Origin of the sequence: Maribellus sp. YY47, from assembly GCF_023111095.1 — a bacterium.
In the GTDB taxonomy this organism is placed as follows: Bacteria; Bacteroidota; Bacteroidia; order Bacteroidales; family Prolixibacteraceae; genus Draconibacterium.
This window is the reverse complement of the sequence record NZ_JALGYW010000027.1, coordinates 1-57671: the sequence shown is the minus strand read 5'-3', so window position 1 is coordinate 57671 and position 57671 is coordinate 1. Positions and strand designations below refer to the sequence as shown.

The 57671-nt window shown below is 43.0% G+C and carries 45 protein-coding genes and 1 pseudogene; 22 read left to right on the top strand and 24 right to left on the bottom strand.

Annotated features, from left to right (window positions below; all coding sequences use genetic code 11):
* Positions 1-58: 58 nt before the first annotated feature.
* From MR764_RS18035 to MR764_RS18025, 3 genes are read left to right on the top strand one after another with little or no spacing between them, the layout of a single operon-like run.
* Positions 59-1144 carry a histidine kinase gene (locus MR764_RS18035; protein ID WP_247980851.1) on the top strand — a complete coding sequence of 362 codons (1086 nt, stop codon included), beginning with the start codon at positions 59-61 and terminating at the stop codon, positions 1142-1144.
* A gap of 1 nt (position 1145) precedes the next feature.
* The gene (locus MR764_RS18030; RefSeq protein ID WP_247980850.1) at positions 1146-1856 is read left to right on the top strand and encodes a LytTR family DNA-binding domain-containing protein; all 711 of its coding nucleotides are present in this window, start codon (positions 1146-1148) and stop codon (positions 1854-1856) included.
* 32 nt (positions 1857-1888) lie between these two features.
* The gene (locus MR764_RS18025) at positions 1889-2761 is read left to right on the top strand and encodes a cation diffusion facilitator family transporter (protein WP_247980849.1); all 873 of its coding nucleotides are present in this window, start codon (positions 1889-1891) and stop codon (positions 2759-2761) included.
* Position 2762: 1 nt separating this feature from the next.
* On the opposite strand, the gene MR764_RS18020 is transcribed toward MR764_RS18025, so the two are convergent.
* Both MR764_RS18020 and MR764_RS18015 read right to left on the bottom strand, forming a co-directional pair.
* On the bottom strand, positions 2763-3464 hold the full coding sequence (locus MR764_RS18020) for a DUF1080 domain-containing protein (protein WP_247980848.1): 702 nt from the start codon (positions 3462-3464) through the stop codon (positions 2763-2765).
* 25 nt (positions 3465-3489) lie between these two features.
* The gene (locus MR764_RS18015; protein ID WP_247980847.1) at positions 3490-4830 is read right to left on the bottom strand and encodes a Gfo/Idh/MocA family oxidoreductase; all 1341 of its coding nucleotides are present in this window, start codon (positions 4828-4830) and stop codon (positions 3490-3492) included.
* A gap of 162 nt (positions 4831-4992) precedes the next feature.
* Here MR764_RS18015 and MR764_RS18010 point away from each other — a divergent pair, with 162 nt between their 5' ends.
* Positions 4993-6504 (top strand): beta-N-acetylhexosaminidase, encoded by a 1512-nt coding sequence (locus tag MR764_RS18010; RefSeq protein ID WP_247980846.1) that lies wholly within the window; start codon positions 4993-4995, stop codon positions 6502-6504.
* Between the two features lie 41 nt (positions 6505-6545).
* Here the strand turns inward: MR764_RS18010 and MR764_RS18005 are convergent, their stop codons facing one another.
* Together MR764_RS18005 and MR764_RS18000 are read right to left on the bottom strand one after the other, a co-directional pair.
* Positions 6546-7475 (bottom strand): RluA family pseudouridine synthase, encoded by a 930-nt coding sequence (locus MR764_RS18005; RefSeq protein ID WP_247980845.1) that lies wholly within the window; start codon positions 7473-7475, stop codon positions 6546-6548.
* A 214-nt stretch (positions 7476-7689) separates the two neighbouring features.
* Positions 7690-8691, bottom strand: coding sequence for a Gfo/Idh/MocA family oxidoreductase (locus MR764_RS18000; RefSeq protein WP_247980844.1), 1002 nt, complete (start codon positions 8689-8691; stop codon positions 7690-7692).
* A 229-nt stretch (positions 8692-8920) separates the two neighbouring features.
* Between MR764_RS18000 and MR764_RS17995 the strand changes: the two genes are divergently transcribed.
* Both MR764_RS17995 and MR764_RS17990 read left to right on the top strand, forming a co-directional pair.
* A complete protein-coding gene (locus MR764_RS17995) occupies positions 8921-9772 on the top strand; it encodes a Nif3-like dinuclear metal center hexameric protein (protein ID WP_247980843.1) in 852 nt (283 codons plus the stop codon).
* Between the two features lie 10 nt (positions 9773-9782).
* Entirely contained in the window at positions 9783-11129 is a 1347-nt protein-coding gene (locus MR764_RS17990) for a GntP family permease (RefSeq protein ID WP_247980842.1), read from the top strand.
* A gap of 36 nt (positions 11130-11165) precedes the next feature.
* Here MR764_RS17990 and MR764_RS17985 read toward each other — a convergent pair whose 3' ends face one another.
* The 3 genes from MR764_RS17985 to MR764_RS17975 form a co-directional block, all read right to left on the bottom strand.
* Complete coding sequence (locus tag MR764_RS17985; RefSeq protein ID WP_247980841.1) at positions 11166-11906, bottom strand: hypothetical protein; 741 nt, start codon at positions 11904-11906, stop codon at positions 11166-11168.
* 13 nt (positions 11907-11919) lie between these two features.
* Complete coding sequence (locus MR764_RS17980; RefSeq protein WP_247980840.1) at positions 11920-12834, bottom strand: nucleoside hydrolase; 915 nt, start codon at positions 12832-12834, stop codon at positions 11920-11922.
* A gap of 527 nt (positions 12835-13361) precedes the next feature.
* Positions 13362-15023: a DUF4038 domain-containing protein gene (locus MR764_RS17975; RefSeq protein ID WP_247980839.1), complete on the bottom strand. Its 1662-nt coding sequence runs from the start codon at positions 15021-15023 to the stop codon at positions 13362-13364.
* A gap of 200 nt (positions 15024-15223) precedes the next feature.
* Between MR764_RS17975 and MR764_RS17970 the strand changes: the two genes are divergently transcribed.
* Positions 15224-15664, top strand: coding sequence for a hypothetical protein (locus MR764_RS17970; protein WP_247980838.1), 441 nt, complete (start codon positions 15224-15226; stop codon positions 15662-15664).
* 112 nt (positions 15665-15776) lie between these two features.
* On the opposite strand, the gene MR764_RS17965 is transcribed toward MR764_RS17970, so the two are convergent.
* From MR764_RS17965 to alaS, 3 genes are all read right to left on the bottom strand, one after another.
* Positions 15777-17558 carry a long-chain fatty acid--CoA ligase gene (locus MR764_RS17965; RefSeq protein ID WP_247980837.1) on the bottom strand — a complete coding sequence of 594 codons (1782 nt, stop codon included), beginning with the start codon at positions 17556-17558 and terminating at the stop codon, positions 15777-15779.
* Between the two features lie 247 nt (positions 17559-17805).
* Complete coding sequence (gene ccsA / locus MR764_RS17960) at positions 17806-20886, bottom strand: cytochrome c biogenesis protein CcsA (RefSeq protein ID WP_247980836.1); 3081 nt, start codon at positions 20884-20886, stop codon at positions 17806-17808.
* Between the two features lie 282 nt (positions 20887-21168).
* Positions 21169-23790 carry an alanine--tRNA ligase gene (alaS, locus tag MR764_RS17955; RefSeq protein ID WP_247980835.1) on the bottom strand — a complete coding sequence of 874 codons (2622 nt, stop codon included), beginning with the start codon at positions 23788-23790 and terminating at the stop codon, positions 21169-21171.
* Positions 23791-23967: 177 nt separating this feature from the next.
* Here alaS and MR764_RS17950 point away from each other — a divergent pair, with 177 nt between their 5' ends.
* The 4 genes from MR764_RS17950 (at position 23968) to MR764_RS17935 (ending at position 27432) form a co-directional block, all read left to right on the top strand.
* Complete coding sequence (locus MR764_RS17950) at positions 23968-24948, top strand: M23 family metallopeptidase (protein WP_247980834.1); 981 nt, start codon at positions 23968-23970, stop codon at positions 24946-24948.
* Between the two features lie 140 nt (positions 24949-25088).
* Entirely contained in the window at positions 25089-25442 is a 354-nt protein-coding gene (locus MR764_RS17945) for a MerR family transcriptional regulator (RefSeq protein WP_247980833.1), read from the top strand.
* Entirely contained in the window at positions 25429-26526 is a 1098-nt protein-coding gene (locus MR764_RS17940; protein WP_247980832.1) for a Nif3-like dinuclear metal center hexameric protein, read from the top strand. The genes MR764_RS17945 and MR764_RS17940 overlap by 14 nt, the downstream gene beginning before the upstream one ends.
* Before the next feature lie 129 nt (positions 26527-26655).
* The gene (locus MR764_RS17935) at positions 26656-27432 is read left to right on the top strand and encodes a C4-type zinc ribbon domain-containing protein (protein WP_247980831.1); all 777 of its coding nucleotides are present in this window, start codon (positions 26656-26658) and stop codon (positions 27430-27432) included.
* 168 nt (positions 27433-27600) lie between these two features.
* Here MR764_RS17935 and MR764_RS17930 read toward each other — a convergent pair whose 3' ends face one another.
* From MR764_RS17930 to MR764_RS17920, 3 genes are all read right to left on the bottom strand, one after another.
* Positions 27601-28386, bottom strand: coding sequence for a TPM domain-containing protein (locus MR764_RS17930; RefSeq protein WP_247980830.1), 786 nt, complete (start codon positions 28384-28386; stop codon positions 27601-27603).
* Positions 28387-28479: 93 nt separating this feature from the next.
* Positions 28480-28917, bottom strand: a complete 438-nt coding sequence (locus MR764_RS17925; protein WP_247980829.1) for a TPM domain-containing protein — start codon at positions 28915-28917, stop codon at positions 28480-28482.
* A gap of 115 nt (positions 28918-29032) precedes the next feature.
* On the bottom strand, positions 29033-29611 hold the full coding sequence (locus MR764_RS17920) for a LemA family protein (RefSeq protein ID WP_247980828.1): 579 nt from the start codon (positions 29609-29611) through the stop codon (positions 29033-29035).
* A 124-nt stretch (positions 29612-29735) separates the two neighbouring features.
* Between MR764_RS17920 and MR764_RS17915 the strand changes: the two genes are divergently transcribed.
* From MR764_RS17915 to MR764_RS17900, 4 genes and pseudogenes are all read left to right on the top strand, one after another.
* Entirely contained in the window at positions 29736-31736 is a 2001-nt protein-coding gene (locus MR764_RS17915; protein ID WP_247980827.1) for a urocanate hydratase, read from the top strand.
* A 156-nt stretch (positions 31737-31892) separates the two neighbouring features.
* Positions 31893-32192 (top strand): annotated as a pseudogene (locus tag MR764_RS17910) (DUF4269 domain-containing protein).
* Between the two features lie 76 nt (positions 32193-32268).
* On the top strand, positions 32269-32757 hold the full coding sequence (locus MR764_RS17905; RefSeq protein ID WP_247980825.1) for a leucine-rich repeat domain-containing protein: 489 nt from the start codon (positions 32269-32271) through the stop codon (positions 32755-32757).
* On the top strand, positions 32754-33812 hold the full coding sequence (locus tag MR764_RS17900; RefSeq protein ID WP_247980824.1) for a serine hydrolase domain-containing protein: 1059 nt from the start codon (positions 32754-32756) through the stop codon (positions 33810-33812). Before MR764_RS17905 ends, MR764_RS17900 begins: the two co-directional genes overlap by 4 nt.
* A 17-nt stretch (positions 33813-33829) precedes the next feature.
* Here the strand turns inward: MR764_RS17900 and MR764_RS17895 are convergent, their stop codons facing one another.
* The 5 genes from MR764_RS17895 to porU form a co-directional block, all read right to left on the bottom strand.
* On the bottom strand, positions 33830-34159 hold the full coding sequence (locus MR764_RS17895) for a thioredoxin family protein (protein ID WP_247980823.1): 330 nt from the start codon (positions 34157-34159) through the stop codon (positions 33830-33832).
* A gap of 2 nt (positions 34160-34161) precedes the next feature.
* The gene (locus tag MR764_RS17890) at positions 34162-34527 is read right to left on the bottom strand and encodes a CoA-binding protein (protein ID WP_247980822.1); all 366 of its coding nucleotides are present in this window, start codon (positions 34525-34527) and stop codon (positions 34162-34164) included.
* Positions 34524-35003, bottom strand: a complete 480-nt coding sequence (ispF, locus tag MR764_RS17885; RefSeq protein WP_247980821.1) for a 2-C-methyl-D-erythritol 2,4-cyclodiphosphate synthase — start codon at positions 35001-35003, stop codon at positions 34524-34526. The genes MR764_RS17890 and ispF overlap by 4 nt, the downstream gene beginning before the upstream one ends.
* Complete coding sequence (gene porV, locus MR764_RS17880; RefSeq protein WP_247980820.1) at positions 35003-36163, bottom strand: type IX secretion system outer membrane channel protein PorV; 1161 nt, start codon at positions 36161-36163, stop codon at positions 35003-35005. The genes ispF and porV overlap by 1 nt, the downstream gene beginning before the upstream one ends.
* Before the next feature lie 107 nt (positions 36164-36270).
* Positions 36271-40008, bottom strand: a complete 3738-nt coding sequence (gene porU / locus MR764_RS17875) for a type IX secretion system sortase PorU (protein WP_247980819.1) — start codon at positions 40006-40008, stop codon at positions 36271-36273.
* Positions 40009-40226: 218 nt separating this feature from the next.
* On the opposite strand from porU, the gene MR764_RS17870 reads away from it, so the two are divergent.
* Together MR764_RS17870 and murF are read left to right on the top strand one after the other, a co-directional pair.
* Entirely contained in the window at positions 40227-41672 is a 1446-nt protein-coding gene (locus tag MR764_RS17870) for an SUMF1/EgtB/PvdO family nonheme iron enzyme (RefSeq protein ID WP_247980818.1), read from the top strand.
* Between the two features lie 81 nt (positions 41673-41753).
* The gene (murF, locus tag MR764_RS17865; protein ID WP_247980817.1) at positions 41754-43052 is read left to right on the top strand and encodes a UDP-N-acetylmuramoyl-tripeptide--D-alanyl-D-alanine ligase; all 1299 of its coding nucleotides are present in this window, start codon (positions 41754-41756) and stop codon (positions 43050-43052) included.
* Here murF and trxA read toward each other — a convergent pair.
* Positions 43045-43416, bottom strand: a complete 372-nt coding sequence (gene trxA, locus MR764_RS17860; protein WP_247980816.1) for a thioredoxin — start codon at positions 43414-43416, stop codon at positions 43045-43047. The two genes, murF and trxA, sit on opposite strands and share 8 nt — an antisense overlap.
* 266 nt (positions 43417-43682) lie before the next feature.
* On the opposite strand from trxA, the gene MR764_RS17855 reads away from it, so the two are divergent.
* Positions 43683-45089: an HD domain-containing protein gene (locus MR764_RS17855; RefSeq protein WP_247980815.1), complete on the top strand. Its 1407-nt coding sequence runs from the start codon at positions 43683-43685 to the stop codon at positions 45087-45089.
* Here MR764_RS17855 and MR764_RS17850 read toward each other — a convergent pair.
* The 3 genes from MR764_RS17850 to MR764_RS17840 all read right to left on the bottom strand — a co-directional run bounded on the left by MR764_RS17850 (position 45086) and on the right by MR764_RS17840 (position 49052).
* A complete protein-coding gene (locus MR764_RS17850; protein ID WP_247980814.1) occupies positions 45086-46105 on the bottom strand; it encodes an endonuclease/exonuclease/phosphatase family protein in 1020 nt (339 codons plus the stop codon). The two genes, MR764_RS17855 and MR764_RS17850, sit on opposite strands and share 4 nt — an antisense overlap.
* The gene (locus tag MR764_RS17845) at positions 46095-47546 is read right to left on the bottom strand and encodes a hypothetical protein (protein WP_247980813.1); all 1452 of its coding nucleotides are present in this window, start codon (positions 47544-47546) and stop codon (positions 46095-46097) included. Before MR764_RS17845 ends, MR764_RS17850 begins: the two co-directional genes overlap by 11 nt.
* A 336-nt stretch (positions 47547-47882) precedes the next feature.
* Positions 47883-49052: a DUF1343 domain-containing protein gene (locus tag MR764_RS17840; RefSeq protein WP_247980812.1), complete on the bottom strand. Its 1170-nt coding sequence runs from the start codon at positions 49050-49052 to the stop codon at positions 47883-47885.
* Positions 49053-49212: 160 nt separating this feature from the next.
* Here MR764_RS17840 and MR764_RS17835 point away from each other — a divergent pair, with 160 nt between their 5' ends.
* The 4 genes from MR764_RS17835 (at position 49213) to MR764_RS17820 (ending at position 54831) form a co-directional block, all read left to right on the top strand.
* The gene (locus MR764_RS17835; RefSeq protein WP_247980811.1) at positions 49213-52155 is read left to right on the top strand and encodes a glycoside hydrolase family 3 N-terminal domain-containing protein; all 2943 of its coding nucleotides are present in this window, start codon (positions 49213-49215) and stop codon (positions 52153-52155) included.
* Between the two features lie 258 nt (positions 52156-52413).
* Positions 52414-52668, top strand: coding sequence for a DNA-binding protein (locus tag MR764_RS17830; RefSeq protein WP_247980810.1), 255 nt, complete (start codon positions 52414-52416; stop codon positions 52666-52668).
* Between the two features lie 90 nt (positions 52669-52758).
* Positions 52759-53553, top strand: coding sequence for a DUF1080 domain-containing protein (locus MR764_RS17825; RefSeq protein ID WP_247980809.1), 795 nt, complete (start codon positions 52759-52761; stop codon positions 53551-53553).
* Positions 53554-53625: 72 nt separating this feature from the next.
* Positions 53626-54831 carry a uracil-xanthine permease family protein gene (locus tag MR764_RS17820; RefSeq protein WP_247980808.1) on the top strand — a complete coding sequence of 402 codons (1206 nt, stop codon included), beginning with the start codon at positions 53626-53628 and terminating at the stop codon, positions 54829-54831.
* 61 nt (positions 54832-54892) lie between these two features.
* On the opposite strand, the gene MR764_RS17815 is transcribed toward MR764_RS17820, so the two are convergent.
* Complete coding sequence (locus tag MR764_RS17815; protein ID WP_247980807.1) at positions 54893-55753, bottom strand: hypothetical protein; 861 nt, start codon at positions 55751-55753, stop codon at positions 54893-54895.
* The gene (locus MR764_RS17810; RefSeq protein ID WP_247980806.1) at positions 55743-57443 is read right to left on the bottom strand and encodes a P-loop NTPase fold protein; all 1701 of its coding nucleotides are present in this window, start codon (positions 57441-57443) and stop codon (positions 55743-55745) included. Before MR764_RS17810 ends, MR764_RS17815 begins: the two co-directional genes overlap by 11 nt.
* Positions 57444-57671 lie beyond the last annotated feature (228 nt).

Sequence of the window (57671 nt, the reverse complement as noted above, 5' to 3'; positions counted from 1 at the left end):
GTCGATCCAATTTTGCGTTCCGCCATCTATGAAATAAATTGCTACTTTTAATTGGATTATGACAGATCGGATTCAACACATCGTTCAACTAGCCCGGCAGTCGAAAACTTTCCGCAGCGCTTACCATTTGCTGTTCTGGATAATTGTAGCCTTCTTTTATTTTGCCTTATTTAGCTGGAACAGTGAGTTTCGGGAAGCTACCATTATCTTCTCGGCAGGACTGCTCCCGGTTGCCATTTCGGAAACCTACTTTTTTAATCATTTTCTGTTTCCACGCTTTCTGTGGAAAAAACGTTACGCCCGTTTCTTCCTTTACAGTTTTTACACCTTACTTGTCGGAGTATGGTTGTCGTTTCTGATCGTTTTTTATGCACTTATTTTTATACTAACCAACAAAGCTGCCATATCTCCTACGCTGCTACACCCCGAGCTGCAAATCGTATCACTCCATTTTATCATTTTCCTGGGGATTGCAATCAAACAGGTAAAGCGGGCATTTTTCATGCAACAGGAAAAGAGCGAGCTCGAAAAGGCACAACTAACCACAGAACTTAAACTAAAAGAAGCCGAGTTAAAACTTCTGAAAGCACAGGTTCATCCTCATTTTCTGTTCAATACCCTGAATAATTTGTACGGACTTACTCTCGAAAAATCGGATGAAGCCCCCGCATTGGTGCTTCAATTGTCCGACATTCTGGATTATATTTTATACCGTTGCGATGCGAAACTTGTCGATCTTTCAGAAGAACTCGCCAACCTGAAAAATTACATCGAAATTGAAAAAATCCGATACCCGAATAAACTAAAGCTCACCCTTGAATTTCCGGATGAAACGGAACACCTGAAAATCGCTCCCTTGATTCTGTTGCCTTTTGTGGAAAATGCGTTCAAACACGGCGTTAGTCACTTCCCCGGAATGGCTTTTATCAACATGAAAGCGAGCCTGAGCGATAAGAACCTAACGTTCTCTGTGGAAAATTCGCGTACCCCGTTAAAACCAAAAGAACAAAGCTACAGTAACGGCATTGGTTTGGTTAATGTTCGGAAAAGACTGGAACTTCTGTATCCGGGGAAGTACATACTGCGGGTTGACGAACTGTCAGAAACTTTTTCAGTAAATTTAATCCTTGAACTCGAATCTTAATATGTACCGCTGTTTAATCATAGACGATGAACCCATTGCAATACGGGTGATAAAAAAACACCTCGCAGCGTTTACCGATTTTACGGTTGTAGCTGAGTGCAGCAATGCACTGGAAGCCATGAGTATTCTTGCAAAAGAAAAGGTTGATCTCTTGTTTTGCGATATTCAAATGCCACAACTTACCGGTGTCGATTTTATTCGCTCGCTCTCGCATCCGCCAAAGGTTATTTTCACAACGGCTTACCGCGATTATGCCATTGAAGCCTTTGAACTTCAGGTGGTAGATTACCTCTTAAAACCGATTTCGTTCGGACGTTTTGCCCGCGCGATTCAGCATTTTCTTGATCAACAGTCACCCAAAGAAAAGGCAGAAGAAAATCCAACCGCCCCCAAAGAAGTGGATTTCATTTTTTTAAAAGCAGATAAAAAACATTACAAGGTAAATCTTGCCGACGTTTTGTATTTCGAAAGCCTCGGCGATTATGTAATTGCACACACTACCGCCCAGAAAATCGTCACCAAGGAACGCATCAGTCATCTGCAGGAAACTCTGCCTCCTCACCGGTTTATACAAATTCACCGAAGCTTTATCATTTCCATCTCAAAAATTGAAACCGTTGGACCGGGTTTCATCGAAGTTGCTAAAAAGAAGTTGCCCGTTGGACGAAAATACAAGGCAGAGCTTTCCGCTCTTCTGGAGAACAAGCAATAAGATTTTTGTTACATTTGAACTTTCTGCGGATTATGGATGAACGCAAAAAATACAATCTGCGGGCCGGATGGTTTTCTATTATAGGAAACGTGGCCCTGTCGGCATTAAAATACTGGGCCGGCATCTCAACCGGTTCTTTGGCCCTTGTTGCCGATGCCTGGCATTCCATTTCTGACGTTATCACTTCAGCCATTGTTTTAATTGGAGGTAAAATCTCGCGAAAACCCGCCGATAGTGATCATCCTTTTGGGCATGGCAGAGCCGAACACATTGCATCGATTATTATCGGAGTAGTACTGGCCCTCGTTGCATTCGATTTCATTATCAATGGTATTGAGAAATTTGGAACCCGCGAACAAACCTACTACAGCACATTTGCATGGATTGCCGTAATTATCTCGATCGTAGTGAATGAAATCATGACACAGTATGCATTCTGGGCCGGAAAAAAGATCAAATCGACCATGTTAATTGCCGATGGCTGGCATCACCGGACAGATGCACTGTCATCCATCATCGTTTTGATCGGTATTGTTTTAGGAAGTTCTTTCTGGTGGACCGATGCAGTTTTAAGTATAATTGTTGCCATTATGATCGGCTATGCCAGCTACGAGATTATGTCGAAAGAAATAACGTCGTTACTGGGTGAAAGTCCCAGTGAAGAATTACTGGTATCCATCAGCGAAACAGCACAAAAAAGCTCAAAAGTTCCCTTGTACATCCATCATATTAATTTGCACAACTACGGGCATCACACCGAAATGAGTTGCCATATCAAACTTCCGCCCGAAATGTCACTGGAAGAAGCACACGAAATATGTACCGGCATCGAAAAAGTGATCAAAGCGGAGTTTGGCTACATTACAACGGTTCATCCCGAACCCATTACATGGAAGAAAAAGTAAATTAAGGTAGTTCTACAATTTTCAAATTTCGAAAATGAATTTCAGCTCCTTCCGATTCCAGGCAGATGTATCCTTCTGTTTTAGATGATTTACTGATTCCGTTTACAAATTTCCCGTTTACCGAAAGTTTGATGGTTCCGTCCACACAAACCACATCGTACACGTTCCATTCGCCTTTGCCCTTGCAACGATTCTCGATGGATTTGCTTCGCTCACCACGAGGGTTATCCGGAATGGTTGTAACTCCGCCAACCCCGAAAAGTTCTCCGTGAACATAGGCGATGGGCGGCTCTTTTCCGTCTCTTTTATTGAGTTTCACCCAATCGAGTTCCAGCATTTGAACTTCAACACCATTGGGCAAGCGGTTCTTGTCGTCGGCATTGGCATCGCTCCACACAAAGGTCCCCGAATTTCCCCCGGCTTCCATGTGCTTCCATTCAATATGCATCATGAAATTGCGGTATTTTTTTGCCGACCGGATTACCCCAATCGGTTGCCCCATACAAATCAGTTCGTCTCCTTTCTTACTCCAGGTTTCGTTCAGCGTATTTACCTGGATCCATTCGATGGCCTCACCTTTAGCTTTCTGTCCATCTACAACTTTTCCCCAGGGAACAACCTCGCCAAAATCAAATAACTTTTCCTGTGCATTGACCGAACACACGGTCAGGACAACCAACCAAACAACGATTATATGTTTCATCTGATGTACTTTTTTTAATACGGAATTAACTCAATTTATTTGCTTCACCAGCCAAAGGAACCGGGTTATTGATCTCTTCCAACGGACCAAATGCATAAGTTTTCGGCCCCAGGTAAAGATCAGAATTCATCACTTCCTCCCAGGTTACCTCTTTCCCGGTGTAGGCCGCAATTCTACCCATAATTGAAGTTAATGTGGAATTAACCTGTGCTTCCGCGTCGTTAACAGGTTTTCCGGTACGTATGGCAGTTACCAGGTTGATATGTTCCTGTACAAACGGATTGGTCACTTTCCATTTCGGATCGGTTACACCTTCCTCCCACTTTGGATAGTTCCAAACCTCATTGCCTTGCGTATCGAGTATTTTGCCCGAAGCAATCGCGACACCCTTGGTCCCGACAATGCGTTCAACTTTCCCGTTGGCACATCCGTTTATTTGACGGGCCGCACAATGCGCACGCATACCGTTTTCGTATTCATATTCAATACTGAAAAAATCGTAAAGGTCTCCTGTCAGCCTACGTTGCCGGCCGCCGTAACCAATCGCTTTTTTAGGATTTTCGCCCAAAAACCAGCTCATCACATCCAGCTCATGAATAAACTGCTCGGTAATATGATCGCCCGAAAGCCAACAGTGATTCACCCAGTTCCGAAGCATGTATTCCATGTCGGTCCATTCCGGATTGCGTTTCCGATGCCACAAAGCGCCACCGTTGCGAATAATATTTGCCCCGACAATTTCGCCAATCTCACCGTTCTTCACTTTCAGAGCGGTTGTCATATAATCTTTCTGAACACGTCGGATGGTACCACTTACCATTGAGAGTCCCAGCGCTTCGGCCTTTTTCGAAGAAGCCAGCACCGAACGCGCTCCCACCGGATCGACCGCACAGGGTTTCTCCATAAAAACATTTTTGCGTGCATTAATCGCTGCCTCTACATGCACCGGGCGGAAGTGAGGAGGAGTGCACAGTAAAACCAGATCAACTCCTGCGTCGATTACTTTTTCGTAGGCGTCGAACCCGATGAAGCAATTTTCATCGGCAACTTCTACGCCGCGTTCTTTTTTCAGCTGCTCGCGGCAATTGTCAATTTTATCCTGAAAAACATCTCCCAAAGCAACAATCTGCAAATTTGGCCCGGCATCCAGAAAATTGAGCGCTGCTCCGGTACCACGACCACCGCAGCCCACCAGCCCGGCTTTTATCACCTTCCCGTCGGGAGCCTGATCCAAAAGTTCAGGTATAACATCTTCACTTATTTTTACTTTTTCAGAGGAACAGGCCGCAAGAACACTTGCAACCCCCAGGGTACCAACAGTGGCTTTTGTAATAAAACTCCGTCTGCCGAGATGCTTTTGAGTCATGATGAATATAGGTTTATGTTTAACACCACTAAATTAACAGAAATATCAGGTAAACCAAGTGCTGCGGGCAATACATTAATTAATGTTTTTCCATACCTTTACACAACATTTAAATTCTTTTAAAAACTGATTTCAATGAACATTAAAATTGTATGTCTATTTATGGCAAGTTTAGCGTTTCTGATCCAAAGCTGTTCAGAACCTGTAAAAACCGACCTGACCCAAACCGCATTTATTCCTAAGCCGGTTAGTGTAACCGCTACCGGAACTGCATTTGAGGTTAATAATTCAACCATCATTTATGTACAGAACGGCGCTGAAGAGTTGATGAAGACTGCTGAAATTCTCGCAGCTAAAATTGGGAAAGCCACTGAAAAAATCACCATTCAACCGGTACAGGAAGCCCCATCAAAAGGCATTTATATCGCAGTTGAAGCGAGTGATGAACTGGGAGCAGAAGGATATGAATTAACGATCGACAAAAAACTTATTACCATTAAAGGAACCGATCCGGCTGGTTGTTTTTATGGCGTTCAAACGTTTTTGCAAACACTTCCTGCCAACCTTGCATCAGGCGAAGCAATCTATGTTCCGACAGGTACTATTCGCGACTATCCCGTATACGCTTACCGTGGTATGATGCTTGACGTTTCGAGACATTTTTTCCCCAAAGAAGACGTAAAAAAAGTCATCGACATGCTGGCAGCCTATAAAATAAACATCTTCCACCTGCACTTGAGCGATGACCAGGGCTGGAGAATTGAGATTAAATCGTGGCCCAAACTTACTGAGATTGGCGGCAGCACACAAGTAGGCGGTGGCGAAGGAGGTTATTACACCCAGGAAGATTACAAAGAGATTGTTCAGTACGCCATGGATCGCAGCATCACCATCGTTCCTGAAATCGACATGCCCGGACATACCAATGCGGCACTGGCTTCGTATGCCGAGTTGAATTGCGACGGGAAAGCAAGAGACCATTACACCGGAACAGAAGTAGGCTTTAGCTCGTTGTGTACCGACAAGGAAATTACTTACGAATTTATTGACGATGTAGTTCGCGAGCTTGCAGAAATAACACCTGGCCCCTACTTTCATATTGGAGGAGACGAGTCGCTTTCAACCAAACACGACGACTATGTGTACTTTGTAAACCGCGTTCAGAAAATTGTTGAACAATACGGAAAGAAAGTGATTGGCTGGGACGAAATTGCCAATGCCGAGTTGATTGACAATGCCACCATACAATTTTGGGCCAATGAAAAAAACACAAAACTGGGTGTTGAAAAAGGTGCCCAGGTAATTATGTCGCCTGCCAGATACGCTTACCTCGATATGCAGTACGATTCTACTACTCACCTGGGCTTGCATTGGGCTGCTTACATTGAAGTGGACCGTGGCTACAACTGGGATCCTGCCAAATTGGTCGAGGGCATTACCCAGGAAAACATAAAAGGAATTGAAGCGCCGCTGTGGGCTGAAACCATTACCAACCTCGACGAAATTGAGTACATGGTGTTTCCGCGTATAAGCGGTTATGCTGAAATTGGCTGGACTCCGGCTGAGCAGCGCGACTGGGAAAGCTACAAACTCCGTTTGGCAAAACACGGAAAGCGCTTCGAAAAGATGGAAATTGATTATTACAAATCAAAACTGGTTCCGTGGGAAGAATAATCCGTTAACGAACCGTTTCAACAGGAAATAAGACTAAGGTCCTATTTGTATTTTCTTTTCAGCAGTGAATGAAATACAGATGGGACCTTTGTTTCAAAATGCAATTTCTCTCCGCTAACCGGATGGACAAATCGCAGCTGCTGCGCATGAAGCCCCAGTCTTCGGATCGGGCTCGATACTGCTCCGTATTTTTTATCCCCGACAATGCTGTGCCCAATCTCCTGCAAATGCACCCGTATCTGATTTTTACGACCTGTTTTAAGTTCGACCTGAAGCAATGAAAAATTGGCGTTTGATTCAAGCACCCGGTAATTGGTAATGGCTTTTAGCCCTTTATTCGGATTCTGACTCGAATGCACCCGGAAAACTTTGTCTTCGAACAAATAAGAAACAATAGTTCCTTCTTGCTTTTCCAGCTGCCCCTCAACCAAAGCCACATAGCACTTTTGTGTTTCCTCCGTATTCCAGTTTTCCTGAAGCAACTTTTTTACTTCTTCATTTTTTGCATAAACCATCAGCCCCGATGTTTCCCGGTCAAGGCGATGCACAATGAAAATTTTATTTTTAGGATCCTGTGTTTTTACATAGTCGCTCAGCATCCGGAAAGCATTATGTGTATTGTCGCTGCCTGTTGCGATCGAAAGCAAACCCGCTGATTTATCAATCACAATCAAAGAATCGTCTTCGAAAACAATCGTAAATTCTGCGAACTTCTTTTCTGCCCGACTTCGGCTTCCCGAAATTCTTACCATTTGCCCTGGCAATAGCTGATGATTGAATTGGGACACAATTTGATCACCCACCCATACCTGCTTGTTACGCAACAGCGATTTAATATTGTCGCGGCTTTTACTGGGCAATTGCGCGATCAGAAATTCCATTAATGAAACTTCTTCTGTTACTCTGAAAAGTACATCTTTCCGTTCTCCGGGAGAAGATTTTCTTGCCGGATGGGCTGATTTTTTATGCATTGACTTACCTGATTATTCTGCAGCGAAAGTACATCATTTATCCATGCTCTATACTAACTCCTGCAATTCTTCCGGCACAACTTCAAACAAATCCTATGCGTTCTTCAGAAATAGCATGAAAATCTAACATCCATCAGCAGAAACAAAATTCGGGTTCGCTCCTTCTCTTCATCATGCAAAACAGTTGGTAAGATTCTCTACATAAACGAGTTGGCTATTCCGCATGACGGTAACACAAACGTATGTTTTCCAATGCCGATTCAGGACTGTATTTCGATGGAAGTGAACCCTTTTGCAAAGCTGCGTAAAAGAACTGAATTTCATTAAAGTAACCGTCACCCAGATCGTTTGCCGGAATCGTGGCCTGTTCCGTGTTCCCGGAAATGTAAATATTCTCGCCGTCAGCGGATGAAAAGCTTACGCTTGCCTGCTCAAATACTGCAGTGTACTCTGCCCGAAACGGGAAGGTGGCATGAAACACATTGCCCCCCTCGACCCTTACCACCAGGCCGGGACCGGGATAACGCCAGGTTGCCGACACATAGTCATGACGGCTTAGTTTTCCCGGGAGTATTGTTTTATCGGATATTTCGGATGGAATTCCTACAGCAAAGGCAGCAAAATCGATGTCGTGAATGACCAGATCAAAAAGAGCCCCGCCGGAAACTCCAAAGTTCTTTTGCTTTTCGAGCCATTGTCCCCATTGCGGAACACCTGAAAAACGGGTAAGCGACAAAAATTTCAGCGCACCGTATTCCTGGGCCTCAATAAAATTTAACAGTTTCTGATACGGCGACATAAAACGAACAACATGGGCAACCATCAGAACACACTTTTTTTCGGCTGCGAGTGCAATCAATTCTTCTCCTTTTTCCACGTCCAGTACAAAAGGTTTTTCCACCAATACATGCAGGTTGTTGTTCAAGGCCTCTTTTACCAGTGGGTAATGCAGCTCGGTATGCACGCAAACATGTACCGCATCCAGCTGCTGTTCGTTTAAACAATCGGCTAACGAAGGGTAAACCGGAATTTTTAGCAGTGCGCCGTTATCTCCTTCTCCAAGCGATAGATTTCCCAACTGCTCATTCAGCTTGCGGGCTACTGAAGCGACATCTTTTTCAATGATAGCAACCAGTTCAACTCCGTCAATCGCCAGCAACTGGCGACTGTGCATGATCCCCATAAAGCCAAATCCAATAACTGCCACACGTTTCATTCTCATTATTTTTTAGGTTTTATTATCTTGGAAATACTAATTCTTTTCAAAAAACACCTTGAATTTATCTTCGATCTGTGCCCGGCGTACCTCCAACTTTTATATTCGGGCAGTTCCTAAAAATATAAATTCCTTTTTCGGAAACAAAATGCAAGTTTCGTACATTTTCGGTTGCTGCTCCATTCATAAACATTATTTTTAACTCCAATAACCAAAACCTGCAATACCGATGAAAACATCAATATTTCTCTTGCTATTGTTTCCTTTTTTTGTTGTAGCCCAAAGCATTCACCCCAAGACTCCTGACGATGTGGTTGAACAGATAAAACAGCATGTTACCTGCGACTGGATGAGTAACACGGTGGATGTGTACAAAGCCGGCGATCCGCAAACCCCGCTAAAAGGAATCGCTGTTTGCATGTTTGCCGATATGCCCACCTTGAAAAAGGCCGTTGAACTGGGATGCAATTTCATTATCGTGCACGAACCTGTTTTTTACAGCCACCTCGACGAAACCGCGAATTTGCAAAACGATCCTGTTTTTGAAGAAAAGAAGGCGTTCATCGACAAAAATAAACTTGTGATCTTCCGTTTTCACGATCATATTCACAAAACCGAGCCCGACGGGGTTTATAAAGGTATGATTGATCAGCTCGAACTGGAGTCATGCTCGGTTGACGGTTCGCTCACTCATTTTCGCTTACCCCGGCAAAGCGTAAAAAAATATGCCGAAACACTCAAGAAACAACTCGGCATGGAAACTGTCCGTGTGATTGGCGATCCCGAAATGGAGTTCACAAATGTGGGAATAGCTTTGGGGGCGCCCGGCGGACAGCGACACTTACAAATGCTGAGCGAACCACGGATGGAAGTAATGGTGGCCGGTGAAGCCAACGAGTGGGAAACCTATTCGTATGTAAATGACGCGGCGGCACAAGGAAAGAACAAAGCGGTGATTTTTGTCGGGCATGTAAAATCGGAAGAAGCCGGGATGAAATACTGTGCCCAGTGGTTAAAAGGTTTTATTTCTGAAATGCCCATCCATTTCATAGAAAACGTTCCCAATTTCTCCACCCTTTAAGTAATACATGATGACGAGTACAATTGGACTGATTGCAGTTTTACTGCTTTCCGTGTTGTTCATTATTTTGGGAACGACTAAACTAAAAATGCATCCCTTTCTGGTGTTGCTACTGGCCTCGTACCTGGCCGGAGCATTGGCCGGACTGCCAACTGCCGATATTGCCACCAGCATTTCCACGGGTTTTGGGAACATTATGGCCTACATCGGAATTGTGATCATACTCGGAACCATCATCGGAACGATACTTGAAAAATCGAATGCAGCCATAAAACTGGCCGACCTCGTGCTAAAACTGGTGGGCAAACGTTACCCTGGCCTGGCCATGTCGATCATTGGCTACCTGGTTTCGATCCCCGTATTCTGCGATTCTGCCTACATTATACTTTCTTCGTTGAAAAAGTCGATCCGGCAAAAAACCGGGAAGCCATCGGTATCACTTTCCATTGCGCTTGCTACAGGACTGTACGCTGCCCACACTTTTGTTCCGCCAACGCCGGGGCCGATTGCCGCTGCCGGAAACCTTGGTATGGAAGATCAGCTGGGGCTTGTTATTCTCTTTGGACTTGGAGTAGCGCTAATCGCAATGTTCACCGGGTATTTCTGGGCTTCATTTGCGGGAAAACACTATACTTCAACAGAAGATGCCGAGGAAATACTACCATCATCACAGGAGAACATTCAATTGCCATCGGGAATAAAAGCGCTTTCGCCCATTGTTGTGCCCATCTTTCTGATTGCTTTCCGATCGGTGGCCACTTATCCTTCACAGCCTCTTGGGCAAGGTCTCTTATTTGAAATTCTCAATTTCGCGGGGCAACCCGTAAATGCCCTGCTGATTGGATTATTTCTTTCGTTTCTGCTTTTTCCAAAATTCGACCGGGAAACGCTTACCGGCTGGATCGGCGAGGGAATCGTTTCCGCCGCACCCATTTTGCTGATTACGGGAGCGGGAGGCGCCTTCGGAACCATTTTAAAGGAAACACATATTGGAGAAACACTGGGCAACCTGCTGGCCGATTATCAACTCGGGATCTTTCTCCCCTTTTTGATTGCAGCTGTATTTAAAACGGCACAGGGATCTTCCACGGTTGCCTTAGTGGCAACCTCAGCGCTCATCGCTCCATTATTGGCGAGTATCGGTCTCGATTCGCTGTATGGAAAAGTTTTGGCGGTTATGGCCACCGGTGCGGGAGCAATGACGATTTCGCACGCCAACGACAGCTATTTCTGGGTAGTTACGCAGTTTTCGGGAATGGACGTAAAAACCGGCTACCGCACGCACACCACAGCCACCCTGCTACAGGGCCTTGTTAGCATGGCCTTTGTTTATCTGCTTTCGCTGATTTTTATCTAACCTTTTATTTTTGAAAGCGCGCCACACGGATATTTTCTATACCAATCTGAAAACATGGGAACGAAATAAGTCGAACAGAAAAACGCCGTCGAAGCCGGAGTGAAAATTTTGGTTGGCAATTTGGTTCCGGATGTTGTAATTACGTTGCCCACGCAGGCGGTCGGTTGTGATCAGCAACCAGTAGGATTCCAGTTGTCGCTTTTTATACAAGCGCAATTTTTCTTCTTTCTTTTCTATCGAATTCTGAATATCTTCCACCACGTTCCGTGATATCCCGAGGTTATTGGAACACTCCCAAACCGAAGTTTCCAATCCCGGATGATGAAGGACAAGTATTTCATCGATGCCTTCAGGCAATTGTTCTGTGGGAATAACCAGGTAAAAAAGAGTTCTCATATTCCGGTTACGAATACTGGTGCGAATTGCGGTTACCGCCCGAACGGCCACGGCCAAACTCCTTTCCGCCGAAAGGGGATGCTTCTTGTTAAAAAGGAACTTTACAAAAAGTTTCTCATTGGAATTCTGCTCAAACAACTCGCGGGCATCGTCAACCAATTCTTCCTGAACCGCGTTTTGTTCAGCTTCGCTCTCATCCAGTGGAACGGCACTTCCCGGATTCAATCGCACCAATTCAATTCCCAGCCGGTGACTGTTCTTTAGTTTTACAATGAAATCGGGAGATTCCGAAGCTTCCATTTTTCCGTTGGGAAAATCATCAGAACACTCCCGGAAATAACTTGCCAGCAATACTTCCAGTTGTTTTTTCAGCTCTTGCATTAGCAACTTGGTCTTACTGCTTTGGTGTTGTTTTCTCCATGAGCGAAAAAAGATCATTTACAATCGCATCGCGGTCAAACTGATCCCAATAAATTATTTTTTGTGAATTTCCGGGTTGTTCCACCCAGGCATGATTGATGAGTTTGGGAGCCGGAATTTCATGTTTTGTTCCCCATGCGGGATTCTTCAATACGGCCAGCACCACCATGTCGAACAAAGCGCGCGATGGCGGATAACCGTGCATTTTGGCATGGTCGAACAAATCTTTTGAATAATTTCCAAACGAGTTGAACTCGCCGCCATGACGACCGGTAATCGTATTTTGCGAAACCGGCCCTTTCCCCGCCAGAAACTCTTCCACTTCGGCAGGAGTAACCCGAACCGCATCGGTTGCAGTACTGTCGCCATAACGAACGGTAACCATTTCGAAAGGCGCTCCTGATTCAATCACCGGATTCACAGAGGAAACATCATTTACCAAATTGTATTCTCCGGGATTGGGATAATTGCTTCCCAACCACACAATCCTGATTTTATTCGCAATTGACGGTTCTTTGGCCAGTGCCAATGCAATGTTGGTGAGTTTGCCAATGGGTGCCAAAACGAGTTTTTCGTCTTTCACTTTCATAGCTTCGCTGATGATAAAATCAACCGCCGCCTGCCCGTCAAACTGAGCTTCGTTGATATGCGGAACAATAACATCGTAGGTACTGTCGGCACCAAAAAAAAGCGGTAATTTTTCTTCCAGATCGAATAGTTGAATAATTCGTTTCGCCTCATCATACTGGCCTTGCAAACCGTATCCGTTGGCGGTATTATTCACCGTCACACCCACCACATCAAAAACATCGTTGTTCAGAAAAGCATAGGCCAAAGCATGCTGATCGTCGAGTTCGTTATTGGCATCGGTATCGATGATGATCTTCATTTTTTTCACTGTTTTCGTTTGGGGTCCTGACTGACAAGCTGCCAGCACCCCCACCATTAACATCAACGTTAGAATTCTGTAAAGCATTGTTTTTGTTTGTTTTCCCGAAAATACATAGCTTTTCTAGCATACTCCATTCTGCTTTTCCGGATTTTCGGGGTGAGTGATTTTATCTGATTTGTATTTACCTCTGTTGTTTCACCTAGTTTATGCGTTATGCAACCGATCCTATTGTTTTGGGCAATTATCCGTCCCTGCCGTTTCATTTCCGGATTAACCAAAATTCCTCCGAATCTCACTTCCTGTGCATTCAAAAAAACAGGAAACAAAACGATGCCAGACAAAAGCAATAATTGAATGAAAACTGTTCGCATAAAATCAAGTTAACTCAGGTTGCAATAAAAATAGCGTTATCCGCGAGACAAAGCAAACCAACAGCTATCTTTCCGCATCACAGAATTAACAAAATGCTCTTCACTGCTATGATTTCGTCAGCAGCAATTAAAATTCTGCTTTCGAAACAAGAGCTACTTCTCGGTGAGCACCATCAACATATCGTTCTCAAAATCGTGCGTAAATGTGATGGTATTTGCCCCCTGAATGTCATCCTTCATCTTTCTTTTTGAATTTTGAGCAATAGTTTGAGTGATCTTTGCCGATGAATATTTATTACTTACCGGGTTAAACCATTGCGCCGTATATTCGATTCCTCTGGGATTAAAAATTGTCACTTCTCCTTTTTTAGGAATGTAAGCAATAATTGTTTTATCGTCGGGTGTTTTTACCACCGAAATCCAATGATTATAAGTTTCTTCGCCGGGTTGTTGAGCCAATATTTCGTTTGCCGGAAACAAATTCCACCACTCGAATTGCTGAATAAATCCGGCGAGATAGCTCATTTGAATGCTTCCCGGAAAATCAATACTTTTTCTCCACCCAGTTACTCCACCTGAATCTCCATGGTTTAAAATTCGCTCCCCCGGCCGTAGCCATGGCCACACTCCATTTGCGCCATAAGTTACTCCTGCAACTGGAGTCGCAAAAATGCTCCAGTAACTTGCATTCCGAACATCCTCAGCCGTTATTTTAAAGCCAATTTCTTCGTAATTGGGCTCCAGGTTAATGTACGGCATGGGCTTTAGTTTCTTCCACATTTGAGACATTGGCCCCTTGTTGATCCAGTTTACTACCCCCTTGCCATTACTATGCGACGATTGATATCCCATTACATCGTACCAATCTTCCTGAGCGTACAATTCTCCAATCCACGAACTACCGTGCGGATGCAGGGTAACCGGAGCATGATTGATCGATAAAAATACTTGCCGCCCGATCGCTTTCCATTTTTCCTCCTGATCGCCATAATACTGACCATCTCCACCAAGCGCCCAAATCACATGATTTCCCTGGTAACGGGCAACAATGTATTTTGCCAGCAAAATCGCTTCCTCCGTCGGAAGTGCATAACCGGGGCTTAACTCGCGGCCGGGCCCCGAAGGAAGCGCCCAGAGAATAACCGGAGAAACAAGTAAACCTTTTGCATTCGCCTCATCAATTTTCTGATCGATCCTTTTAAAAAATTCGGGGTGAATGCGAATCTTTTCCTTTCCCTCGATCGCGGTTAATCCTTCTGCATTTTTGTCGCATCCGCGCCACTCGGTAGTCACCAGTTGAATAACATTGTACTGATTTTGCTTGCGTTGATTGAGGTAATATTCCCATTCCTCATCGCTTGATTTTAAAGCTCCGTTCCAGGCCGTGCAAGCCAGCCAGAAAAATGGGGTCCCGTCGGAATACGACAAATAATATTTCCCGGCCTCGTGCCTGATTGCTCCCTTACTGAAAACAGCTTCTGAACTGGAATTGCCCACACATACAAATTCTCCGGCTTGATTTTGTAACCCGCTATTCGTGCTATCCGAACATTCCGTTTTCCATTTCCAGGTTCCAGTTTCATCGGGCAGGAACCGTACTTTCCAATCGGTTCCACCATCCCAGAAACCACAAACCTGTTTTTCCCGCCCCGAGGGAGCCGTAAATGTCACCTTAAAATCACTCACCTCATAAATTGGGTTATTATACGTTTTTGAGCTTTGAAATGAGATCTGATGTTTACTCCAAATCATCGTTTGCGACACGGCTACCTGAATGATAAGAGCGAAAAGGAGGAGAAAAAATAATCGGATCATGGGTTTAGTTTTTAAAAGTGAAATATTTTATAGCTTCAATTCCCGCTTCGATCTGACGCTCGTTCCTCATTGTCAAAATGAAGAACACAATCAAAAATAGCTTTTTAATCCGCTCAGCGTATGCGTTTTGCATCTATTAAACAAAAAATTCAAAACCAAATATTAAATTAGATGTTTTACTTCAAACTAAAAATGAATATATGTACACTGGATTATTACACGCACATAACGGATTTCGCTGGTTGGTTTTACTGGCGCTGATTATTTCGGTTGTTCTGGCTTTAACAGGTTGGGTGGGAAAACGCGAGTGGAAAAAAACCGATAATCTTTTCAATTTATTACTGGTCATTTTCACCGATATTCAATTTCTGGTTGGCCTGGCGCTTTATGCCTTTGTAAGCCCGATGACCAAAGCCGCCTTTCAGAATTTTGGAGCGGCCATGAAAAATTCAGAACTACGGTTTTACGCCGTCGAGCACATTTTATTGATGGTGATTGCACTGGTACTGATTCATATCGGCCGGTCGAGATCAAAGAAAGCTTCGTCATCTGATAAAAAGCATCGTCTGGCAGCTATCTTCTATACCATATCATTGGTATTGATCCTTGCCGGAATTCCATGGGGAAGGGCATTCTTTTAATCTGACATTTTTGCAAATAACGAATAGTCATCAACAAAAAGCTGCCGGAAAAATTTCCGGCAGCTTTGCTAAGTTTGGTTCAGCGTTTATTTTACGCCTGTCAAAAATTCGGTTATTTGCCAACCGAGTAAATATCGTCAATTAAGTTCTGATACTTTTGAGCCACTACATTTCGGCGTAGTTTCAGTGTGGGCGACAATTCACCAGAAGCCGGTGTCCACTCTTCACACACCAAACGAATCCGGTTGATTTGCTCGTGGCTTCCCAGCGTTTTATTTATTTTGGCAACTTCTTTCTGAATCTTATCGATCACTTCCGGCAGTTGGATCAGTTCCTTGTTGTTTTCGTAATGAAGTTTGTGCTCTGCCGCCCAATCGTGAAGCAGCGCAAAATTTGGAGAAATCAAAGCTGATGCGAATTTCTCGTTGGAGCCAATTACCATTACCTGTTCGATCAAAGTGGAAGTTTTCAGCTTGTTCTCGATCATTTGCGGGGCAATGTATTTTCCTCCCGAAAGTTTGAATATTTCTTTTTTACGGTCGGTGATCTTGAGGAATTTCCCTTCTTCCAGAATACCTATGTCGCCGGTATGAAACCAGCCGTCTTTATCAATTACTTCGGCGGTGAGCTCCGGCGCTTTGTAGTAACCCTTCATAATACTGGGGCCTTTACACAGAATCTCGCCATCGGGTGCAATCTTCACTTCCACACCTTCCAAAACCGGTCCAACCGTTCCGATCTTCATTTCTTTCAGCGAAGGATTATTAACGGCAATTACAGGTGAGGTTTCGGTAAGTCCGTACCCTTCGAGGTTGTACATTTTCGCCATCCCCAAAACCCGGGCAATTTGCGGTTGCAAAGCGGCTCCCCCGGAAACAATATATACGATGTTTCCGCCCAGCGCTTCGCGCCATTTGGAATAGATGAGCTTATCTGCAATTTTTATTTTCAGACGAAGAACAGGCCCGTATTTCTTATTGTACTCAAAATGCCTCGTCAGGTCGAGCGCCCAAAAATACAGGCTCTTTTTTATTCCGCTCAGCTCTTTTCCTTTGGCCACAAAACCATCGTAAACTTTTTCGAGCAAACGGGGAACCGAGTTAAACATATGTGGTTTAATCTCTTTTATCGCACTCATAATCTGTGCAAGGCTTCCCACATAATAAACCCCCATTCCCTTGTATTGAAAATGATAGTTTACACTGCGTTCGTATACGTGGCAAAGCGGCAGAAAACTAATTACCCGATGGTCTTTCCCCAGGTGGTGCATCCGGGCATGCGAAACAAAATTGGAAACCAGGTTTTTATGAGTCAACATAACTCCCTTCGGCACTCCGGTTGTTCCAGAAGTATAAATCAGGGTAGCAATATCATCCGGAAGTACTGATGTCTTGCAATCCTTTAACTTTGCTTCCTGATTTGATTTTTCAGATTCTCCCAGATCCAGTATTTCCTGGTAATTTTTCGCACCTTCCACCTTTTCGAAAGTGTACATCGTCAGTTCCAACTCATTGGCGAGCGGCAGCAACTTTTTATAAAGTTTGGCATCGCCTACAATCAGCATCTTTACTTCTGCATGTTTCAGAATGTATTGATATTCGTCTTCACCAATCGTCGGATAAATCGGCACATGCACCACGCCGGTCATCGCCAAACCCATGTCGGCAATACACCATTCGGGGCAATTATTGGTAACCGTGGCTACTTTATCACCCTTTTCCAATCCCAGAGCCAACAGGCCCAGGGCAAACTGATGTGATTTTTGATTGTATTCCTGAGTGGAGAAAGTGTACCATTTCCCGTCTCTTTTGCCGGCAATGGCATCTTCTCTCGGATATTCCTTTAAAGTGTGTTCCAGAATGTCAAAAGTGCGAGTAACTGTTTGTTCCATCATTTTAAATAAAAAAACAGCGAAAGATAAGACTTTGATGCTGAACTGATTTACCGGACATCCATTAGATATTTACAGTAATATTATTTAGAAATACTCCAAATAGTGATATTTAATTAATTTTCAACAACTTATCACGAACCAAATCGACTTTCAGAGTCAATTGTTCCAAAAATAGAAAACCGTTATTGCCTTTAAAGCGATAATTTATCACCAGGAACAATCTCTCCTGAATGCTGTTTTGCCCGAACTATTTACCGTTCAAATCCTGATCGGCTGCGTTTCTTTTTTCGTATTTCACCTCTTTGATGTAGGCCCACAGCATTAAGCCGCCCAGCAACGCGAAACTTATCGGCACTGCTGGATTGACACCATCAGCCACTCCTTTACCATAGGAATGTAGTCCTGACAAATAATAATTCACGCCAAAGTAGGTCATCAATACAGAGGCAAAACCAAGTATCGACGCAAAATTATAATTGTAAGCTCCTTTTAACGACGGAATCATTCGCATGTGAACGATAAACGAATAAATCACTACGGTGATCAATGCCCAGGTTTCTTTTGGGTCCCAGCCCCAGTAACGGCCCCAGCTTTCGTTAGCCCAAACACCACCCAGGAATGTTCCGATCGTTAGAAAATACAAGCCTACCGTTGCCGACATTTCGTTGATGGTGGTGAGCTGCTCAATAAAACCACCCACTTTTGTTTCGTTCCTACTGGTGCGTAACACCATAAAAATCATGGTCAGTACGCCTAAAATCATACTCAAGCCAAAGAATCCGTAGCTGGCAGTAATAATGGCAACGTGAATCGCGAGCCAGTACGATTTCAGCACAGGAACCAGCGGTGTTACTTCCGGATTCATCCAACTAAGGTGAGCCACAAACAAGGCAATGCCCGAAAGGAACGCAGCCGTTCCGACAACCATTGGGTATTTCCGCCCAAAAATAAGCCCTGCCAGCATAATTGCCCAGGCCACGTATACCACCGATTCGAAACCGTTACTCCAGGGTGCATGCCCCGAGATGTACCAACGCAACGCCAGGCCAACCGTGTGTACCACAAACAAAACTACAATCAGTCCGAAAAAACCCCATTTTAAAAATTTGGGTAGAGGCTTCTGTCTGAAAATATTCACAAATAATACAAACAGGAGCAAGACACCGAACATGAGGTAAAATGGAAAGATTCGTTTAAAGGGATTGACCTTATTGTATAATATCTCCAGATTCCTCTTTTTCTCGCCCGGCAAAAGTGCGGATCCGTATTTCGTTTGAAAATTTTCGACCGCCTTTAATAGCTGGACGGCATCTTCATTATTCTTTTCGTTGATGGATTGAACCAGCAACTGAAATCCGCTCTTGATAAAGATCGAATCTCCATCGGTATATTCCACGGCGTCTTCCCCCGGAGCATACCAGGTATCTTCTCTCTTTTCTCTTGGAAAAATATGAAACAACGATCCCTGGAAAACCATGAAACAGATATTCACCCGCTCGTCGAGGTAAATGTATTCTTTTTCGATGCGGTTACGCATGGCCGGAGCTTTTGCATACGCCGCCCTCACCTGATCGAGAATGCGGTAATTGCCGTTGATATCAAACAGCATATCTGCAGTCATATATTTTCCCTGCACGCCTAGTTGCGTGGCCAGTTCTTTTTCCGAAACGCGGATAATGGGTAAAGTGCGCCAGATTTCGGGATAGGCCATCATGCTTAGTGCCATTTCGTCGGGAGACTTTCCGTAAAGTGTCGATTTTCTGCTTATTTTCCGGACGATCTCGCTGGTAAGTGTCGAAATCGGTTCAATTCGTCCGTCGACTCCCTGCACCCACAAGCGGCTAAATTCTTCCACCACTTCCTTATTGATCGGAGGGAGTGCAGCTTCAGCTCCTCCCTGTGCATTTGCCGACATTGAAAAAGCTCCAACAAACCCCAACACAAGTACAGCAGTTACCGAAATATTTTTCAGCTTCTGCGCCAAAAAGCGGAAGTAAGAGTTTTTATTGATCAAAGAAAGAATCACTCCCACAATCAACAAAATGTACCCCAGGTAAGAAACCCAGGTTCCCACAAAATCATAATTCACCGAAAGGATGGTCCCTTTTTCATCGGTATCGTACGACGACTGGAAAAACTTATAACCGCGATGAGTCAATGTATTGTTCATGAAAATTCGCATATCCTCGTTTATGTTGCGTTCTCCGTCAATCAACACCACATCCGATGCAAACGACGATGGGGATTCTGATCCGGGATAACGCTCCAGTTGAAAATCTTTCAAATAAATACTGAAGGGTAAATACAGCGGCATGGCACCATAAGCCAATCGTAATTTACCGCTTCCCAGAGGAACACTGATGGTATCCGATGCCATTCCGGAATGACCGTAAACCGGAACTGTTTGCTGATTCACGCCATCCGTGATTTGTATCAACACCGCATTCTCGTTGGTCTCGGTCTGACTTTTTACCGCAGTAAAACTTGCACTCGGATGAAAATTGCGAATCAGAAAACGAAAATCATCAAATCCGTACAGAAACATTGGTTTTACCTGAAGGGTATCTCCGGCGGCAAGTGTCACCGTCTCCTGCGATGCCATGGTTGTTTCTTCAAGCGCCATTTCAGAAGTCATAAACAAAGCCCCGTCTTTCATAAAGAAATTGACCATCCGGTTGTTTCCGGCTTCGAAACCGGCTGTAAAACCGGGATAGTTCAGCACTGCGCCAGGCGTAAATGTATAACTTTGCATGCCTTGACCACCAGGAGCTGCAAATACAAAATCGATGGCAGGTTCGCCGGAATCTGACGGAACAGCCTTGCGTGTCGCGTTTTCGATAAACCCCACAGCTTTTACTTTTACGGTATGCCCGTCTACATCGAATTTGGCAGAAAATTGCTTGGGCGCATATTCCGAAAAGCGAACTTTTGCTTCCTTATGTTGGTCTCCGTAGGCGGCATAGAAATAATCGTCGGAAGAAAGGATAAAACTGGCAGCCTGATTTTCGCGAATGTGCATCATTCCTTCAAAACTAAAATAGCGGGTAATCGCGCCTCCCAAAATCATGATCAGAAACGACAGATGGAAAATCCCAAGCGTAAACCGGCGCGCGTTGAAGAGACGGTAACGAACAAGATTATTGATCAGGTTGAGAGCAAACAAACCCCAAAGCGCCTCGAACCAGCGAGTATTATAAATCAGTGCACGTGCAGTGGGCGTTCCGTAGCTACTTTCGACAAAAGTGGCAATTGCCATCGAAAACGCCAGTGCCAGAAAAATAAATGCTGCAAAAGGCATGGAAGTGAGAAAGGCATATAATTTCTTCATTTCATCTCATTAAAATTGTTTACTTCAATCGTATTCGATGGAACTCCCGAGAATTTGATTCTACTTTTTGTGAATTTGAAAAATGAAAATTCATGTTCGTTTCATCCATAAATTAATCCGGGGTCCGAAGTTGGAAGCCGGAAGTTTTCAATAAAAATTAAAAGGCTGAAAATAATTTTTATTTAGAATAAATCAAAGGAAGAACATAAAAACAAGAAAAGCCGTTTCCTTATTTTTCAAAAGAAACGGCCCTTTTATATCTTAGCGTCTAAGAAACGCTGTTTATTGCAAAAACGACAGCGCTTTTTCAACTGCAGCGCTGAGACCTTCAATATCTTTACCTCCGGCAGTTGCATAGAAAGGCTGACCGCCTCCACCGCCTTTAATCTCTTTTCCGGCTTCACGAACAATTTGTCCGGCATTTAGCCCTTTATCTTCCACAATGTTTTCAGAAATCATCACAGTAAGATTTGGCTTCCCGTTGATATCTGCACCCAATACGAGGTAGAGGTTTTCCACTTCACCTTTTAACTGGAAAGCCAGATCTTTCAGAAGAGCAGCATTGTCTATCGTTATCTTATCGGCAATAATATTCACGCCTTTCTCGTACAAAATCTTACTTTTCAGATTTGCCTTCGTGATTTTCAGACTCTCGCGCTGGAAGCTCTCTATTTGTTTTGAAAGCTCTGAATTTTGCTGCAACAAAGTGATTACACTGTCCAAAATATTGGAAGAACCTTTCACCGTTTCCTTGATGCTGGTCAATACACTTAACTGATCGTTAATGTATTTCTCAGCACGGTCGGCAGTAATGGCTTCTATCCTGCGCACTCCGGCAGCAATAGCGCTTTCCGAAACAATTTTCAGCAAACCAATCTGGCCGGTTGCAGCAACGTGTGTTCCGCCGCAAAGCTCCATCGATTCGCCAAAACGAATGGTGCGCACCACATCGCCGTATTTTTCGCCAAACAGCATCATCGCTCCTGCACTTTGTGCCTCTTCAATCGGCATTTCGCGATTTTCTTCCAGCACCGAGTTTTGGCGAATTTTTACGTTCACTCTTCTCTCCACTTCCGCAATTTCTTCGTCTGTCATTTTCTGGAAATGAGAGAAGTCGAAACGCAGGTGGTCGGCATTAACCAGCGATCCTTTTTGCTCCACATGGGTTCCCAGCACTTCGCGCAAAGCGGCATGCAACAAGTGAGTAGCCGTGTGGTTATTGGCAATTTTCTGACGACGCTGAACATCCACAACAGCGGTAAAATACTCGGAAGGATTTTCCGGTAGTTTTTCTACCAGGTGAACAATCAGGTTGTTCTCTTTCTGTGTATCGTAAATGACAGTTTTTACGCCATCAAATTCAATGTATCCGGTGTCTCCCACCTGTCCGCCTGACTCGCCGTAAAACGGAGTCTGGTCAAAAACAAGCTGGAAGAACGTTTTTTTCTTTTGAGTAACCTTGCGGTAACGGGCAATACGAACTTCTGCTTCCAGTTTGTCGTAACCCAGAAATTCGGTTTTTTCGATTTTGCGCAATTCCACCCAGTCATCGGTTTCCTGGGCTGCTGCATTCCGCGAACGGTTTTTCTGAGCTTCCATTTCAACCGCAAAACCACTGCCGTCAACACCCAGTCCGTTTTCACGCGCAATCAATTCAGTTAAATCGAGCGGAAATCCGTAAGTATCATATAAAACAAAAGCATCTTTTCCGGCAACCTCTGTTGCGCCTTCAGATTTTGCTTTTGAAACAATTTCATCCAGCAATTTTATTCCGGTTGAAAGCGTACGCAGGAACGACTCTTCCTCTTCTTTGATCACTTTTTCGATCAACACCTGCTGACTCACCAGTTCAGGGAAAGCTTCTCCCATGGTTTCCTTCAGCACTTCGATCAATTTAAAGATGAACGCTTCTTTAAATCCAAGGAAAGTATAACCGTAACGCACTGCACGACGCAGAATACGACGAATTACATAACCGGCTTTGTTATTCGATGGCAACTGGCCGTCGGCAATTGCAAACGCAACAGCTCGCAGGTGGTCGGCAATCACACGCATAGCGATGTCGGCTTTTTCATCGTCACCGTATTTTTTTCCGCACAGTTTTCCAATCTCGGCAATGGTATTCTGGAAAACATCGGTATCGTAGTTGGAAGTTACGCCTTGCAGAACCATGCAAAGACGTTCGAAACCCATTCCGGTATCCACGTGTTTTGCCGGCAGTTCTTCCAGACTTCCGTTGGCTTTTCGGTTAAACTGAATAAAAACCAGGTTCCAGATTTCTATCACCTGCGGATGATCTTTGTTCACCAATTCGCGGCCCGACAGTTTATCGATTTCTGCCTGCGAACGCAAATCCACATGAATTTCAGAACAGGGACCACAAGGACCGGTATCGCCCATTTCCCAGAAATTATCCTTTTTATTTCCATTCAGAATGCGTTCTTTCGGCAGGTATTTTTCCCAGTAGCCGGCAGCTTCATCATCGCGCTCCTGGTTATCGTCAGCACTTCCTTCGAACACGGTAGCGTACAAACGTTCAGGGTTGATTCCCATACGGGTAACCAGAAATTCCCAGGCCCAGTTAATGGCATCTTCCTTAAAATAGTCGCCAAACGACCAGTTCCCCAACATTTCGAACATGGTGTGATGATAAGTATCCAATCCCACTTCTTCCAGATCGTTGTGCTTACCCGAAACCCGCAAACACTTTTGCGTATCGGCTACACGCGGCCATTTTACAGGTTCGTTGCCCAGAAACTGATCCTTAAACTGGTTCATCCCGGCATTTGTAAACATTAAAGTAGGATCACCTTTTACTACCATCGGAGCAGAGTTTACAATCTGGTGATTCTTTTCCTTGAAAAAATCGAGAAAAGCCTGTCTTATTTCCCTGGAAGTCTTCATATTATCGCTAATGTTTTTTCACTAAGTGTTAAAAAATCCAAACACAAACACAAGAAATTCTCTAATTATGAGTTATTTACTTACATTTGCGCCGTGAGTTGCTCACGTTTTTAAAGTACGCAAAGTTATACGTTTAAATTAATTTTGTTAGGGACATAGAAAAAAAGGAGCCTGTTTATGGCAAGAAAGAAGTATAAATTTAACCCAGACACTCTCAATTACGAAAGTATCGGCTTAACCTGGAAAGAAAGAATTGTTAAGGTTCTTACTTATCTGTCCAGCAGTTTGGGTATGGCCCTGCTGTTTGTGATTGTGTTTCTGAGTTTTTATGAAACGCCACGTTCAAAGGCATTGAAACGGGAAAACCAGCGTTTGATCACCCAATATGAATTGTTGAAAAAAGATATGGACAAAGTTGAAAAGGTTTTGACCGATCTTCAGCAACGCGACGACAATATTTACAGGGTAGTTTTTGAAGCCGAGCCTATCCCGGCATCGGTACGTGACGCCGGTTTTGGAGGTGCAAATAAATATTCGCATCTCGAAAATATGGACAATGCCGATCTGGTGATTGAAACCGCAACAAAGCTGGATGTACTGGCTAAAAAAGCTTATATTCAGTCGAAATCATACGACGAAGTAATGGACATGGCGCTGAACAAGGAAAAAATGCTTGCCTCGCTGCCGTCGATTATGCCTATCCGCAACAAGGAACTAAAAAGAACATCGAGCGGCTGGGGATATCGTATGCACCCAATCTACAAGGTGAAAAAAATGCACTGGGGCCAGGACTTTACAGCTCCAATTGGGACACCGATTTACGCAACGGGCGATGGAGTGGTTACCGAAGTGGAAGGATCAAAAAGAAGCAACGTTGGATTTGGTCTCGCCATCAAAATTGATCATGGCTATGGCTATGAAACGGTTTACGGACACCTGAACGAATTCAATGTAAAACGCGGACAACAGGTAAAACGCGGCGACATTATCGGCTACGTTGGAAACTCGGGTGGATCAACCGCACCGCACTTGCATTACGAAGTACACAAGAACGGGCAAAAAGTAAATCCGATGTATTACATGTTCCAGGACCTTACTCCGCAGGAATACGACAGAATGATTGCCATCTCAACCAATATCGGACAGTCGCTTGACTAGTACCGAATGCAGGGGAAAAGATATTTCAAAAAAACTTTCATCAGCTAACTGGTGAAAGTTTTTTGTATCCGTTCATTTTCAAAACAACAATTTTGCCGCGGTTCTTAATTCTAATTATCTTGCAATTCAAAATCTGAAAAGTGCCCTACAAAAAGCCCGAAATAGAAAAAATATATTACTCGATGGGAGAAGTTACCGAGATGTTTGGTCTTACTCCTTCGAACGTTCGCTATTGGGAAAACCAGTTCGAAGCGCTAAAACCTTTTAAGAATAAAAAAGGAAACCGGCTTTTCACCAAAGAGGACATTGAAACACTCCGGCTGATCAATTACCTGGTGAAAGAACGTGGGCTCACTATAAAAGGAGCACGACAAAAACTAAAGGAAAACCGGGAAGACACCCTAAATAATTATGAGATCGTAAAAAAATTGCAGGACATCAGGCTGGAGTTGGAGGAAATAAGAGACAGTTTACAGGATCATGACGAAAATTAAAGATATCACTCGTTTTCTGGAGAGCGTGGCGCCCTTGCGTTTACAGGAATCATACGACAATGCGGGCCTAATACTGGGCGACGGACAGGCGGAGCTTACTTCAATTTTGATTACCCTGGATGTAACCGAGGAAGTGGTAGAAGAAGCCATTGCTTCCCAATGCAATCTGATTGTAGCTCATCACCCGATCGTTTTTTCCGGACTTAAAAAAATTACCGGGAAAAATTACGTCGAACGTACTTTGTTAAAAGCCATCAAAAACGACATTGCCATTTATGCCGCGCATACCAACCTCGACAGTATTACAGGCGGAGTGAACGGCAAAATCTGCGAAAAGATCGGACTTGAGAACTGCAAAATACTGGATCCGGCGGGTGGCATACTAAAAAAGCTGGTAACTTTTGTTCCGGTCGATTATGCTGAAAAAGTACGGCAGGCGCTTTTTTCTGCCGGTGCGGGAAACATCGGAAATTACGATTCGTGCAGTTTTAATACGCATGGCCAGGGCACTTTTCGCGGAGACGACACCACCAACCCCTTTGTGGGCGAGAAAGGTACCCAGCATTACGAGAATGAAATCCGCGTAGAAACCATACTTCCCGACTATTTGCAGGGAAAAGTAATTGCAACTCTGCTCGAAGCCCATCCTTACGAGGAAGTTGCTTACGACATTTATTCGCTCGACAATAAATTTGAACAGATCGGGATGGGGATGATCGGGACGCTCCCCGAAGAAAAAACGGAGAAAGATGTTCTGCAATTATTAAAAGACACATTTCACACGGGAGTGATCCGCCACACCGCCTTACGACAGAAGAAAGTAAACAAAATAGCGGTTTGCGGAGGTGCGGGATCGTTCCTTTTAAATAAGGCCATATCGGCCGGAGCCGACTTTTTTGTAACCGGCGATTTTAAATATCACCAGTTTTTTGATGCCGAAAACAAAATTGTAGTTGCCGATATCGGACATTTTGAAAGTGAACAATTTACTAAAGAACTTTTTTATGAGTTACTTACGAAAAATTTCCCTAAATTTGTCGTCCGTTTGTCAGAGGTGAATACCAACCCGGTTTTTTACTTCTGATTTTTGGTTGAGAGCAGTTGATTAGTTGGGAAATCCAACTGATTTACAGCGCTAAAACAAAACGCGGACAAAAGGGTTAGAGTTTATAGACCGTTTAATTGGAGAAAAATAAAATTAAATAGAACGAGCATGAATACATCTTATTCAAGGCAGGAAGACAAGGACATTTCTATCGAAGAAAAACTGCGCGCATTGCACGAGTTGCAAAGTGTGGTTTCAGAAGTGGACAAAATAAAAACCCTAAGGGGTGAGCTTCCGCTGGAAGTACAGGACCTGGAAGACGAAATCGCCGGATTGAAAACCCGTTTGGTTAACCTTGACGACGAAATCAAGAATCTGGATACTGCGATCAATAATAAAAAGATTGCGATTAAAGATTCTCAGGGACTGATTACAAAATATACTGAACAGCAAAACAACGTTCGCAACAACCGCGAGTTCGATTCACTTTCAAAAGAAATTGAATTTCAGAACCTGGAAATTGAGCTTTCTGAAAAACGCATCAAGGAATTCACCGCTGAAATGGCTGCGAAAAAAGAGGCCATCGGCGCTTCTAAAACGCAATTAAAAGAACGCGAAGAAGATCTTGAGCGTAAGAAGAACGAACTGCAGGAAATTACTGAAGAAACCAAGATCGAAGAAGAAAAGCTGAAAGCAAAAGCAGAAAAGATCGAATCGTTTATCGAGCCTCGTCTGTTAACCGCTTTCAAACGTATCCGTAAAAACGCTCGTAACGGACTGGCAGTGGTTACCATTCAGCGTGATGCCTGCGGTGGTTGCTTCGCTAACATCCCGCCACAACGTCAGTTGGATATTGCCAGCCGCAAAAAGATTATTGTTTGTGAATACTGTGGCCGTATTTTGGTGGATGAGAAAATCAATGTTATTGAAGACATTGCTGAATAAGTCAATCAATCTTTAAGATAATAGAACGCCGGTTTATCCATGGATAAACCGGCGTTTTTATTGGTGGAAATAAAAAACCGCTCCCGGATTCCCGATTGCGGTTTCTATTATTGCTTGAACCTTGTTTTGATTCTTTCTGAACTCTGAGCTTTGAACTTTAAACTACTTCTACCAGCTCCCGCCGGCGCCTCCGCCACCAAAGCTGCCTCCGCCAAAGCCTCCAAATCCGCCAAAGCTGCCTCCTCCTGAAGAGAAATTACCAAACGAACCCGATGAACGGTGACTGCCCGACATCATTCCCATGGCCATCCAAAACGGCAAACTTCTACCCGGCGAATAAAACCTTCGTCTCCGGCTGCGGCCAAACAAAGAGATCAATACGGCAAACAGGATGATCAGAAACGGAATACCTGCTGCGCCCCCCGCCTCTGCCTGTTGACGGTATTCATCGGCGGTATACTCGCCGCGGGTTATGTCCATTATAACACCGATTCCGGCTGCCAGACCTTCGTAGTAATTATTTTCCTTAAAGCGCGGCAACATCTCGTTGCTCACAATATCGCGGTTTACGGTAGCATCGGGTAAAACCCCTTCCAGACCATACCCCGTAGCAATAAAAACTTCCCCTCGGCTATTACCGGTCTTTGGTTTCAGCAAAATTACAATTCCGTTGTCTTTGCCTTTTTGCCCTACACCCCATTTTTCGCCCAGCTGAAAAGCATAATCTGCTTTATCGTATCCTTCCAGATCGGGAACGGCAACCACCACAATCTGAGTGGAAGTCTCCCGGGCAAATTTCTCCAGTGCATTTTCCAGCCCCTCGCGTTGATCGTTGGTTAAAACGCCGGCAAAATCATTCACCAGCCGAGCAGGAACGGGACGTTCCGGAATTTGTGCCATCAAACTTGTCGCTGTACCAAGCAATACAAACAGTACTATTAGTATTCTCTTCATTTTTATAAATGTTACCCCTCTGCCATCCTCCCACTTTCCTTACGCGGGCATCTCCCCTTTGCAAGGGGATAAAGAGCGGAAAGTATTATTGAATTATTTTCCAAATGATATCTCGTCAGAAAGCTCATTCACATCATCCTTTTGATAAGGGAAATGTGCTTTCAACTGTTCTCCCGCCATTACAATTCCATCAGCGAGAGCCTCAGCATAAAGGCCTTCCTTTAATTTCGTGATTACCACATCTTTTGTGCTTTCCCAGAAATTCTCCGGCACTTTTTGATTGATCCCCGCATCCCCCAAAATGGCAAATTTCCGGTCTTCCACTGCCAGGTAAAACAACACCCCGTTGCGAAGCTCTGTTTTGTGCATCTCCAGCTTTTCAAAAAGATAAGCGGCGCGATCGAGCACATCGCCGGCACAATGACTTTCGGCATGCACCCGGATTTCACCCGAAGTATTGGTTTCTGCAACGCGGATTGCATTTGTGATCTGCAACTTGTCCTGTTCTGTGAAAAATTTATGAACGCCCATTCCTGTTTTCTTTTTTTTGAATTATCATCCCGGTTATATCCCGTAAACATCCTGTAAAAAGCAGGCAAAAGACCGATCATTTGACGATCTGCCTGCCATTATATTCTCACTCCTTCTAGAACTGGACTTCGGGAGCCACATCCGAACCCTCGCGGGCTTCGAAATACGATTTCTTGTCGAAACCAAACCAGCTGGCATAAATCACACGCGGGAACTTCCGGATGTAAGCATTGTACTGCTGGGTAGTATCGTTGAATTTCTTGCGTTCCACTGTAATGCGGTTCTCGGTTCCTTCGAGCTGAGCCTGCAAATCCAGAAAATTCTGGTTGGCTTTCAGATCCGGGTAACGCTCCACAACCACCATCAAACGGCTTAATGCCGATGACAATCCGTCCTGTGCCTGGTTAAATTGCTTTAATGTCTCAGGTGTCAGTTTTTCAGGATCGACATGCACAGAAGTAGCTTTCGAACGTGCTTCGATCACACCGGTCAGCGTTTCCTGCTCGTGCGCGGCATAACCTTTTACCGTATTTACAAGGTTGGGAATTAAATCGGCCCGACGCTGGTAAACGTTCTCGACCTGTGCCCACTGCGAGGTCACCTGTTCATCCATTTCAACCATTTTATTGTAACCGCAACTCGAAAATAAAAATGCACTTACCAATGCAAGTAGAACAATTTTAATACGCTTCATTTTTCTTTCATTTAAAGTATGTCTACAAATATTTTCAAAATGTGCAAAAAATCATCGGTCTTTTCGGGGAAAGGCGATATTTTACCGTTGTATTTCGAATTTAGTAAGATTAAAGTGCCGGATCATGGAAAAATCGACGTTCAAAACCGCCATTCTGGAAGGAATTCCCAACAAGTTGCCGCTCCCCCAACCTTATGATACCCGAATCAACCATGCTCCCCGGCGAAAAGATATTTTGTCGGCCGACGAGAAAAAACTGGCCGTAAAAAATGCCCTTCGGTATTTTCCACAGAAATTTCATGCGGTGCTGGCTCCCGAATTTTTGAACGAACTGGAATTGTTTGGACGTATTTACATGTACCGTTTCCGTCCCGGTTATGAAATGTATGCGCGGCCGATCGATGAATATCCGGCCAAATCAAAGCAGGCAGCATCCATTATGCTAATGATTCAGAACAATCTTGACAATACAGTTGCCCAGCATCCACACGAACTGATCACATACGGAGGAAACGGAGCCGTTTTTCAGAACTGGGCGCAGTATCTGCTTACCATGAAATACCTGGCTGAAATGAACGACGAACAAACACTGGTGATGTACTCCGGTCATCCGATGGGGCTGTTTCCTTCCCACAAAAATGCACCGCGGGTGGTAGTAACCAACGGAATGGTCATCCCTAATTATTCAAGTCGTGACGATTACGAACGGATGAATGCACTGGGTGTTTCGCAATACGGCCAAATGACTGCCGGTTCGTATATGTACATCGGGCCTCAAGGAATTGTACACGGCACTACCATTACAGTGATGAATGCAGCGCGGCTTCATTCGCCGGGTGAGTTGGCAGGAAAAATATTTGTGACAAGTGGACTTGGAGGCATGTCGGGTGCGCAACCGAAAGCCGCAGTAATTGCCGGAATGATCTGTGTGGTTGCCGAAATCAATCCCAAAGCTGTGAAAGTACGACACAGCCAAGGATGGGTGGATGAAGTTTTTACGAACCTGGATGAATTACTGGGTCGAATGAAAAAAGCCCGTGAAAACAAAGAAGCGGTTTCACTCGCATACCAGGGAAATGTAATCGACCTTTGGGAAAAACTGGCTGAAGAAAATTTCCCGGTTGAACTGGGATCTGACCAGACTTCGCTGCACAATCCTTTTGCAGGTGGCTACTATCCGGCCGGTCTTACTTTTGACGAATCGGTGAAAATGATGGCTGATCAACCCGAACTTTTCGGCGAAAAAGTATATGAATCACTGAGAAGACATGTGGCGGCGGTGAATAAAATGACGGACAGAGGAATGTATTTCTGGGATTACGGGAATGCCTTTCTGCTCGAAGCCAGCCGTGCCGGGGCTGATATCCTGAACGAAAAAGGAGGCTTTATCTATCCTTCGTACGTACAGGACATTATGGGACCTTTGTTTTTTGATTATGGATTTGGCCCTTTCCGCTGGGTGTGTACCTCCGGCGATCCGAAAGACCTTGAAACGACCGATAGAATTGCCGCGGAAGTATTGCAACAACTAGCTTCCGAATCGCCTGAAGAAATCACCCGGCAGATGGAAGACAACATCCACTGGATACGGGAAGCCGGACGAAATAAACTGGTAGTAGGATCACAGGCACGTATTCTCTATGCCGATTGCAAAGGCCGCACACAAATTGCCAAAGCCTTTAACGATGCCATCCGCGACGGACGGATTTCCGCCCCGATCGTACTGGGGCGTGATCACCACGATGTTTCGGGAACCGACTCACCTTACCGCGAGACTTCCAACATTTACGACGGTTCGTCTTTTACCGCCGATATGGCGGTGCAAAACTTTGTAGGCGATGCTTTTCGCGGCGCCACCTGGATTTCGTTGCACAATGGCGGCGGCGTGGGTTGGGGCGAAGTAATTAACGGTGGATTTGGAATGTGTATCGACGGGACATTTGAAGCAGAAGAACGATTGAAAATGATGCTGTACTGGGATGTAAACAATGGCATTTCGCGGCGCAGCTGGGCGCGCAACAAACCGGCGCGTTTTGCGATTGAGCAGGCCATGAAGGAGAATCCGAATCTGAAAGTTACCTTGCCGGAAGAAGCTGACGATGCTCTACTGGATCAGCTGTTCTAAACAGGCGCTTCTCCACTTTTGCAGGAACAAAATTTCAGGAACAAAAAGCATCGCCGGCACTGGCCGGAGAAACTTTTGAGGCCTTGCAGAACCCTGCAAAAAAACAGCTCACCCAATATCGTCTTATTATCAAAATAAAATGATTTTATCAAACTGATGAAAGATGTGTTTTCCAGGGCAGAGCACTTTCAAACAAAGGAAGCCATTCACCAACATACCAATGCAGTTGTTGCCAGTTTTATGATGGATAATGTTAAAATCGAAATTTTCGGGCAAAATGTATCCACGCGCGAACAAAACGCCTATCGGCACATGATAATTGAGCCCAATTACTTTGCGGGCGGGGTGACGCTTTCCGGCAAAAGATCGTAGAATTGAAACAAGAAGGACTCAAAACCGAACCGGCTTTTGCAATTGCTCTCGGTTTATCCGGAGATCCGTATTCAGAATTATTAAACTATCTTGTCTAACCCAGAATTTGGAATAGCAATTGTACTGTTGAAAACATTGATAGTCATAAAAAAGATGCTTTATGAAAACAATACATTTTATTATAGTTGTATTCATTCTGATTAGTTCCCAATTATTTGGACAAAACACAAATTCGGTCGTAATCTTTAATGGCCGGGGTGAAACCATTAAATCGCAAAAGATATTGGATTTAAGCTATCAGAACTTAACCGAGTTTCCGGCCCGTGCATTAAACCCGGAGATTGAGACTTTAATCCTGGACAACAATAACCTGACGACTTTGCCGACGTGGATTGGGCAACTAAAGAAACTGAAAATTCTTTCGTTGAGAAACAACAGGTTCAAGCAGCTGGATTTTGGAATCAACAATTGCGAAAACCTTGAACAGCTGTACCTGAGTGGAAACACCGAGCTTTCCGACATTTCGGCTATAAACAGCACTTCAAAAATTAAATTAATTGATGTAACAGATACAAAAATAAATGCACTCCCCGCCGGTGTCCAGATGATGGATAATCTGTTTTATTTTAAATACACAAAAAAAGAATGAAGAAACTTCTACCCGCCCTACTTGGCATTGCATTCTCGGTTAGTGGATTTGGACAAACACCTAAACAAAGCCAGCTGATTAGTGAAACAGCACTTGCTTTCCCTGAAAAAACGCAGTTATCCGTTGCATTGATTGTAAATAGCAAAGTAATATTTACCGGAGTCGAGTGCCATAACGATACACTGAATTACACTGACAACTCGATGAAGATCTTTGAAATTGGCTCCATCAGTAAAGTTTTTACTTCTACCCTGCTGGCCAACCTGGTTCAAAAACAGAAAGTCCGCTTGAACGATCAAATGAATTCCTGCGTAGATCTTCCTCTAAATTCTCGCGATACGTTCACCCTTCAGGAACTGGCCAATCATACTTCGGGATTACCCCGTCTGCCTGCAAACCTGAATCTGGCCACTGCCGATTTTCGGAACCCGTACAAAAATTATTCGAAAGACGAGCTTCTCGAATACCTTTCCGACGACTCAGCTGACAGGAATTCGCCGGGAGAAAAATATGAATACTCTAACCTGGGAGCGGGCTTATTGGCTTACCTGTTGGCGAAAAAAGAGGGTTCTGACTACGAAAGGATGCTGAAAAAGTACATTTTTGACAAGTATGGAATGACTCATTCAACAACCGAAAAGTCAAAACTCAATGAAGAACTGGTTCCCGGCCTCGATGCCGGAGGAAAAGAAACATCCAACTGGGACTTTAGTGTATTGGTTGGAGCGGGAGGGATTTTATCGAATGTAAGCGATATGTCGAAATTTGCACAGGCCCAGTTTGATTCCGCAAACACAGAGTTGAGATTAACCCGGGAGAGTACTTTTAAAGTAAACAATGGAATGGAGATTGGACTTGGATGGCATATTCTTCATCCTGAAACGGGGAATACCTGGCATTGGCACAATGGGGGGACGGGTGGCTACACATCTTCAATGGCAATCGATGTTGAGAACAAAACTGCTGTAATTATTTTATCGAATGTGTCGGCTTTTAATCCAAACAGGCAAAAAATTGATGACTTGTGTTTTGGACTTTTAAAGACGTTGAAATAGTCGACAGAAAAAGCGCCTTATTCAAACATCATTTCATAAGGCCGGGCAATAGCCTCGTGTAATTCACTGATCCCGATGTTACGGCTTTTGCGAATGTACTCGCGGCCATCAAAAAATACCAGAATTGTGGGTGCTGTAAAAACCTGGTTCTGCGCAGCTACTTCGGGCAATACATCTGATTTAACATACGCCAGTTTAATATTCGGGAATTCTGCACTCACCAAAGCCTCCACCTTTGGCTTGAGCACTTTGCAAACATTGCAGGCTTCGGTTGAGAAGTAAGCCAGCAAAGCTGCTCCTTCCTTTAATTGATTGAATTCGTCGAATGATTTTACTTCGGTAAACATGATCAGTAATTTCCGATACTCAACATGACCAGGGTACAGGCTTCCACTGCTTCAATGTCATTCTCTTCCAAAAGACTCTCGAACTCCTGATTCTCGGTTCCCGGGTTAAAAATGACCCGCTGTGGTTTCAGTTCAAGAACTTTCGAATAATATTCGGCTTGCCTTTGCGGCCCCACATACATCGAAACCGTGTGAACCGGTTCTTCAGGAAAGTCAGTGTCGATTTTCACATCAGCCACCTGTCCTTCGCGTTTGGCCAGTGCTACCACTTCGTGGTTGTGACTGCGCAAACTATGAATGGCCCGGTTGGAATAACGTTCCGGGTTTTCTGAGGCTCCAATAATTAGGGTCTTTTTGGAAGTGCTCATATTTTTTGCAATAGTACCACGGTAGTTACAGATATCCCTTCTTCCCGTCCTTCAAAACCGAGGGTTTCGGTGGTCGTCGCTTTCACCGACACACAATCCACATCTATCCCCAGCACATCGGCCATGGTTTGTTCCATTTGCGGAATGTAAGGCTTTAATTTGGGCTGTTGTGCACTAATCGAGGAATCAATATTTACGATTGAATATCCTTTTTCCTTTACCAATTCATAAGAACGTGCCAGCAGAATTTTGCTGTCGATGTTCTTGAACTCGGCTGCATTATCGGGGAAATGCGTACCAATATCGCGCAGTTTAAGAGCGCCCAGCATGGCATCGCAAACCGCGTGAATCACTACATCGCCATCGGAATGTGCTACCGTTCCTTTATGATGCGGAATTAAAATACCGCCCAACCAGAGACTTTCCCCTTCGGCCAGACGGTGTACATCGTATCCTATACCAACTCTAAAACTCATTATCGCTGATTACTAAACGCGTCGATATCGAACGACAGGGAGAACCGAAGCGTGTTTTCAAGTGGGTGATTTCGTTGTGTCGGCAGCAAGTAGGAAAAATCGAGCGCAAAAACGTTCATCTTTAAACCGGCACCGGCAGTCATGAATTTTCGATTTCCTTTGAATTCATTTTCATAGAAATAACCGGCTCGAAGTGCAAACTGCTTGTTGTACCAGTATTCCACACCAACTGCCCAGGTAATTTCCTTAAACTCTTCCTTCATTCCGCCCGGAGCATCATTAAACGATTTGAAAATCCCTTCAATCACGCCAATATCCGAACCGATACCTCCCGAAATTACAGCACCGTCGCTGTATATTGAATCGGCAGGTGTTGGCACCAGCAATTTATTGGCTTCGGCCGAGAAAGAGAAGCTATTATAGTCATCCAGTTCCATGGTGTAAGAGGCTCCCAGCTTTAAGGTAGTTGGTATAAAATCTTTTACCTCGCCTTCGGTATATGAAATTTTGGAACCAATATTCTGGATATTGATACCGGCTGAGAATGAATTATCCCTCCGGCTTTGTCTGAATTCATTGTAATAATAAAAAGCCACGTCAGCCGCATAAGATGTTCCGGCCTGAGTCGCTACGTCCTGAACCAGCTGTCCTCCGGTAAGGTCGGAACGAATATAACGAAGGGCTACTGCAGCCGACCATGTTTCAGAAAGCAGTCTGGAATAAGCAAAGTCGATGGCAAATTCGTTCGGAGAGATTTGAAGGCCTTGTTCGCCCTGATCATTTGCGGTAATAATATCTCCCAGCGCAAAGTAGCGCAACGATGCACTCAGCGACTGAACCTCGTCGAGCTTTTTATACCCCGACAAATAGGCCAGGTTAATGTCGTTCACCAAATTACGAAGCCACGGCGAGTAGGAAAGACCAACTCCCATGTCGCTTTCCATGAATACGTATTTTGCCGGGTTCCAGTGTTGCGAAAATATATCAGCAGAAGTACCAACTCCGACGTCACCCATACCACCGGCACGGGAATCGGGTGTGATACCTAGAAACGGGACTGCTGTAGTAATCGTATTTGCCCCGGTTACAGTCTGTGCGGTGCTGTTCTCAACCGCGCTAACTATCAGTAACAGAATAATCAATAAGCGAGATAACTTCATAATTTGCTAAAATTGAGCGTGCAAAGATAAAATATTTGTCTTTGCAACCATTCTTCATACATAAGTGAACGGAACTTTTCGTTAAAAATTTCATCAGGAAAAAAAAATTATCGGACAACGACCATTTTCCCTGACCTTGAAGAAATCACTCCCTCCGAATTTTGAACGATCGCCCGATATACATAAACACCCGGCGCGACGGCAATCTTCGATTCTGCGATGTCCCAACGAATAGGATTGGTGGTATTTCCGTTTGATCCGACAGTGGTTTGAAAACGATCTACCGACCGTCCGTTTCTGTCGTAAATATCAAATATAATGTCGAGTGCTGCGCCTGCCTGGTTGTGCCTCAACACAAAAAACGTGTAATCAGAAACCGGATTGGGGTAATTGCTGATATCGGTGATCTCCAGTTCACTGGACACTTCAAATTCGATTTCCTTTTCGGAAGAATTATTGGCAACATCCCACACTTTCAGCCGCAAGGTATGTTTCCCAACCGATAAGTTTGAGAAAGGGAAAGTCAGGGTACCGCTGGTGTAATCATCTGAATTCGCTTCGTAATAAGCATTCAAAACATACACATTGGAATAATCGTTGTCAAGCACGGCAGTAATATCGTGTCCAATCCCAGTCCCCACCGTATTAATACCGTTATCATCCGACAAATAGGCCAGAAGTGTTGGATTTTTACCGGTTTTATCGCCCGACCGAAAATCCGGCGAATCAAGATACAAATCAATTTCAGGTCCCTGATCATCCGAGACCTCCGATCCGGCACCACCGATATTGAAGTTTTCGAATGCACCGTGGGCATCTTCCAATCCGTTATCGGCGTAGTACATAATCTTTCCTTCTCCCAGACTATACGAGATATCTTTGGGAACCACAAAACTGAAAGTGAACGAACCGTTCTGAACACTCGACTCTCCTTTGTAAATAATGTTCTCCCGTACTTTGAATTTCACGGGCGTTTCGCCCCCGTTGCCAAGCGTTTCCATAAGCACTTCCTTGTCGTAAACTGTTGGAACAAGCGTTCCGTTAAAGTTGTCGACTTTGTTCCCAAAAGCATCGGCCACATATCCTTCAATCGTAACTTTTTGCAAGGCGCCGATTGTTTCTTTTTCGCCGTTTGCATCCTGCTGATTTATTTTGCTGGTAACCACTTTATATTTTGGAAAGGAGAGTTTTAACGCCGGGTCGGCCAGTAGAGTAAAATTGCGTTTATTGGTCGATGTTCCAATGTTGATTTTCGCCAAACGCATCACATCGCCCATGCGATAGTGATTGCCATTCTCATCGTTTTTGAAAATATAGCTGTAGAAACTTTTGCTCAACTTAAAATTGGCGGAAGCAAAAACAAGACGGGTAGTGGAAAACAGTCCAATACCGCCGCCATTGGGATTTAATAAGATGTACTCTCCTGCCGAAGTTTCGTCTCCATCAAATCGGCTGAATTCGCAGGTCGCAGTTACAAAAATCGGCATCCGGCTGGTATTTGACCAGGCGTTAATATCGCTGATATCCAGTACCCGTTCGTGCGCCAAATACCGCTCGTTGGCATGACCGGTATAATTCAGGATAAGAACGCCGTCTTTTACGCGTTCGTTGATCGCAGCGTTTACCCCGGGATAACTGTCACCCGAAGGCGATACTTCCTGAACATAGGCATCGAAGTAAATTTTGTCGGCATAAAACGCATTGTTGTTTTTATTTAATGAGTCTGCCAACTCTTCGGCCTGCCGCATGTGCAAACCGGAGTCTTCATCATCGCCAATAAACGTAACAACATTCCTCCAGCTTCCCAGCGCTGCCGGCTCATGGTAACGTTTTATTTTGTCGACCACCGATTGCGCTTCGTAGGCAGTAGAAACCGGAAGTCGTCCGATTCCCAGGTCAATGGCGCCGCTATATACACTTTCTCCGGCATCGAGCATCACAAAATAGTCGTCGGTCACAAACGATGCCGTTGGATTTAACGAATTTGTGGACTGATAGGTAGGGATAAAATTTTTATTTCCTGAATTGATGTTTTTGTTATCGTAACTGCCATCTCCAACCAGTAAAACATATTTCAGGGTATTGCCCCGGTCGTACATCATTTTAATAAAGTTCCGGATACCGGAAGCGTCTTTACTTCCCGAACTAAATTCGTTGTAAACCTTATCGACATCCACCATATCAACGGTCATTCCATCGTTTTCGCGGTGAAAAGCCGCCAATTCTTCAGCCGCACTCCTAAAATTTGAGTGAGTAATAATTAAATATTCAGTAGTGGCCAGGGCATGCAGGTTTTGATTTTCAACTTCACCAACCAGCTCAGGTTCATTAAACGTACCGTCGGTTTTGAATACCATATATTCATAAAGCTCATCAGCCGGTCGTTTCGCCGATAGCATTGTTCCATTCAATTCAACCGGAACTTCTTTTACATTATTTATATCCGTAACATCGAACAACCGGGTGGTGCTTCCTGCTTCTTCCACCTTAAATTCAACGATTTTCCCTGCTCCTAGCGACGGTACGTCCCTAAAAAAAAGAGGAATACCTCTAAATTTTAATCTTTGCCGGTAGTTCAATTCCAAATAATCGATCCAGGCGGTGGCAGTTCCATTGGAAGCGTTATAACTCAGCGCTACGTCGTATTGATTTCCGGTTGCCGGAAATGAAAACCGGCGGGTCCTCAAATCTGCATACAAACCGGTATTGTCATCGGTATTTACCTGGCTAAAACCAAGGGTCCCAAGCGCTGTTGTATTCACAGAAACACTCATCGAAGAGCCACTATAACTTCTTGCTGCCACCGTAGCTAACAAATTAGGTTCAGCACTTTCGTCCAGATCCGCTACCTCGAAGGTAAAATTACGCGTGGTTCCCGCACTAAACTTCTGCCCAAACCACTGTTTTCCTGAACCGAGCGGCAGCAAATTATACAAATCGCTCTCCAACACCGCGTAAGCGCTAAAAGAATTTACAGTCTGATCCGCAACAGCGGTAATCTCCGACAGTGTCTCTACCGTTTTGGGGTCGACTTCATTATCAGTTAGGAAGAAATAGCCTTTCCGGGAGTAATCATTGGTATAATGCGAAAAATTTCCGTCGCTACCCAATGTCCATTTTGTGATGCCCGGCGAATAAAAAAAGAGACAATCTTCACCGCCGTTTGCATTTCTCCACACTGCACATTGAACGATATCGTCGTAATCGATTTTCCCGGGATCTTCAGAAAGAGGTAAAGCCCCGCTGCCGAATACACCAACCTTCTCGGGTTGCTCAAATCCCCACGACTTTAGCTTTGAATACGGAATTTTGTATATCCCTTTCCCGGAGGTCGCTATTTTTACCCATTTCCCTGAACTGAGAGCCGATCCTGACTTCCATTCGTGTCCCGGATTAGTACTTTTCAATTGTTCAACCGGATATCTTTTTAACTGAAAGGATTTTAAGCGCCAGATTTTCCCGTTTTCATTTTTCAAGGGAACAATCCGGATCTCATTTTTCAACGAATCCCCTGATTTCAACAGTTGGCTGTTAATTTGGATGCCGGATGGAATAGCATTTAACAGGTCTGGCGAAAGCTCCCATTCCATACTTTCATACTCTGCATTTTCAATAAAAACTTTATATGATGTACCTGAGGACTGAAGATCATAAATTCGGGTAAAAAGGGGCAGCTCACTGGTATTTTCGGGGAACCCTGAATTTTCCAGGATTTCGGTATGCGCCTCACCACCACTAAGTATACCGAGCGGATTAGACCAGTTCAGTATTATTTGATCATTCTGCGTATCGTCGATGGTAAAACCGACTAAAACGACACATAACAGAAGTAAATATCTTTTCATAAATACGATTCGATTACAATCTCTGAACGATAACGTATGACAAATATTGCAGTTTTCAGGTGCTGTATTACACACAGATATCCGTTAGCTCAGGACCTCAAAGATATCAACATCCTTGAAAAGTTCCTGAAAATATTAAAATCGGCGGACAATAAGAATTGAATAAATCAGTTATATTTGTTGTCAAGTTGAATTTTTTAAGTACAAAAATGCGTTTAATGAAACTGAAACCATTATTCATTTTGATGCTTGCCGCACTTGTTTCGAGCTGTGGTTTGTTCGGAAAAGGAGGCGGTAAATCGTCGCGTACTACTGGCTGGAAATACAATGATCCTGAAACCGGCAACATTCCCAATGTGTCAGGATACGAACAGGAAGCCGGCCCCGGCCTTCGTTTTGTACAAGGTGGTACTTTTACCATGGGACGTGTTGAACAAGATGTGATGTACCGGAATGACAACTTCCCCAGAAGGGTTACTGTGGCATCGTTTTACATGGACGAAACCGAAGTATCCAACCAGGCATACCGTGAGTTTACACACTGGACCGCGAGAGTTTATCCGGGAGATACACAACGTTTAAAGTCAATTACTCCCGACTCTACTGTTTGGAGAAGCGAATTGGCCTATAACGAACCATACGTAAATAACTACTATCGCCACCCCGCATATGCCGAGTATCCGGTTGTGGGTGTTACCTGGGAACAGGCAGAAGCCTATTGCGAATGGCGTACAGACAGGGTAAACGAGCAAATTCTGGTCGACAAAGGAATAATTACACATGACGCGACTCAAAGCGGACAAAATGTTTACACTTCAAAAACCTACCTTAACGGTTTATATGACGGAACAGCCGGAAATAAGCCAATTGAAAACGGAGACGGCAGCCCGCGTCGGGTACAATGGGAAGATGGAATAATGCTCCCCAATTACAGGTTACCCACCGAAGCCGAATGGGAATATGCTGCTTACGGTTTGATTGGCAACACCGATGGGGAATTACTCACCGACCGTAAACTCTATCCTTGGAACGGAGCATATCTTCGCGATGATCATAAAAGAGATAAAGGTAGAATGCGTGCCAACTTTGTTCGTGGACGTGGTGACATGATGGGTATGGCAGGAGCGCTCAACGATAATGCCGACATCGCTTCACCTGTTATGTCGTACGAGCCCAACGATTACGGTTTGTACTGTATGTCGGGTAACGTAAACGAATGGGTAGCTGATGTTTACCGTACCCAGTCAATGCAGGACATGGAAGAATTCAATCCTTTTAGAGGAAACGTAATTACCGAGTACCGCAGAGACGGCAGCGGCCAGCTGATGCGTGATCAGTACGGAGAATTGATCAAAGACACAATTCCAGGAATGGACTACAGAAACTTTGCCGACGGAAATTTAAATTCTCAGGTTATCGAAGGTGACAACTGGAATGCTGAAGAAGACAAAGGAACAGAAGGCATGTATATTCAGGATAATCGCCCGGGATATTTTACTTCTTTAATTACCGATCAGGTCAGGGTATACAAAGGTGGTTCATGGAAAGACCGTCCATACTGGCTTGTACCGGGCACCCGTCGATATCTCGATCAGCAGCACGCTAAAAACGATTTGGGATTCCGTTGTGCCATGACCCGGGTTGGAAGCCCTGAAGGATTTTAATAGAAAATGAATAAATTATATTCAGAAAAGCTTCATATAACCTGAAGCTTTTTTTATGTCGTTTTTGTAGTATTTTTGAGCATGACCACATTAGAAAACATATATAAGTGCTTTCTCGAAGCCCGGCAAAACGTATCAACCGATAGCCGTCAAATTGAAAAAGGATGCCTCTTTTTTGCCTTGAAAGGTGAAAACTTCAATGGAAACCGATATGCAGAGGATGCGTTAAAAAGCGGAGCTTTATACTCCATTGTTGATGAGGAGGAATTTGCGACATCTGAGCGCACTATTCTAGTGGATGATGTACTTACAACCCTTCAGAACCTGGCGCTCTTGCATCGCCGGAAACTAGGAATACCGATCCTGGGAATTACAGGCACCAACGGAAAAACCACTACGAAGGAGTTGATCGCAGCCGTCCTGTCTGAAAAATATAAGGTCTCTTTTACCCAGGGAAACCTAAACAACCACATTGGCGTACCGCTCACCCTGTTAAAAATGAACGATAAAACCGAATTCGGTGTGGTAGAGATGGGCGCCAATCATCCGGGAGAAATCGCTCAGCTATGCCAAATCGCCGATCCCGACTTCGGAATTATTACGAATGTGGGCAAAGCGCATTTGGAAGGTTTTGGCTCGTTTGAAGGAGTTATAAAAACCAAAGGTGAACTGTACGAATGCATCGGAAAAAAGAACGGCATCATTTTTTACAATAGAAATAATACTTACCTGGAAAAACTTGGAGAGCAGATTCAAAACAAAATCTCCTATGGCACTGATGATGACGGATTTAAAGGAGAATTGCTTCATTCGCCTCCGTTTGTACATCTGAAAGTAAACTTCCCAAAAGGAGTTCTGTACCTGAATACCAAACTTATTGGTGATTTTAACTTTGAAAATGTTTTGGCAGCTGCATGTATCGGCAATCATTTCGAAATTGATCCTCTCAAAATACAACGTGCCATCAAAAACTACGAACCGCGAAACAACCGTTCTCAATTGATTGTAAAAGGCGACCTAAAAATTATCATGGATGCCTACAATGCGAATCCAACCAGCATGAAAGCATCGCTGGAAAGTTTTGCTGCACAAAAATCGGATTTCGCATATCTTATTTTAGGCGACATGTTGGAGCTGGGCGAATATTCGTTTGACGAACACCGGTCCATTTTACATACCATCAAAGAGAAGGGGTTTCAAAATGTTTTCCTGGTAGGAAAAGAATTTGCAAAGGCCAATGAGAAATTCTCGTTCTCATCTTATGAAAAAGTAGAAGATCTTTGCCTGTTTCTTCAACAGAAACCCATAAAAAACGGGAACGTTTTAATAAAAGGTTCCCGTGGTATAAAGCTTGAAAAAGTGCTTGATTATCTTAATTAGCCTGAGGTTTTTCAACCTTTAGTACATCGGAAATTGCACGTTCAAATGTTTGTTTTGGTAATGCTCCCATGGCCATCTGGGGCTGGCCGTCCTGAGGAACAAACAACAGTGATGGAATACTCTGAATTCCAAACATACCTGCCAGTTCCTGTTGTTCTTCAGTATTCACTTTATAGATTACGATACTGTCTCCATACTCGCTTTGCAGTTCTTCCAATACCGGTGCCACCATTTTACACGGGCCACACCAATCGGCATAGAAATCAATTAAACAAGGTTTTGACCCCTCGTATTTCCACTCTTTATTTACTTCAAAATTAAAGACCTTTTCCTTGAAGGTTTCTTTTGTTAAATGTTCTAACATGATATAATTGCTTTTAGTCTTTATTTATATCTACATATCTATATGCTTTCATTCAAATATAATACCATCTTTTCAAATCACAATATACCGCTTAATTTCAAGTATTTTCTTGTAATTTTGTCACGAATTTTTCAGAAATGGCAGAATCACTGAACATTCTATCCTTTTTGTCAGTTGATTAAGCCGAATAAACAGGAGCAAAAGACACTCCTCACCCACTTTGGATTCATGTTCGCGAAACATGCATTCACTGAAAATATATATAAATGAACGAATTGAAACACAAAATATTTCAAACGATATCGGAAGTTGCCGATCAGATGCAGGTTGACACCTATGTTATTGGTGGCTTTGTACGCGATATTTATTTAAAACGCCCCTCCAAGGACATCGATATTGTAACAATTGGAAGTGGTATTGATCTGGCCACCCGCGTTTCGCAACAACTCAAGCCCAGCCCCAAGGTGAATGTTTTCAAAAACTTTGGTACGGCCATGTTAAAATTTAAAGACATGGAAATTGAGTTTGTAGGAGCCCGAAAAGAATCCTACCAGCGAAACTCCCGCAAACCGATCGTGGAAGACGGAACGCTTGAAGACGACCAGAACCGCCGTGATTTTACGATAAATGCGCTTGCACTTAGCCTGAACAAACAAAATTTTGGGGAGCTACTGGATCCGTTTAACGGCTTGGAAGATCTAAAAAACAAAACTATAAAAACGCCGCTTGATCCGGATATCACCTTTTCAGATGATCCGCTTCGCATTATGCGAGCCATTCGCTTTGCCACCCAACTCAATTTCGAGATCGAAGAAGAAACGCTCAAAGCGATTGCCCGAAACAAGGAACGCATTAAAATTGTCTCCGGCGAGCGAATCATCGACGAGCTGAACAAAATCATGATGGCCAATAAACCGTCCATGGGATTTAAGCTGCTGGAAGAAACCGGACTATTGCAAATCATTTTCCCTGAACTTCAGGCGATGAAGGGAGTTGAAATCGTGAAAGGAATCGGGCACAAAGATAATTTTTACCATACACTGGAAGTACTGGATCGCATTGTTCCGAATACGGATAATCTTTGGCTGCGCTGGTCGGCGCTTCTTCACGATATAGCAAAGCCGGCCACAAAAAAGTTTATCGATGGTCAGGGCTGGACTTTTCACGCGCATAATTTTGTGGGAGTGAAAATGATCCCCAAAATATTCAGACGCATGAAATTGCCCCTGAATGAAAAAATGAAATATGTGCAAAAAATGGTACAGCTTCACATGCGCCCCATTGTGCTTTCTGAAGACATCGTAACCGATTCAGCCGTGCGACGCCTCCTTTTTGAAGCAGGAGATGATATCGACGATCTAATGACACTCTGCGAAGCTGACATTACTTCGAAGAACACAGACAAGGTGAAGCGTTACATGAAAAATTTCCAACTGGTTCGTGAGAAGCTAAAGGAAATTGAAGAAAAAGATGCGATTCGGAATTTCCAACCTCCGGTCGACGGCGAACTCATTATGAAAACCTTTAACCTCTCTCCATGCCGCGAAGTTGGTTTAATAAAAGATGCCATTAAAGATGCTATTCTGGACGGTGAGATTCATAACGACTATGAAGAAGCTTACGCTTTCATGCTAAAAAAGGCAGAAGAACTGGGGCTTAGGTTGGCAAACTAGTTTGCGGTGATGACTAAACGAACAGGCAGGTGATCGCCAAATCCTCCTGAATAGTGAAAACCATTGTAAGTGCGAAAGGGCTTTTGTCCACCATAGCGTTCGTCATCTTCCAGTAGAAACGAAAGCTTAACAATTGATGCATTTTCAGGACCGGTGACAAGACCTTCTTTCGAATGAAGCAAGGCGCCTGAAACCACGATCTGATCGAAAACAAACCATTGCGATTGATATTTCAGTGTTCCGGAATCGTGACTCATCCAGGAAGATGAAAGGTTGTAAAAAAGGTTGTTTACCGGCTCTCCTTCTAAATTCTGCGCACCAAAATAATGCAAACTTTCATCGTTGGGCTGATCGTTAAAATCGCCTACGATTACGATTTTCGCAAACGGGTTGCTTTCCAATATTTTTAATGCCTCTGTTTTTAAGGTTTCAGCTGCCAGTTTTCTGCTGTTCCTTGTTTCCATCAAACCTCCGTATCTTGACGGCCAGTGGTTGACAAAAATATGAAGGGTATCAGTTCCACCCAGAATTCCGGACACATACAGAATTTCGCGCGTTTTTTGCACTAAACCATCCTTGTTGATCAACGGATAGTAGTTGTACCCGAGCGGATAAAAATCGGCAGGATTATAAAGAAGAGTAACATCAATTCCCCGGGGATCAGGCGATTCCTTATGGATCGCCTTATACGGAATTGACGTCAAAGCAGTGTTCGTCAAAAGCTGATCCAATACAAAACGATTTTCAACCTCACACAAACCAATTATCGACGGAGCGCTCCACTGCCCTGCCGCTAACAATACCTTTGAGGTATTTTGTATTTTTTTCCGGAATCGACTATACGTCCAGTGACGTTCACCCTCGGGTGTAAATTCATCGTCGTTTGTTAATGAATCATTTTTCCAGTCGAACAAGTTTTCTGCATTATAAAAAACAACAGCAAACTGTTTCGAATCTTGCGCAGAGGTTCTGAAAATATTAAAGAAAATAAACAGGATAAATAAACTAATCTTCATTGGACTTGGAATAGCGCTCATATGCTCCCAGGTCGGGTCCTCCATCCGAAGTTCGGCTTTTGTTCAAGAGGTCTAACGGAAATAGTTTCGAATATTCTGTACTGCCGGCATCAATTGCCGCCGACAAAGTATCCAATTGATAATCGAGACCATTATACGGATCCACAAACAACGGATCGTAATCTGAACCCTTCCATACCGAATTGTAATGATTTTTATTGCTTGTATTTACTGTATCCGGCACCTGCAGAATGCAGTGATCAAAGTAGTATTCAAAGGCGTTTTCCTCATTGTCTCCCAATTCTATCTCCTTTTGAATATTACCGTAAATAATACTGTTGCCAAACATGGCCTTCGTAAGATCTCCGTTATAGGAAACTGAACTTCCATCTGCCCCTTCCACGATTAATACGTTCGACATAACAAGCGCAGCAGTTGACCGCACCTTGTTTCCTAAATTACCCCAGTAATTGGCAATAGTGGTATGATAAAATTCGTACTCGCCTCCAACCAGCAAAGCCGCGGCATAATATCCGCAATTGGCAATTACATCGTTGTAGGCAAACACCTTCGATTTTATCGCAAACAAACCTGCGTATGCCATGTTCTCAATTCTCGAATTTGTCAGCGAAACAGATGCATAACCGTCATGCTCGATCGTTCCTACCTGCAAACCAATGTTGGCATTTTTGATCGTAACAAAATTAAACACGTTGTTGTGGCTTCCCGAGAATAACAAAATACTACTCCATTGATCCGGAACGTTTTTGTAGGAATCTTCCAGGCGGTCGGACAAGAACTGAATAGGCTGATCAGAAGTTCCATTTGCGACGATGGTTCCCCTTACGTATAATCCGGCACCTTTGTGAAAATGAATCCGTGTACCCGGTTTAATTGTGAGGGTAGACAAACTGTCGACATAAGCATAATCGTAGACCAAATAAGGCTTATCGGCAGTCCACGTTGTTGTCTCTATTGTTTCGGCTTTCACCAGGACAAAATCCTGCCCGTAAGCAATCAGTTTTACATCCTGCAAATTCGTATTTGTAGAAAAAAGAATAGAATCCTGAACAACCATCGGTAGATTTTGACCGTTGGGATCGATGGTGACCTCCACAAAAATATAGATACTGTCGTGACCGGGAACCTCCACATCGTACACTTCGTTTCCGACCTCTCCATTGACGTTCAATCTAAAATTCGACACTGAACCGCCAGCCATTCTGATACTTGAAATCAGCACCGGTTCATTGTACGGATTTCGAACCGTAAAACGCTGTGTTGTTGAACCTATTGTTGTGAAAATTGTATCGAAAGTGATGGTGTCTGCTGAAAACTGAAGCTCGGCATCGGGCGACGACATGTATCCCTCATCTTCACAGGAAAACAGGGTAAACAGTAGCGTCACTACTGCAAAAATGTAGAATAGATTCTTGGCCAACTTAGTTTTCTTTATCTAATAACGGTCTAAAACAAACAGATAGTATGCAAATATATAAATTCAATTTACAATTTTTAACATTTATCGCCAATCACTTAGCCTAAATTCATCATTTATTATGATTTAATAATGAATCGATTACTTATGTTCCTCCCATCTGAATTAATTTCATTTCAGAGGAACATAAATCAGACTTGTTTCTTCCAAAATATCAAGAAAAAAATATCAACCAGCTCCTTCATTTTTGATGTCCGATTTTTCTTGTTTTACTACTTCTTCATAAGTAATAAATCTGCAATAAAAATTACCCTAAATACAGACTGCCGAACGGCTCTCTTATTCAAAATCGGGATACAACAGGTATTTAGCCCGCATGTTTTTATACTCGGTCAACTCGGGCTGCCAACTCTTTACAATTTCCTCCTCGGTCATCCCCTTTCTGATCTGTTCAATCAAAGTATCGGTTCCGGCTAAAAGATTAAACCAACGTTCATTGGTTAAAAACTCGGCTTTGTTTTCGTATTGTTTATAAAAATCCAGAAAAAACTTCAGCGTGAATTCAGGCACGTTTTCCAGCTGGCGCAAATCAACTCCGTAACAATGTTTGTCCTTATTTAGCGGATTTATGGCAACTCCGGGAATACTGCGCGGAATGAACTTAAAATCTCCCAAACCGGCTTCTAATCCGCCCAATACCTGAAACGGAAAATCAGTTCCGCGTCCGACGCTTACGCTGGTTGCTTCAAAAAAACACAGCGATGGATATAAACGCACCGAAAGATCGTTCGGCAAATTGGGAGACGGAGCAACCGGAAGCGAATAAAACACCGAGTGATTATAATTTTTTACAGGAATCACCGTCAACTTGCATTTCTGACCGTTTTCCAGCCAACCTTCTCCATTGATCATTTGAGCCAACTCCCCCACCGTACAGCCGTGTACAAGCGGAATCGGATCCATACCCACAAAAGACTCGAATCCAGCTTTACGAATCGGACCGGCCACATAGTCACCGTTTGGATTGGGGCGATCCAAAATAAGCAGCGGCACGTTGTGTTCCGCACAGGCTTCCATCACCAGGTGTAAAGTAGAAATATAAGTATAAAACCTGCATCCAACATCCTGAATATCGAACACCATCAAATCCAGTCCCTCCATGTGATCTGCGGTAGGTTTTTTGTTCTCTCCGTACAACGAAAGAACCGGAATGCCGGTTTTGACATCCACACCATCTTCAATTTTCCCTCCAGCCGACACATCGCCTCGAAAACCATGTTCCGGTGCAAAAATTTTGGTGACATGCACCTTTTTATCTAAAAGAAAATCAACTAGGTGAGCGTCTTCCGTACGCGATGTGTGATTAACTACCAAGCCTATCGACTTCCCGCTCATCGTCGCCAGATAACTTTCCGGCTGATTGGCTCCTACTTCAATCTTTTCGGCTCCCGATGCAGAACAAAGTGAAAAAAGAAGTACAAAAATCAGGCTTATATTTATTCGAAACATCGCTATTAATATTTTACATTTGTTGTTACGAAGATAGTTTTATAATATTTTCGAAGCTCTCATTCTTTTGAAAATTAAACCCGCCTTAAATAAGGAAGAAGTTAAACAATAAGTGATCGGGCGGGTTTCAACGAATGAGATTAAAAGAAAACTTTTTTACATGAAACCAACGCCTAAGAAATACTTTCTGCTGTTATTACTATGTAATTTCCTGGCTTCCGGCATTTATGCCAGCGATCCACCTTTCTCTGTTTTCAAAAACGATCCGTGGGTGAATGAACAGATGAGCCGGCTAAGTCTTGATGAGAAAATCGCTCAAACAATGATGATTACGGCTTACCCCAAGCAGAACGAAGCGAGCAAAGCAGCCGTGATCGACAAGATACGCACCTATAAACCCGGTGGTGTTTTGGTAATGCAGGGAACACCTGTTAAAACAGCTTCATGGATCAACCAGTTTCAGGCAGTTTCCGAAACTCCGCTATTGATAGCTGTTGACGGAGAATGGGGGCCGGCGATGCGAATCGACAGCACCGTTCAATATCCTTATGCACAAAGTTTGGGGGCCATTCAGGATACTTCTCTCATTTACCAGATGGGGCGCGAGTTTGGCGAACAACTCAAACTGCTCGGTATCCAGATGAATTTTGGACCCGTTGCCGATATCAACACCAATCCTTCGAACCCGGTGATCAACTTTAGGTCGTTTGGAGAAAACAAACAAAATGTGGCCGAAAAAGCCTGGATGGTTTCGAAGGGAATGCAGGATGCAGGCGTGATTCCGGTAGCCAAACACTTTCCCGGGCACGGTGATACCCAAACCGATTCGCATGTCACACTCCCACTTGTTCCGCATTCAAAAGCAAGGCTCGATTCCATCGAATCCTATTCTTTCCGGTATCTTTCAAAAAAAGGGATCAGCGGAATAATGACCGCCCATCTTTCTGTTCCGGCACTCGATCCATCGGGAAAAACATCGTCGCTGTCAAAAAAGGTAGTTACCGACTACTTAAAAAATGAAATGGGTTACCGCGGATTCATTGTTACCGACGCTATCGGCATGAAAGGAGTTCGGGCAGAACCGGGCCGCGCCGAAGTGGAAGCTTTGATAGCGGGTAACGATATGGTGGAATTTGTTCCCGATCTTGAAACAGCAATTTCAGCAGTAAAAGAGGCGATTTCAAAAAAAGAAATAACGGAAGCAGCCATCGAAGAAAAATGCCGCACCATTCTGGCCATAAAGAGATGGGCAGGGTTACAGAAATACCAACCGGCAGAACTTAAAGACCTGACAAGAAAACTAAATGCCCCTAAATTTGGAGTAACTCAGCGAAAACTGATCAAAGCATCACTAACCGTTTTAGCCAACCAGAAAATTCTTCCCGTTCAAAACCTGGAAAACGAAAAGATAGCTTCTGTCAGCCTGGGTAGCAGTTCAAAAACCGCCTTTCAAACAATGCTCGATAACTACACACAAATCGATCATTTTGTGCTTCCCAAAAATGCAAGCGAAAAAGAATGGCTGCAACTTCGAAATAAACTTTCCAACTACAGCCTGGTAATCACTGCCATCGAAGGAATTCATAAATATCCGGCAGAAAATTATGGAGTAAGCGCCATTCAGCAAAAAGCAACTGAGGATCTGGTTGCAGATAAAAGATCGGTGATTGTGTTTTTTGGAAACGCCTACGCACTAAAGCATTTTTCCAATATTCACCACACAAAAGGATTGATACTGGCCTACCAGGGCACCGATCTTGCGCGGGAACTATCAGCTCAACTGGTGTTTGGAGCTTATGGCGCAAATGGCAAGCTACCGGTTTCGGTAGATCAACGCTTCCAGGTGAACGACGGAATTTCGCTTAAGGGCAATCAAACATTTTCGTACACCATACCCGAAGAAGTGGGAATGAGCGCAGAGAAGCTGGCCCTGATCGATACCATTGCGCAAATGGGTGTAGACGAGAAAGCCTATCCCGGATGCCAGGTACTCGTTGCAAAAGATGGAAATGTGATCTACCACAAATGCTTTGGCTTCCTGACCTACGATAATGAGCTACCGGTAGAAAAAAACAATGTTTACGACTGGGCTTCACTCACCAAGGTTACCGGGCCACTCCCGGCACTGATGAAACTTGTGGACGATAAAAAATTCAACTTAGACGATAAGTTTAGCAAATACTGGCCCGACTTTATCGGTTCGAACAAGGAAAACCTAATCATCAGAGATATTCTGGCACACCAGGCACGACTGGCACCGTACATTTCCTTCTGGATGAATACCGTTGACAAGGAGGGTAACCTGGATGCAAACGTGTTTCGTCACGAGCCATCTGACGAATTCACCGTTCGTGTTTCGGAAAAGCTTTACATGAACCCGAACTACCTCACACAAATGATGGACACTATCCGCAATTCCAAATTACTCCCGCGAAAGCAATACACCTACTCAGGACTTAGCTTTTTTATTTTTCCTTCTATCATAGAAAAACTGACAGGCCAATCCTACGAAAATTATATCAAAAATACCTTTTACAAGCCGTTGGGAGCTTATACGATTACTTACAACGCCTACGAACATTTTCCAATGCAGCAGATTGTTCCGACAGAAAACGATGACCTTTTCCGAAAAGAAAAAATATGTGGATTTGCGCATGACGAAGGGGCTGCAATGATGAACGGCATTTCGGGAAATGCAGGTTTGTTTGGCACTGCAAACGACCTGGCGAAGCTTTTCCAAATGTATCTTCAGAAAGGTTATTTTGGAGGTCGCCGTTATATTACAGAAGAAACAGTAAATGAATTTACAAGGATTCAATTTCCTGAAAGCAGAAACAGAAGAGGGCTCGGATTCGACAAACCCCTGATCAACAACTACAAAAAAGACCTGCTGGATGCCTTCCCGGCTGTTTCGGCTGACCAAAGCAGCTATGGGCACGGAGGATTTACCGGCACTTTTGCATGGGCAGATCCCAAAAACGGAATTCTGTTTATATTCATGTCAAACCGGGTTTATCCAACACGCGAAAACAACCGTCTCTACCAACTCAACATCCGTACTGAAATCCACCAGGCGATTTACAACAGTATTCTGCAACAATGACAGACCTTTAAAAATTGTTAATAACTCCCTTCTTAAACCCTGTTATACAACATACCCTTAAAAACACATCTCTCTAACCTACTGCTCGTTACACTTCAAAAAGCAAATTGTTTTTCACATAATTTTAATACTTTAATGATCTGCTCTGCCTTGCTGCTGCTTTAATCTTTTATTATTAATTTTTTAATTTTAAATTTACAGGTATGTGAAAAATTCGTTCTAATAACCATTATAATTAATCAATAATATCTCAGCGATATGGAAAAAAAGATAACATTTAACGAGCTGCGAAAAATCAAAGACAGCTTACCTGACGGATCAATCAGACAAATGGCAAAAGAGTTTGCAGTATCAGAAGAAACCGTCAGAAATTATTTTGGAGGAGCCAATTACGAAAACGGCAAAGCAGTAGGAATCCATATGGAGCCGGGACCAAACGGTGGAATAGTATTGCTGGATGACACTTCGATGCTAGACAGAGCAAAACAATTAATTGCAGCAGAAGCTGTTTAACAAATCAAAAAAAAGATTACGATATTTAAGAAACTGTCCTATATTTATGGGACAGTTTTTTTTACATAACGTTAAACTTAACCGAAAATCATGAATTCTTTTTCCCGCTTCCTTTTACTGAGTAGTTTCGTTGCTCTGCTGTCGGGTTGTGCCAAACCCTGGCAACCTTTATTTAACGGTGAAAACCTCGATGGCTGGGACACCTTCATCGGAACCGCGCTTGCCGGCTTTGACGATTTGCATGCCAATGCTACTTCCGATAAAGTATTTCAGGTAGTGGAAGAAAACGGCGAAAAACTGATATACATTTCAGGAGAAGTGAACGGTTCGCTCGCAACGGTTGACACATTCACCAATTATCACCTGGAATTGGTTTTCAAATGGGGCGAAAAAGTTTACACACAGCGTAACAGTGGACTCCTGTACCACGGGTTTGGTGAATTTGGCGCTGCACTGGGCACCTGGATGACCAACATTGAATGCCAGTTAATGCATGAAAAACTGGGTGACACTTACCTGATGAACAACACGGTTTGCGAAACCGAAGTAACAGAATCAGAAGAAAGCTTTAGCTATTCCAAGGGAGGGCAACTGAAACAATTCGGAAAAGATTTTGAAGGCCCCGGAATCAAAAAAGCCCTTGATGCGGAGAATCCGCTAGGCGAATGGAATACAGTAGAACTTTATACGGTTGGCAGAACCTGTGTTCATGTTGTCAACGGCAAAACGGTAATGGTAAACACAAACACCGGCATTTTCGAAGACGGGGTCATAAAACCGTTGACTTCGGGTAAAATTCAGTTACAGTCCGAGGGCGCTGAACTCTTTATTAAGTCGGTTCGAATAACGCCCATTAAAGAAATTCCTTCCGAAATTTTGAATTAATTAATAATTGAAAGACTCGTTTCTATTGGAAACGGGTCTTTTTTATAAAAAACCACGTTTAAAAGAAGAAGTATGACTGAAAAAACTTTTCGTGAGCAACTAACCTTAAAAAACACGGTTCTGGGGGTGCAGTTCCTGTTTGTTGCATTTGGCGCTACCGTTTTGGTTCCTTTATTGGTGGGAATCGATCCGGCAGTAGCACTATTCACGGCCGGTATCGGTACGATGATTTTTCACTTTATTACCAAGGGTCAGGTACCCGTTTTCCTGGGTAGTAGTTTTGCTTTCATCGCACCTATTATTGAAGCCACCAAATTGTATGGATGGCCCGGAACATTATCGGGGATTATTGCAGTGGGAATTGTTTACGCTGTTGTTTCTGCTTTGGTCAAAATGCGCGGATTGCAATTTGTAGAGCGATTGTTTCCTGCAGTTGTAGTTGGCCCCGTAATTATGATCATCGGATTGTCTCTCGCTTCGGCTGCCGTTGATATGGCAAAAACCGATTGGGTGCTGGCCATCATTTCACTGGCCACCGCTATCACTGTCGTAATTTTCGGGAAAAAGATGATCAAGTTGATACCTATTTTTATCGGAATTGCAGTGGGTTATATTGTTGCGCTCATTTGGGGAAAAGTAGATTATACTGCCATAAAAGAGGCTGCCTGGATTTCGTTGCCCGAATTTACTGCTCCAAAATTCAGTTGGCACGCAATACTTTATATGATACCGGTAGCCATTGCACCGATCATTGAGCACGTGGGCGACATGTACGCCATTGGTGGTGTTTGCAATAAGAATTTTATTGAAAAACCCGGCTTGCACCGAACTTTGCTGGGCGACGGTATTGCAACCGGTATTGCAGGTTGTTTCGGAGGTGTGCCCAACACCACTTACTCCGAAGTAACCGGCGCAATTACCCTTACCAAAGTAACCAATCCATTTGTATTAAGAATTGCGGCCATTACCGCCATCGTTTTTTCACTCGTCGGAAAAGTAAGCGGCTTCCTCGAGACCATACCACAGGCTATTTTGGGAGGAATCATGCTCTTATTATTCGGAATGATCGCTTCCATCGGCATCAAAACACTGGTTGACTCAAAAGCTGACATGGGAGAAACCCGCAACCAGGTTATTGTTTCGGTAGTTCTTACTGTTGGGATAGGTGGCGCAATCATTTCTTACGGACATTTTTCACTGGCTGGAATTGGCTTGGCTGCTACAGTTGGAATCATCCTGAACCTGTTATTGCCTAAAACAGCAAACGAAGAAAAATAAACACGATACTTTATTCTCTTCCCAAAAAACCGTTCTTTTCAAAAAGAGAACGGTTTTTTTATTAATTAATTTGTGATTCTTTTAATATATCTTCAATTTGTTTAGAACAATGCCTGAACAATTTTAGATCATCTTTATGAATTGGAACACTTTCATATTTGTTAGTCTTAAATAAATCATAGAATTTCTGATTACATTCAATAGTATTTCTATTTACAGTTGAATTCTCTTTCAATTCCTTTAAAAAGAGTTCATAATTCTCCCATCCTTTAAATATCTGTTTAGTAAAAGGCTCAAGAACAAAAATATATCTCCCTCCTGAGATGTCTGGATTGATAGGATAAAACTGATGTCTAATAATAAAATTCAAATATTGTTCCGGTAATTCCTCAATATAACTTCTCATTAGCGCAAGAGAGGAAGATGTTAAATGAACAATATTTTTGTCATCAACAAAATCCCAGCACGAATACAATATGTTAAATGCTTTTTCAATGTCCTTTATAGGACTGCTGATAAATCGCTCAAGTCTCCTTTTGCAAATTTCCTCCAACTCATTCTTTGTAAAAGTCTTACGAGATTCTCTATTCGCATTCTTATGTTCTTGATTTAGTAAGTAAAGAAGATTTGAATAATTAAATTCAATCTTCGAGTCTTCTTTTAAATACTCAACTAAGAATCCCGAAACTTTTTCAGTAGAAAATTCATCTTGACCTTTATGGATAAGATCAATAATCTTATCTGAATGTTTTTCAACAAAATATTGATCAATTTCAAAATAGACTTCAATTATTTTCTTCCAGTCTTGGAATGATTGAAACTTATCTATACTCAATAAATATCCAATTGTGTCATCCCTTGTCTCAGGATTTGTATTCCACAAATCATTCACCTTATTTTTAAACGAAAGATTATTCTTCATTTCCTCTCAATGCCTCTAATTCTTCATATGCAGATGTTGTCAATTGGTTTTGAAAATAAGAGTCAAATTTTTCAACGCGCCGAATTGACTTTAAATTTCTCTCCCTCCCATTATTTGGAAACATCGATTCTAATGTTGATCTGATGATATCTCTGTCATTGGAATTCTTAATTATTATATCCAAATCTACATTAGTATTAAAAACATACAATTTTGCACTTTCATTTTCAAATAAAAAGTCCTTATCTCTAAATTTCAACTTCGAATAAATATTTCCGTACTTTAGGCGTAATATTTCTAACTGTAAATATATTCTTAAAACTAATGCTTCTCTTAAAATTGGCCAAGTAGTATTAATCACATTCATTAATTTAATTACATCTCGCTTATTTTTCAGAAGTTTTACAATTTCAATACTCTGCAGGAGGGCATCAGCCGACTCAAACTCTTCTTCATTAGAACTAGCAACATAATCCTTTTGAAATTCGGGAAAAGATATCTCCAATTTGCTGGTCAATTCCTCTCTTACTTTTAGATCTGCTATTTTACTAAGCGAAAACTCAACTTGAAAGAATTTAGATAAATAACGTTGAGGATGTTTAATCTTATCTTCAAGTATATCTAATAAATAATCTTTGTCATATCCTAACACAAAAATAGTGTTAGGTAAATTCCCAATATTGCGAATTATAGTCAGAACCTCGTAAATTTCATTTGCTTGCAACCTATCGATGTCATCAATAAAAACAATGAGTTTCTTCCTTGCCTCTAGTATAGACTCTTTTATACTTTCTTGTACATCTCGAATATTTTTCTCCTTAATAAATAAGTTCGTTAAGGTTCCCCACCAATTTATATTTCCCTTAAAAAGTTGATTTAAATAGTCATTGATTCTATTGGTAGAAAAAGAGTAACGACATAAATGCTTTTCTATTTCCTTTAAAAATACAAGAGTCAAATTCGTCTCTTCAGGATACTGCCATGGATTAAAATCAATAATAATGTTTTGATCAGTGTTTACTTTATCCTGCAATATTTTTATGAAAGAAGTTTTTCCAGAACCCCATGGACCGACAATTCCAATCGTGAATGAACTTTCTTGGTCTGAAAATGAATTAATTTCGCCTACAACTTTATTTACCAACTCTTTACGTCCGAAATCCTCAAACTCAATATTTGCCAATGGCTTATCATTCATCCAGACTGACTTATGTTCTATTTTTTTTGACTTAGAAATAAAATCTGACGACAGTCGTATTATGCTAAATATTCCAAGTAATATCAAAAAGTCGAGATATTTGATATTAACAAAGGAATATGAATCAAGACAAAAACTTACTCCATTAATTTCATGTGTTCCTCCGCGTTTAAAGCAATACCATATTACAAATAGAACGACAGTTAAATCAGTTAAAAACTTACTTCTATTGGGAAATGTATTTTTCTCTATCGATTTAAATACTAAATAAAGCAATACAAATATGTTAAATGATATTATCCAAACTTCTCTTGAATGATAGTTGTAATCAACTATAGTTGCTAAAACGGATGAGTTTTTCGAAAATAAAATTTCGAATAGAAGATGTCCTATAATGAGACATGCATTAAATACTGAAATAGTTAGAATTAATCGTTTCCAAAAATCAATTTTTGATTTTTCTTTTTCTGGAGGTAAATTAGTCTCATTCATAAATAGTTAGGTTTCTGAAAGAATTCAATAAAAATAATAAAAATACAATTAAGTTAAAAAACTATCTTATTGATTTTCATGAATATCAGTTTATATACTATCTCACTAGTGGGTATTAAAAATTAATAGACGTTCTTTGAAATTCTTTGTTAGTCGTACTTGTAGCGATTTTTGATAGCGTGACGATTTGAATTGAAAATACGGATTTTTGCATGCAAACAAGCAATT

What these genes read in the sequence shown, in the direction of transcription:
- MR764_RS17820 (WP_247980808.1), top strand. Translation starts at nt 53,626, where the DNA reads ATGACTGAAAAAACTTTTCGTGAGCAACTAACCTTAAAAAACACGGTT.
- MR764_RS17810 (WP_247980806.1), bottom strand. Translation starts at nt 57,443, where the DNA reads ATGAATGAGACTAATTTACCTCCAGAAAAAGAAAAATCAAAAATTGAT.
- MR764_RS18005 (WP_247980845.1), bottom strand. Translation starts at nt 7,475, where the DNA reads ATGCATAAAAAATCAGCCCATCCGGCAAGAAAATCTTCTCCCGGAGAA.
- MR764_RS17970 (WP_247980838.1), top strand. Translation starts at nt 15,224, where the DNA reads ATGTACACTGGATTATTACACGCACATAACGGATTTCGCTGGTTGGTT.
- murF (WP_247980817.1), top strand. Translation starts at nt 41,754, where the DNA reads ATGACCACATTAGAAAACATATATAAGTGCTTTCTCGAAGCCCGGCAA.
- ispF (WP_247980821.1), bottom strand. Translation starts at nt 35,003, where the DNA reads ATGAGTTTTAGAGTTGGTATAGGATACGATGTACACCGTCTGGCCGAA.
- MR764_RS17830 (WP_247980810.1), top strand. Translation starts at nt 52,414, where the DNA reads ATGGAAAAAAAGATAACATTTAACGAGCTGCGAAAAATCAAAGACAGC.
- MR764_RS17920 (WP_247980828.1), bottom strand. Translation starts at nt 29,611, where the DNA reads ATGAAGCGTATTAAAATTGTTCTACTTGCATTGGTAAGTGCATTTTTA.
- MR764_RS17905 (WP_247980825.1), top strand. Translation starts at nt 32,269, where the DNA reads ATGAAAACAATACATTTTATTATAGTTGTATTCATTCTGATTAGTTCC.
- porV (WP_247980820.1), bottom strand. Translation starts at nt 36,163, where the DNA reads ATGAAGTTATCTCGCTTATTGATTATTCTGTTACTGATAGTTAGCGCG.
- MR764_RS17995 (WP_247980843.1), top strand. Translation starts at nt 8,921, where the DNA reads ATGAAAACATCAATATTTCTCTTGCTATTGTTTCCTTTTTTTGTTGTA.
- MR764_RS18025 (WP_247980849.1), top strand. Translation starts at nt 1,889, where the DNA reads ATGGATGAACGCAAAAAATACAATCTGCGGGCCGGATGGTTTTCTATT.
- MR764_RS17895 (WP_247980823.1), bottom strand. Translation starts at nt 34,159, where the DNA reads ATGTTTACCGAAGTAAAATCATTCGACGAATTCAATCAATTAAAGGAA.
- MR764_RS17900 (WP_247980824.1), top strand. Translation starts at nt 32,754, where the DNA reads ATGAAGAAACTTCTACCCGCCCTACTTGGCATTGCATTCTCGGTTAGT.
- MR764_RS17950 (WP_247980834.1), top strand. Translation starts at nt 23,968, where the DNA reads ATGGCAAGAAAGAAGTATAAATTTAACCCAGACACTCTCAATTACGAA.
- MR764_RS17870 (WP_247980818.1), top strand. Translation starts at nt 40,227, where the DNA reads ATGAAACTGAAACCATTATTCATTTTGATGCTTGCCGCACTTGTTTCG.
- MR764_RS17965 (WP_247980837.1), bottom strand. Translation starts at nt 17,558, where the DNA reads ATGATGGAACAAACAGTTACTCGCACTTTTGACATTCTGGAACACACT.
- MR764_RS17930 (WP_247980830.1), bottom strand. Translation starts at nt 28,386, where the DNA reads ATGAAGAGAATACTAATAGTACTGTTTGTATTGCTTGGTACAGCGACA.
- MR764_RS18035 (WP_247980851.1), top strand. Translation starts at nt 59, where the DNA reads ATGACAGATCGGATTCAACACATCGTTCAACTAGCCCGGCAGTCGAAA.
- porU (WP_247980819.1), bottom strand. Translation starts at nt 40,008, where the DNA reads ATGAAAAGATATTTACTTCTGTTATGTGTCGTTTTAGTCGGTTTTACC.
- alaS (WP_247980835.1), bottom strand. Translation starts at nt 23,790, where the DNA reads ATGAAGACTTCCAGGGAAATAAGACAGGCTTTTCTCGATTTTTTCAAG.
- MR764_RS17855 (WP_247980815.1), top strand. Translation starts at nt 43,683, where the DNA reads ATGAACGAATTGAAACACAAAATATTTCAAACGATATCGGAAGTTGCC.
- MR764_RS18020 (WP_247980848.1), bottom strand. Translation starts at nt 3,464, where the DNA reads ATGAAACATATAATCGTTGTTTGGTTGGTTGTCCTGACCGTGTGTTCG.
- MR764_RS17825 (WP_247980809.1), top strand. Translation starts at nt 52,759, where the DNA reads ATGAATTCTTTTTCCCGCTTCCTTTTACTGAGTAGTTTCGTTGCTCTG.
- ccsA (WP_247980836.1), bottom strand. Translation starts at nt 20,886, where the DNA reads ATGAAGAAATTATATGCCTTTCTCACTTCCATGCCTTTTGCAGCATTT.
- MR764_RS17935 (WP_247980831.1), top strand. Translation starts at nt 26,656, where the DNA reads ATGAATACATCTTATTCAAGGCAGGAAGACAAGGACATTTCTATCGAA.
- MR764_RS17990 (WP_247980842.1), top strand. Translation starts at nt 9,783, where the DNA reads ATGACGAGTACAATTGGACTGATTGCAGTTTTACTGCTTTCCGTGTTG.
- MR764_RS17840 (WP_247980812.1), bottom strand. Translation starts at nt 49,052, where the DNA reads ATGTTTCGAATAAATATAAGCCTGATTTTTGTACTTCTTTTTTCACTT.
- MR764_RS18010 (WP_247980846.1), top strand. Translation starts at nt 4,993, where the DNA reads ATGGCAAGTTTAGCGTTTCTGATCCAAAGCTGTTCAGAACCTGTAAAA.
- MR764_RS18000 (WP_247980844.1), bottom strand. Translation starts at nt 8,691, where the DNA reads ATGAAACGTGTGGCAGTTATTGGATTTGGCTTTATGGGGATCATGCAC.
- MR764_RS18015 (WP_247980847.1), bottom strand. Translation starts at nt 4,830, where the DNA reads ATGACTCAAAAGCATCTCGGCAGACGGAGTTTTATTACAAAAGCCACT.
- MR764_RS17850 (WP_247980814.1), bottom strand. Translation starts at nt 46,105, where the DNA reads ATGAAGATTAGTTTATTTATCCTGTTTATTTTCTTTAATATTTTCAGA.
- MR764_RS17925 (WP_247980829.1), bottom strand. Translation starts at nt 28,917, where the DNA reads ATGGGCGTTCATAAATTTTTCACAGAACAGGACAAGTTGCAGATCACA.
- MR764_RS17980 (WP_247980840.1), bottom strand. Translation starts at nt 12,834, where the DNA reads ATGAAGATCATCATCGATACCGATGCCAATAACGAACTCGACGATCAG.
- MR764_RS18030 (WP_247980850.1), top strand. Translation starts at nt 1,146, where the DNA reads ATGTACCGCTGTTTAATCATAGACGATGAACCCATTGCAATACGGGTG.
- MR764_RS17985 (WP_247980841.1), bottom strand. Translation starts at nt 11,906, where the DNA reads ATGCAAGAGCTGAAAAAACAACTGGAAGTATTGCTGGCAAGTTATTTC.
- MR764_RS17835 (WP_247980811.1), top strand. Translation starts at nt 49,213, where the DNA reads ATGAAACCAACGCCTAAGAAATACTTTCTGCTGTTATTACTATGTAAT.
- MR764_RS17815 (WP_247980807.1), bottom strand. Translation starts at nt 55,753, where the DNA reads ATGAAGAATAATCTTTCGTTTAAAAATAAGGTGAATGATTTGTGGAAT.
- MR764_RS17940 (WP_247980832.1), top strand. Translation starts at nt 25,429, where the DNA reads ATGACGAAAATTAAAGATATCACTCGTTTTCTGGAGAGCGTGGCGCCC.
- MR764_RS17915 (WP_247980827.1), top strand. Translation starts at nt 29,736, where the DNA reads ATGGAAAAATCGACGTTCAAAACCGCCATTCTGGAAGGAATTCCCAAC.
- trxA (WP_247980816.1), bottom strand. Translation starts at nt 43,416, where the DNA reads ATGTTAGAACATTTAACAAAAGAAACCTTCAAGGAAAAGGTCTTTAAT.
- MR764_RS17975 (WP_247980839.1), bottom strand. Translation starts at nt 15,023, where the DNA reads ATGATCCGATTATTTTTTCTCCTCCTTTTCGCTCTTATCATTCAGGTA.
- MR764_RS17890 (WP_247980822.1), bottom strand. Translation starts at nt 34,527, where the DNA reads ATGAGCACTTCCAAAAAGACCCTAATTATTGGAGCCTCAGAAAACCCG.